Source organism: Pseudomonas protegens CHA0 (assembly GCF_000397205.1).
GTDB classification, from domain to species: domain Bacteria; phylum Pseudomonadota; class Gammaproteobacteria; order Pseudomonadales; family Pseudomonadaceae; genus Aquipseudomonas; species Aquipseudomonas protegens.
In genome coordinates this window covers 2,331,663-2,385,352 of sequence record NC_021237.1, presented here as the reverse complement: position 1 = coordinate 2,385,352, position 53,690 = coordinate 2,331,663, and the positions used below count along the sequence as shown (strand labels likewise).

The 53,690-nt window shown below is 60.4% G+C and carries 62 protein-coding genes and 5 tRNA genes (2 of these 67 cut by a window edge); 18 read left to right on the top strand and 49 right to left on the bottom strand.

Annotated features, from left to right (window positions below; translation table 11 throughout):
• Positions 1 to 631, bottom strand: the 5' portion of a protein-coding gene (locus PFLCHA0_RS10890) for a hypothetical protein (protein WP_228102256.1). The gene continues 290 nt to the left of window position 1, outside the view; only the first 631 of its 921 coding nucleotides appear in the window; the start codon lies at positions 629 to 631; the stop codon falls past the left edge of the window.
• A 254-nt stretch (positions 632 to 885) separates the two neighbouring features.
• Here PFLCHA0_RS10890 and PFLCHA0_RS10885 point away from each other — a divergent pair, with 254 nt between their 5' ends.
• Entirely contained in the window at positions 886 to 1,437 is a 552-nt protein-coding gene (locus PFLCHA0_RS10885; RefSeq protein ID WP_015634926.1) for a GNAT family N-acetyltransferase, read from the top strand.
• 110 nt (positions 1,438 to 1,547) lie between these two features.
• On the opposite strand, the gene PFLCHA0_RS10880 is transcribed toward PFLCHA0_RS10885, so the two are convergent.
• Positions 1,548 to 2,390: a putidacin L1 family lectin-like bacteriocin gene (locus PFLCHA0_RS10880; RefSeq protein WP_011060428.1), complete on the bottom strand. Its 843-nt coding sequence runs from the start codon at positions 2,388 to 2,390 to the stop codon at positions 1,548 to 1,550.
• A 244-nt stretch (positions 2,391 to 2,634) separates the two neighbouring features.
• Complete coding sequence (locus tag PFLCHA0_RS31140) at positions 2,635 to 2,805, bottom strand: Com family DNA-binding transcriptional regulator (protein ID WP_072444854.1); 171 nt, start codon at positions 2,803 to 2,805, stop codon at positions 2,635 to 2,637.
• A 109-nt stretch (positions 2,806 to 2,914) separates the two neighbouring features.
• On the opposite strand from PFLCHA0_RS31140, the gene PFLCHA0_RS10875 reads away from it, so the two are divergent.
• The 4 genes from PFLCHA0_RS10875 to PFLCHA0_RS32070 all read left to right on the top strand — a co-directional run bounded on the left by PFLCHA0_RS10875 (position 2,915) and on the right by PFLCHA0_RS32070 (position 4,698).
• Entirely contained in the window at positions 2,915 to 3,643 is a 729-nt protein-coding gene (locus tag PFLCHA0_RS10875) for an XRE family transcriptional regulator (RefSeq protein WP_011060427.1), read from the top strand.
• A 59-nt stretch (positions 3,644 to 3,702) separates the two neighbouring features.
• The gene (locus PFLCHA0_RS10870; RefSeq protein WP_019094684.1) at positions 3,703 to 3,987 is read left to right on the top strand and encodes a DUF4156 domain-containing protein; all 285 of its coding nucleotides are present in this window, start codon (positions 3,703 to 3,705) and stop codon (positions 3,985 to 3,987) included.
• A 107-nt stretch (positions 3,988 to 4,094) separates the two neighbouring features.
• On the top strand, positions 4,095 to 4,304 hold the full coding sequence (locus tag PFLCHA0_RS10865; protein ID WP_011060426.1) for a hypothetical protein: 210 nt from the start codon (positions 4,095 to 4,097) through the stop codon (positions 4,302 to 4,304).
• Positions 4,305 to 4,563: 259 nt separating this feature from the next.
• Complete coding sequence (locus PFLCHA0_RS32070; RefSeq protein ID WP_259233886.1) at positions 4,564 to 4,698, top strand: hypothetical protein; 135 nt, start codon at positions 4,564 to 4,566, stop codon at positions 4,696 to 4,698.
• A 246-nt stretch (positions 4,699 to 4,944) separates the two neighbouring features.
• Here PFLCHA0_RS32070 and PFLCHA0_RS10860 read toward each other — a convergent pair.
• The 9 genes from PFLCHA0_RS10860 to thrS form a co-directional block, all read right to left on the bottom strand.
• Positions 4,945 to 5,021: transfer RNA gene (locus PFLCHA0_RS10860), tRNA-Pro, on the bottom strand.
• An 88-nt stretch (positions 5,022 to 5,109) separates the two neighbouring features.
• Complete coding sequence (locus PFLCHA0_RS10855; RefSeq protein WP_007920509.1) at positions 5,110 to 5,466, bottom strand: MerR family transcriptional regulator; 357 nt, start codon at positions 5,464 to 5,466, stop codon at positions 5,110 to 5,112.
• Positions 5,447 to 5,749, bottom strand: a complete 303-nt coding sequence (gene ihfA, locus PFLCHA0_RS10850; protein WP_002553164.1) for an integration host factor subunit alpha — start codon at positions 5,747 to 5,749, stop codon at positions 5,447 to 5,449. Before ihfA ends, PFLCHA0_RS10855 begins: the two co-directional genes overlap by 20 nt.
• A 3-nt stretch (positions 5,750 to 5,752) precedes the next feature.
• Positions 5,753 to 8,131, bottom strand: a complete 2,379-nt coding sequence (gene pheT / locus PFLCHA0_RS10845; protein WP_015634924.1) for a phenylalanine--tRNA ligase subunit beta — start codon at positions 8,129 to 8,131, stop codon at positions 5,753 to 5,755.
• 35 nt (positions 8,132 to 8,166) lie between these two features.
• Complete coding sequence (gene pheS, locus PFLCHA0_RS10840) at positions 8,167 to 9,183, bottom strand: phenylalanine--tRNA ligase subunit alpha (RefSeq protein WP_011060419.1); 1,017 nt, start codon at positions 9,181 to 9,183, stop codon at positions 8,167 to 8,169.
• A gap of 110 nt (positions 9,184 to 9,293) precedes the next feature.
• The gene (rplT, locus tag PFLCHA0_RS31135) at positions 9,294 to 9,650 is read right to left on the bottom strand and encodes a 50S ribosomal protein L20 (RefSeq protein ID WP_011060418.1); all 357 of its coding nucleotides are present in this window, start codon (positions 9,648 to 9,650) and stop codon (positions 9,294 to 9,296) included.
• Positions 9,651 to 9,680: 30 nt separating this feature from the next.
• A complete protein-coding gene (rpmI, locus tag PFLCHA0_RS31130) occupies positions 9,681 to 9,875 on the bottom strand; it encodes a 50S ribosomal protein L35 (protein WP_002553160.1) in 195 nt (64 codons plus the stop codon).
• Between the two features lie 60 nt (positions 9,876 to 9,935).
• Positions 9,936 to 10,487 (bottom strand): translation initiation factor IF-3, encoded by a 552-nt coding sequence (gene infC, locus PFLCHA0_RS10830; protein ID WP_169893379.1) that lies wholly within the window; start codon positions 10,485 to 10,487, stop codon positions 9,936 to 9,938.
• Complete coding sequence (thrS, locus tag PFLCHA0_RS10825; protein WP_011060417.1) at positions 10,487 to 12,409, bottom strand: threonine--tRNA ligase; 1,923 nt, start codon at positions 12,407 to 12,409, stop codon at positions 10,487 to 10,489. The genes infC and thrS overlap by 1 nt, the downstream gene beginning before the upstream one ends.
• 384 nt (positions 12,410 to 12,793) lie before the next feature.
• On the opposite strand from thrS, the gene PFLCHA0_RS10820 reads away from it, so the two are divergent.
• Both PFLCHA0_RS10820 and PFLCHA0_RS10815 read left to right on the top strand, forming a co-directional pair.
• Positions 12,794 to 13,093 carry a hypothetical protein gene (locus PFLCHA0_RS10820; protein ID WP_011060416.1) on the top strand — a complete coding sequence of 100 codons (300 nt, stop codon included), beginning with the start codon at positions 12,794 to 12,796 and terminating at the stop codon, positions 13,091 to 13,093.
• Between the two features lie 292 nt (positions 13,094 to 13,385).
• On the top strand, positions 13,386 to 13,598 hold the full coding sequence (locus PFLCHA0_RS10815) for a cold-shock protein (RefSeq protein WP_003179963.1): 213 nt from the start codon (positions 13,386 to 13,388) through the stop codon (positions 13,596 to 13,598).
• Between the two features lie 71 nt (positions 13,599 to 13,669).
• On the opposite strand, the gene PFLCHA0_RS10810 is transcribed toward PFLCHA0_RS10815, so the two are convergent.
• Entirely contained in the window at positions 13,670 to 13,981 is a 312-nt protein-coding gene (locus tag PFLCHA0_RS10810) for an I78 family peptidase inhibitor (protein WP_015634923.1), read from the bottom strand.
• A gap of 161 nt (positions 13,982 to 14,142) precedes the next feature.
• A complete protein-coding gene (locus PFLCHA0_RS10805) occupies positions 14,143 to 14,448 on the bottom strand; it encodes a hypothetical protein (protein WP_011060414.1) in 306 nt (101 codons plus the stop codon).
• Positions 14,449 to 14,613: 165 nt separating this feature from the next.
• Between PFLCHA0_RS10805 and PFLCHA0_RS10800 the strand changes: the two genes are divergently transcribed.
• Positions 14,614 to 14,826, top strand: coding sequence for a hypothetical protein (locus PFLCHA0_RS10800; protein WP_011060413.1), 213 nt, complete (start codon positions 14,614 to 14,616; stop codon positions 14,824 to 14,826).
• Between the two features lie 33 nt (positions 14,827 to 14,859).
• Here PFLCHA0_RS10800 and PFLCHA0_RS10795 read toward each other — a convergent pair whose 3' ends face one another.
• From PFLCHA0_RS10795 to PFLCHA0_RS10760, 8 genes are all read right to left on the bottom strand, one after another.
• Entirely contained in the window at positions 14,860 to 15,888 is a 1,029-nt protein-coding gene (locus PFLCHA0_RS10795) for a nucleoside hydrolase (protein ID WP_011060412.1), read from the bottom strand.
• A gap of 41 nt (positions 15,889 to 15,929) precedes the next feature.
• Positions 15,930 to 16,334 carry a D-ribose pyranase gene (gene rbsD / locus PFLCHA0_RS10790; RefSeq protein ID WP_011060411.1) on the bottom strand — a complete coding sequence of 135 codons (405 nt, stop codon included), beginning with the start codon at positions 16,332 to 16,334 and terminating at the stop codon, positions 15,930 to 15,932.
• On the bottom strand, positions 16,331 to 17,248 hold the full coding sequence (rbsK, locus tag PFLCHA0_RS10785) for a ribokinase (RefSeq protein ID WP_015634921.1): 918 nt from the start codon (positions 17,246 to 17,248) through the stop codon (positions 16,331 to 16,333). Before rbsK ends, rbsD begins: the two co-directional genes overlap by 4 nt.
• Positions 17,249 to 17,272: 24 nt before the next feature.
• On the bottom strand, positions 17,273 to 18,295 hold the full coding sequence (locus tag PFLCHA0_RS10780; RefSeq protein ID WP_011060409.1) for a LacI family DNA-binding transcriptional regulator: 1,023 nt from the start codon (positions 18,293 to 18,295) through the stop codon (positions 17,273 to 17,275).
• Positions 18,296 to 18,298: 3 nt separating this feature from the next.
• Positions 18,299 to 19,273 (bottom strand): ABC transporter permease, encoded by a 975-nt coding sequence (locus PFLCHA0_RS10775; RefSeq protein ID WP_015634920.1) that lies wholly within the window; start codon positions 19,271 to 19,273, stop codon positions 18,299 to 18,301.
• Complete coding sequence (locus PFLCHA0_RS10770) at positions 19,270 to 20,823, bottom strand: sugar ABC transporter ATP-binding protein (protein WP_015634919.1); 1,554 nt, start codon at positions 20,821 to 20,823, stop codon at positions 19,270 to 19,272. Before PFLCHA0_RS10770 ends, PFLCHA0_RS10775 begins: the two co-directional genes overlap by 4 nt.
• A gap of 57 nt (positions 20,824 to 20,880) precedes the next feature.
• A complete protein-coding gene (locus PFLCHA0_RS10765) occupies positions 20,881 to 21,837 on the bottom strand; it encodes a sugar ABC transporter substrate-binding protein (RefSeq protein WP_011060406.1) in 957 nt (318 codons plus the stop codon).
• A gap of 272 nt (positions 21,838 to 22,109) precedes the next feature.
• On the bottom strand, positions 22,110 to 22,559 hold the full coding sequence (locus PFLCHA0_RS10760; protein WP_011060405.1) for a hypothetical protein: 450 nt from the start codon (positions 22,557 to 22,559) through the stop codon (positions 22,110 to 22,112).
• Positions 22,560 to 22,897: 338 nt separating this feature from the next.
• On the opposite strand from PFLCHA0_RS10760, the gene PFLCHA0_RS10755 reads away from it, so the two are divergent.
• The 3 genes from PFLCHA0_RS10755 to PFLCHA0_RS10745 all read left to right on the top strand — a co-directional run bounded on the left by PFLCHA0_RS10755 (position 22,898) and on the right by PFLCHA0_RS10745 (position 25,136).
• Positions 22,898 to 23,986 (top strand): asparaginase, encoded by a 1,089-nt coding sequence (locus PFLCHA0_RS10755; RefSeq protein WP_011060404.1) that lies wholly within the window; start codon positions 22,898 to 22,900, stop codon positions 23,984 to 23,986.
• Between the two features lie 186 nt (positions 23,987 to 24,172).
• A complete protein-coding gene (locus PFLCHA0_RS10750; RefSeq protein ID WP_015634917.1) occupies positions 24,173 to 24,442 on the top strand; it encodes a DUF1654 domain-containing protein in 270 nt (89 codons plus the stop codon).
• Positions 24,443 to 24,446: 4 nt separating this feature from the next.
• Positions 24,447 to 25,136 (top strand): endonuclease, encoded by a 690-nt coding sequence (locus PFLCHA0_RS10745; protein ID WP_011060402.1) that lies wholly within the window; start codon positions 24,447 to 24,449, stop codon positions 25,134 to 25,136.
• Between the two features lie 51 nt (positions 25,137 to 25,187).
• Here the strand turns inward: PFLCHA0_RS10745 and PFLCHA0_RS10740 are convergent, their stop codons facing one another.
• Positions 25,188 to 25,538 (bottom strand): hypothetical protein, encoded by a 351-nt coding sequence (locus tag PFLCHA0_RS10740; RefSeq protein WP_015634916.1) that lies wholly within the window; start codon positions 25,536 to 25,538, stop codon positions 25,188 to 25,190.
• A gap of 265 nt (positions 25,539 to 25,803) precedes the next feature.
• On the opposite strand from PFLCHA0_RS10740, the gene csrA reads away from it, so the two are divergent.
• Positions 25,804 to 25,998, top strand: a complete 195-nt coding sequence (csrA, locus tag PFLCHA0_RS10735) for a carbon storage regulator CsrA (protein WP_007920550.1) — start codon at positions 25,804 to 25,806, stop codon at positions 25,996 to 25,998.
• A gap of 238 nt (positions 25,999 to 26,236) precedes the next feature.
• On the opposite strand, the gene PFLCHA0_RS10730 is transcribed toward csrA, so the two are convergent.
• From PFLCHA0_RS10730 to PFLCHA0_RS10705, 6 genes are all read right to left on the bottom strand, one after another.
• A complete protein-coding gene (locus tag PFLCHA0_RS10730) occupies positions 26,237 to 26,677 on the bottom strand; it encodes a VOC family protein (RefSeq protein WP_011060400.1) in 441 nt (146 codons plus the stop codon).
• 79 nt (positions 26,678 to 26,756) lie between these two features.
• Positions 26,757 to 27,218 (bottom strand): DUF2214 family protein, encoded by a 462-nt coding sequence (locus PFLCHA0_RS10725; protein ID WP_041752738.1) that lies wholly within the window; start codon positions 27,216 to 27,218, stop codon positions 26,757 to 26,759.
• A 163-nt stretch (positions 27,219 to 27,381) separates the two neighbouring features.
• Positions 27,382 to 28,848, bottom strand: coding sequence for a glycosyl hydrolase family 18 protein (locus PFLCHA0_RS10720; protein ID WP_015634913.1), 1,467 nt, complete (start codon positions 28,846 to 28,848; stop codon positions 27,382 to 27,384).
• A gap of 45 nt (positions 28,849 to 28,893) precedes the next feature.
• Positions 28,894 to 29,523 carry a lytic polysaccharide monooxygenase auxiliary activity family 9 protein gene (locus PFLCHA0_RS10715; RefSeq protein WP_011060397.1) on the bottom strand — a complete coding sequence of 210 codons (630 nt, stop codon included), beginning with the start codon at positions 29,521 to 29,523 and terminating at the stop codon, positions 28,894 to 28,896.
• A gap of 343 nt (positions 29,524 to 29,866) precedes the next feature.
• Positions 29,867 to 30,217 carry a hypothetical protein gene (locus tag PFLCHA0_RS10710; protein ID WP_015634912.1) on the bottom strand — a complete coding sequence of 117 codons (351 nt, stop codon included), beginning with the start codon at positions 30,215 to 30,217 and terminating at the stop codon, positions 29,867 to 29,869.
• Positions 30,218 to 30,305: 88 nt separating this feature from the next.
• The gene (locus tag PFLCHA0_RS10705) at positions 30,306 to 30,626 is read right to left on the bottom strand and encodes a helix-turn-helix domain-containing protein (protein WP_011060395.1); all 321 of its coding nucleotides are present in this window, start codon (positions 30,624 to 30,626) and stop codon (positions 30,306 to 30,308) included.
• 274 nt (positions 30,627 to 30,900) lie between these two features.
• Here PFLCHA0_RS10705 and PFLCHA0_RS10700 point away from each other — a divergent pair, with 274 nt between their 5' ends.
• The 3 genes from PFLCHA0_RS10700 (at position 30,901) to catB (ending at position 33,432) form a co-directional block, all read left to right on the top strand.
• The gene (locus PFLCHA0_RS10700) at positions 30,901 to 32,034 is read left to right on the top strand and encodes an RNA ligase RtcB family protein (protein ID WP_015634911.1); all 1,134 of its coding nucleotides are present in this window, start codon (positions 30,901 to 30,903) and stop codon (positions 32,032 to 32,034) included.
• A complete protein-coding gene (gene prfH / locus PFLCHA0_RS10695; protein WP_015634910.1) occupies positions 32,034 to 32,654 on the top strand; it encodes a peptide chain release factor H in 621 nt (206 codons plus the stop codon). Before PFLCHA0_RS10700 ends, prfH begins: the two co-directional genes overlap by 1 nt.
• 142 nt (positions 32,655 to 32,796) lie before the next feature.
• Positions 32,797 to 33,432 (top strand): type B chloramphenicol O-acetyltransferase, encoded by a 636-nt coding sequence (catB, locus tag PFLCHA0_RS10690; RefSeq protein WP_041752092.1) that lies wholly within the window; start codon positions 32,797 to 32,799, stop codon positions 33,430 to 33,432.
• A gap of 144 nt (positions 33,433 to 33,576) precedes the next feature.
• Here catB and PFLCHA0_RS10685 read toward each other — a convergent pair.
• Positions 33,577 to 33,653, bottom strand: a tRNA-Val gene (locus PFLCHA0_RS10685).
• A gap of 187 nt (positions 33,654 to 33,840) precedes the next feature.
• Between PFLCHA0_RS10685 and PFLCHA0_RS10680 the strand changes: the two genes are divergently transcribed.
• Both PFLCHA0_RS10680 and PFLCHA0_RS31670 read left to right on the top strand, forming a co-directional pair.
• Positions 33,841 to 35,124, top strand: coding sequence for an NAD(P)/FAD-dependent oxidoreductase (locus PFLCHA0_RS10680; RefSeq protein WP_011060391.1), 1,284 nt, complete (start codon positions 33,841 to 33,843; stop codon positions 35,122 to 35,124).
• A gap of 51 nt (positions 35,125 to 35,175) precedes the next feature.
• Positions 35,176 to 35,322, top strand: coding sequence for a hypothetical protein (locus PFLCHA0_RS31670; protein ID WP_155246649.1), 147 nt, complete (start codon positions 35,176 to 35,178; stop codon positions 35,320 to 35,322).
• 8 nt (positions 35,323 to 35,330) lie between these two features.
• Here PFLCHA0_RS31670 and PFLCHA0_RS10675 read toward each other — a convergent pair.
• The 12 genes from PFLCHA0_RS10675 to truA all read right to left on the bottom strand — a co-directional run bounded on the left by PFLCHA0_RS10675 (position 35,331) and on the right by truA (position 44,745).
• A tRNA-Asp gene (locus tag PFLCHA0_RS10675) sits at positions 35,331 to 35,407 on the bottom strand.
• Positions 35,408 to 35,509: 102 nt separating this feature from the next.
• Positions 35,510 to 35,586 (bottom strand) — tRNA-Asp (locus PFLCHA0_RS10670).
• A 59-nt stretch (positions 35,587 to 35,645) separates the two neighbouring features.
• Positions 35,646 to 35,721, bottom strand: a tRNA-Val gene (locus PFLCHA0_RS10665).
• 154 nt (positions 35,722 to 35,875) lie between these two features.
• Positions 35,876 to 36,652 (bottom strand): SDR family oxidoreductase, encoded by a 777-nt coding sequence (locus PFLCHA0_RS10660; protein WP_041117029.1) that lies wholly within the window; start codon positions 36,650 to 36,652, stop codon positions 35,876 to 35,878.
• Complete coding sequence (locus PFLCHA0_RS10655; protein WP_015634907.1) at positions 36,649 to 37,860, bottom strand: O-succinylhomoserine sulfhydrylase; 1,212 nt, start codon at positions 37,858 to 37,860, stop codon at positions 36,649 to 36,651. Before PFLCHA0_RS10655 ends, PFLCHA0_RS10660 begins: the two co-directional genes overlap by 4 nt.
• A gap of 36 nt (positions 37,861 to 37,896) precedes the next feature.
• Complete coding sequence (gene purF, locus PFLCHA0_RS10650; RefSeq protein ID WP_011060388.1) at positions 37,897 to 39,402, bottom strand: amidophosphoribosyltransferase; 1,506 nt, start codon at positions 39,400 to 39,402, stop codon at positions 37,897 to 37,899.
• Between the two features lie 41 nt (positions 39,403 to 39,443).
• Positions 39,444 to 40,001: a CvpA family protein gene (locus tag PFLCHA0_RS10645; RefSeq protein ID WP_011060387.1), complete on the bottom strand. Its 558-nt coding sequence runs from the start codon at positions 39,999 to 40,001 to the stop codon at positions 39,444 to 39,446.
• Between the two features lie 98 nt (positions 40,002 to 40,099).
• Positions 40,100 to 40,759: an SPOR domain-containing protein gene (locus PFLCHA0_RS10640; protein ID WP_015634906.1), complete on the bottom strand. Its 660-nt coding sequence runs from the start codon at positions 40,757 to 40,759 to the stop codon at positions 40,100 to 40,102.
• A complete protein-coding gene (folC, locus tag PFLCHA0_RS10635) occupies positions 40,743 to 42,050 on the bottom strand; it encodes a bifunctional tetrahydrofolate synthase/dihydrofolate synthase (RefSeq protein ID WP_015634905.1) in 1,308 nt (435 codons plus the stop codon). Before folC ends, PFLCHA0_RS10640 begins: the two co-directional genes overlap by 17 nt.
• The gene (gene accD / locus PFLCHA0_RS10630) at positions 42,047 to 42,967 is read right to left on the bottom strand and encodes an acetyl-CoA carboxylase, carboxyltransferase subunit beta (RefSeq protein ID WP_015634904.1); all 921 of its coding nucleotides are present in this window, start codon (positions 42,965 to 42,967) and stop codon (positions 42,047 to 42,049) included. Before accD ends, folC begins: the two co-directional genes overlap by 4 nt.
• 259 nt (positions 42,968 to 43,226) lie before the next feature.
• The gene (locus tag PFLCHA0_RS10625) at positions 43,227 to 43,859 is read right to left on the bottom strand and encodes a phosphoribosylanthranilate isomerase (RefSeq protein ID WP_011060383.1); all 633 of its coding nucleotides are present in this window, start codon (positions 43,857 to 43,859) and stop codon (positions 43,227 to 43,229) included.
• 61 nt (positions 43,860 to 43,920) lie between these two features.
• Positions 43,921 to 44,745, bottom strand: coding sequence for a tRNA pseudouridine(38-40) synthase TruA (gene truA / locus PFLCHA0_RS10620; protein WP_011060382.1), 825 nt, complete (start codon positions 44,743 to 44,745; stop codon positions 43,921 to 43,923).
• A gap of 228 nt (positions 44,746 to 44,973) precedes the next feature.
• On the opposite strand from truA, the gene PFLCHA0_RS10615 reads away from it, so the two are divergent.
• The gene (locus PFLCHA0_RS10615; RefSeq protein ID WP_015634902.1) at positions 44,974 to 45,633 is read left to right on the top strand and encodes a M24 family metallopeptidase; all 660 of its coding nucleotides are present in this window, start codon (positions 44,974 to 44,976) and stop codon (positions 45,631 to 45,633) included.
• 77 nt (positions 45,634 to 45,710) lie between these two features.
• Here the strand turns inward: PFLCHA0_RS10615 and PFLCHA0_RS10610 are convergent, their stop codons facing one another.
• The 7 genes from PFLCHA0_RS10610 to leuC all read right to left on the bottom strand — a co-directional run.
• Positions 45,711 to 48,287, bottom strand: coding sequence for a FimV/HubP family polar landmark protein (locus PFLCHA0_RS10610; RefSeq protein WP_015634901.1), 2,577 nt, complete (start codon positions 48,285 to 48,287; stop codon positions 45,711 to 45,713).
• 205 nt (positions 48,288 to 48,492) lie between these two features.
• Entirely contained in the window at positions 48,493 to 49,503 is a 1,011-nt protein-coding gene (locus PFLCHA0_RS10605; protein ID WP_015634900.1) for an aspartate-semialdehyde dehydrogenase, read from the bottom strand.
• 179 nt (positions 49,504 to 49,682) lie between these two features.
• A complete protein-coding gene (asd, locus tag PFLCHA0_RS10600) occupies positions 49,683 to 50,795 on the bottom strand; it encodes an aspartate-semialdehyde dehydrogenase (RefSeq protein WP_015634899.1) in 1,113 nt (370 codons plus the stop codon).
• A gap of 54 nt (positions 50,796 to 50,849) precedes the next feature.
• Entirely contained in the window at positions 50,850 to 51,932 is a 1,083-nt protein-coding gene (gene leuB / locus PFLCHA0_RS10595; RefSeq protein WP_015634898.1) for a 3-isopropylmalate dehydrogenase, read from the bottom strand.
• A gap of 51 nt (positions 51,933 to 51,983) precedes the next feature.
• Entirely contained in the window at positions 51,984 to 52,748 is a 765-nt protein-coding gene (locus PFLCHA0_RS10590; RefSeq protein WP_015634897.1) for a class I SAM-dependent methyltransferase, read from the bottom strand.
• 94 nt (positions 52,749 to 52,842) lie between these two features.
• A complete protein-coding gene (gene leuD, locus PFLCHA0_RS10585; RefSeq protein WP_015634896.1) occupies positions 52,843 to 53,487 on the bottom strand; it encodes a 3-isopropylmalate dehydratase small subunit in 645 nt (214 codons plus the stop codon).
• A 10-nt stretch (positions 53,488 to 53,497) separates the two neighbouring features.
• Positions 53,498 to 53,690, bottom strand: the 3' end of a protein-coding gene (gene leuC / locus PFLCHA0_RS10580) for a 3-isopropylmalate dehydratase large subunit (RefSeq protein ID WP_015634895.1). The gene runs 1,226 nt beyond the window's last position; only the last 193 of its 1,419 coding nucleotides appear in the window; its start codon lies beyond the right edge, outside the window; it ends in the stop codon at positions 53,498 to 53,500.

Here is a 53,690-nt window from a genome sequence, read left to right as displayed (position 1 = left end):
CCTGATTGCCGCTCATGCCACAGCTCAAGAACAGCAATTGGCCATGGGGGCCGTGGCAGGTTGTGGCAATCACCCCCTCCTGCGCGCATTGCGCATTGATCTGCTGACGGGTGTCGGCCCCCAGAACCGCCAGGGCCTGGTTCGCCGGGCTGTCCACCGGCTCGCTGGCGCACAGCCCCTTGCCCCTGGGCCAGGCGCGGCTCGCGCCGAGATACACCGGCGCCAGCGCGGCAATCACTGCATCCAGCTCGCGGCCCAGGCATTGGGTATCCGGGCAACGGCTGATGGCGCGGTTCTGCCTGTCGACCTGCCGTGCCAATTGCCACGGGGTGAACACCTGCGTGATCGAGCCGTACTGCACAAAGCGCGCCTTGAACAGTTTCTCCACCAGCGCTGCGTCGTTGCAGGTTCCCGCAGGCAAGGCCTGGCGCGCGGCGGCGGCATCGTGCAGGGCGCTGTCGTCCGCGCTGAAGCCCAGAGTCGTCACGTCCGTACAGGGCTTCAGCAACAATTGCGACGAGAGATAACCCGCCTCGACCTGCTCGCTACCGGGAATCACCCGCTTGCCCTGCGCCCACGCGGGCGAGGCCAGTAAGAGCGTGCATGCCAACAGGCTAATGGGGTATTTCATCGTCGCGTTGCCATCCATTGATGTGCTCAGAGCGATTGCGCGCTTGTTGAGTATTGCGCGGGGTTGACCAGGTGATGCGCCACAGGCCGATCAGGGATACTCGCGGCCAACAGCAGCCGTGCCGCGCTATTCAGGCCTGCCAGAGCCTTGTTAAGGTTCCGGCTCCCGCGTAGCCGTGATGCAACCGGAGCATATTGCTCATCCAGCAAGCCTCGCGCAACGAAACAGATGCATTCGTCCTTTGGAGATCACTGATGCAATCGCTGCCCCTCTCGCCCCTGCTCGTTGGTGAATCACTTGAACTGCGCCCACTTGAGGCCGTGGACTTCGCGGCGCTGTATGGCGTCGCCTGCGATCCCTTGATCTGGGCTCAGCACCAAAGCTCGACCCGCTATCAGGAGCCGGTATTTCGCCAATGGTACGACGACGCACTGGCGGCCAAGAGCACCCTGATCGTGATCGACCGCGACAGCGGCAAGGTTGCAGGCAGCTCCCGCTACTACGAGTTCAACGAGGACCAGCGTGAAGTTGCCATCGGCTACACCTTTCTGGCGCGCGAAAAATGGGGGGGCAGTGCCAACAAGGAACTCAAGTACCTGATGCTCGGGCACGCCTTTCAGTGGGTCGACACCGTCTGGTTCCATGTTGCGGGTTCGAATATCCGCTCACAGCGAGCCATGGAGAAAATCGGCGGGCAGTTGTCGCACACCGTCCTGAAGCAGGTGAATGGCGGTACTCAGGAGAATCTGTTTTTCAAGGTTGAACGCACGGCCTTTGAAGGCCAGCTGTCGCTTGCCCGTTCGTGACCCCGTTCAATCTGCGCCACCAATGGGCAGAGCCCGGCAGAACAAGCCTGCCGGGCCCTTGAGTGAAGCCTGTAGAAGCCCCGCATCGTCGCGGGGCCTCTTGCAGGCCGTTAGAACACGTTGTCCCAGGTGTAGCTACCGGTTTTCCACTTGTGATCGGGGTAGAACACACGCGGCGGCTTGATGGTCGGGGTATAGCCGAAGCGGGCCCAGATCGGCCGCTCGGTCACTATCGTGAAACTGCCGTTGGCCTGCAGGCGGATGGTTGCGCCGGGGTGACCAGCCGTGCCGCTCTGCCAGACGACCGCATTGTTCGCGGCGTAGATCACCAGGTTGCCGTCTGCCTGCATGACGCAGCGCACACCACCTTTGTTCTGGGTATAGGTCGCCCAGACCACGCTCCAGTTCGGCCCGTACACCACCAGGTTGCCATCGCCCTGGAAGACCAGAGCGTGATCGCCAGCGCTGTAGAGCTGGCCCGGTACCAGCTCGGCCGGACCGCTGATGATCATTGCCGTACCCACCGCCGGGGTGAATACACGACCATTGGGCGCATACCAGTGCGGGATGGTGTCGACAGTGACGATGTTCCCGTCGTCCTGAAGCTGGGTGAACGCACGCAGCGAGGCATCTTCGCGCGAACCCATGGTGGGGTCACTCGGAGTGGTCGACCAGATACGGCCACGCAGCGGGTCATCCAGGACAAAGCCGTAGTTCATGAAGACCATCATCGGATCTTTCTTGTTGCCCTTGCTCACGTTGGTGAACGGCGTGTTCTGGTCAGCCACCCATGCCAACTGGGCGCCGTCATACAGTGCCAGGTTGCCATCGGGCTGGAAGAGCAGCTTGAAGCGCTTGTTGGGGGATTGAAGATACTGGTTCGGCGCCATGTAGTAGCGAGCCGGCAGTACAGAAGAGCCGTTATCGGTAAAGTCGTATCGAATCCAAGCCATGTTGTTACCTATTGAGTCGAATGATGGATGCGGAGGATTCCGCCTGCATGTCGCTCAAAGGCGAGGAAATCGAAGCTCTTGGCTTTCACGAAGGGGGCGATAGCTTCAACGCGCAGTTATGACCACCACGGCGTGAGAGCTCCACCCATTCCAATAATGACTGCGACAGCGCTACGCGCGGCCTGGAACCGTCATGCAACAGCAGTTCGGGCCTCTGGCCCGGACGAGCCGTTGCATCACAGGCTCAATGACCGACGCCGCTGTCACACCTGGCCGCTCCTGGCGATAGCTCGAGACTCGCGGCTTTTACATGATTCAAGGTTCCACAGCGGGAACATTTGATCTGGAGCTCAGTAAACTCGCCCACTCGAGCGAGAAGTCGATTGCAACTTCCACATCTGCATTCTTTTAACATCTGCAAATCCATTTGATTATCTGCCTGACGCCCTTACGGGAACACCCATATAGTACAATATAGGAATACCCATTTGCAAGCTTATGGGAACCCCCGTAATACTGGGCGGATGGAATTTAAAGATCGACTCAAAACAGCTCGTCGCCACGCCCAGCTCAATCAAACAGAGCTCGCTGAACGTGCCGGCCTGACCCAAACCTCAATCTCCGACCTGGAACGTGGCAAATCGAAGGCCACGGCCTTTGTCGCCCAGATTGCCTCGGTATGCGGCGTTTCCTCCATGTGGCTCGCTGAAGGCGTTGGAGAAATGCTCAAGGCCGCGGATACCGCATCGGCACGCACCCAGCCAAGCGTGCATTTGGACGATATCGAGACCTGGGACGATGCGACCCCGCTCGATGACAACGAGGTCTACGTCCCCTTTCTTCACGAGGTGGAGCTGGCTGCAGGCTCGGGCCGGTTTGTCATCGAAGAAAGCGATACCGCCCGGCTGCGCTTCTTCAAGAAAGATCTGCGTCAGAACGGCGTACAGTTCAACAACGCCAAGTGCGTGTCGGTCAGCGGCAACAGCATGGTCCCGGTGCTGCGCGACGGCGCAACCGTTGGCGTGAACGTCGGCAGGAATGCCCTGAAGGATGTAGTCGACGGGGAGATGTATGCACTCAACCACAATGGCCAGTTGCGCGTGAAGCAGGTTTACCGTTTGCCGGTCGGGCTGCGCCTGCGCAGCTTCAATCGGGATGAACATCCAGACGAAGACTATAGCTTCGCCGAAATCCAGGAACAGCAGATCTCGATCCTGGGCCATGTGTTCTGGTGGGCGATGTACTCGCGATGATTGCCCGGGGCTGGCTGGCCGGGATAGGCCGACAACCTCGTCGACAGGAGTGTTCAGTGATGCGTAATCTGCGTGGCCTTGTCTTGCTTGTCGTCGCTGCGGCTTCGGTCTCGGCTTGCACCACACAACTGACGGAAGCAGGAAGGCAGGTCGATCTGGTGACGGCCTCCTCGGCACAGGCCTGCAAGGTTCTGACGGCATTTACCGTGAAGGGCTCCTCCAATGGGGACGCGCTGAATATGGCCTTCAATAAAGCAGCCGAACTTGGCGCCGACAGCATGAGCGTCGTCAACGTCGGTAGCGCCTCCGACATACAAGCCGCGGCCTTGAAATGTCGTCAGTGACAGGCCTTCCATGAATCTCGCCAGACCAAACCGGAAACAGCCCTCCATCGAACACTGGCAAACCCATCATCCAGTTCGCCAGCAAACCAGAATCGAGGCCTCAGCCCATGCCTAGAAAAGAGCCGGAGGATGCCAAGGCAGTCACTGCCGCCGATATCGAGCGCTCCATCCAGGCCTTGAACAAGATGGCCGAGCGCCTCTGGGGTCAGGGTAGGGAAACCGAGGCACAAGCCTTGCTCAATGCCCTGGACGCACTCAACCGAGCGCTGGACCGAATCAGGATTGGCGAAAACCGGCGCATTGCCACCCTCCACTAGTCTGCGTGAGCCAGCCGTAACAAGCGCCAAGTCATGGACGTGGCAGGAGTAGTTGCCACCCGTGCGCCCTCCCCCCATCGAGCCGATAACCTAGCAAGCCAGGCCGAACCCGCTCATCAATCCGGGCACCAAGCCCCAGATTGGAACCCGGTCACAGCTACCACTTGGGAACCCAATCAACCGCGCAGAAAAATTGAATTCCACGAACGCAGATTCAGTCCACAACTATGAACACAGTAAATCTGACGAGGTAACAGCAATGACTATCGAAGCAGAGACACTTGTTGAATTGACTGAAGTCCTGCAGGACAAAGGCATGATCCTGCTTACGGATGTGACCTTCATTCGTGCGCCATACCGGAATAATCATCGTTGGGTGTGCAGCGTGGAATGACGGCCACTACAACAGCCATGACCACACCGAACATCCAATGAATGCCAGCCTGGTATAGGAATGGGAGGAGAAAGGGGGTACCGACCTGTGACAGAGAGCTGTTTGCGTCTCTATCTAAATGCCCAACGGAACGATGAGAAAACCACCGGGGCACGAAATTCAACTACCGCCAGCGCGATCAGTTTGCGCCGCCTCTAAACGAAAAAAGAGATCAAGCCGCTAAGTGCTTGATCTCTTTTAGGAATATGGTCGGGACGGAGTGATTCGAACACTCGACCCCTAGCACCCCATGCTAGTGCGCTACCGGACTGCGCTACGCCCCGACTAGGCGTGAAATCTATTTCACTTCTCAGGAAACGTTGAGGAATATACCGCAAGCTTTTGAAAAGTGGAAGTATTTAAAACAGAGAATTACTTTTTTAGCACCACAAGCACATCTTCCAGCTCAGAGATCATCTGACGGATCAATTGCTTGTACTGGGTCGTATCGTCTTTGGCCTCATCACCGGAAAGACGCAGGCGCGCCCCGCCGATGGTGAACCCCTGGTCATAAAGCAACGCGCGGATCTGCCGGATCATCAGCACATCCTGGCGCTGATAATACCGGCGATTTCCGCGGCGCTTGACGGGGTTGAGTTGAGGAAACTCCTGCTCCCAATAACGCAGCACATGCGGCTTGACCGCACAGAGCTCACTGACTTCACCAATGGTGAAGTAGCGCTTGCCCGGAATGACCGGGAGCTCGTCGTTATGACTTGGTTCCAGCATAAGCCTCAACTCGGGCCTTCAACTTCTGCCCTGGACGAAAGGTGACCACACGGCGCGCCGTGATCGGGATTTCTTCACCCGTTTTCGGGTTGCGGCCAGGACGCTGGCGTTTATCCCGAAGGTCGAAGTTACCGAAACCGGACAATTTGACCTGTTCGTTATCTTCGAGAGCGTGCCTGATTTCTTCAAAGAATAGCTCGACCAATTCCTTGGCCTCGCGTTTATTCAGGCCTAGCTCTTCGTAGAGACGTTCGGCCATTTCAGCTTTCGTCAGAGCCCCCATACGTCACTTCCTTAACGTGGCGTTCAACCTTTGTTCGAGCGAGGTGAGGATATTTTGCGTCGTAGAGTTCACCTCATCGTCGTTAAGAGTGCGCGATGGATGCTGCCAGGTCAAGCCGACGGCAAGGCTTTTTCTATGAGGATCAATGCCTTTACCCTGATAGACGTCAAACAGCCTTAGGTCTGTCAGCCACTCACCTGCATTTTCACGGATTACGTCCAGAACGGCGCTGGCCGCCACGTCACGATCCGCCAGCAATGCCAGGTCTCGACGCACTTCCGGGAAGCGCGACAGCTCATGGAACTTCGGCAAACGCCCTTGAGCCACTTCACTCAGGACCAGTTCAAAGACATAGACAGGGCGGTCCAGGCCGAGATTCTTCGCCAGCTCTGGGTGAATGGCCCCCAGGAAACCGACTTCACGACCGTCACGCTCGATGCGAGCCGTCTGACCAGGATGAAGCGCTGGATGCTTGCCCGGCACAAAGGTGAATGCATCAAGAGCACCGGCAAAACCCAGTACCGCTTCGACATCCGCCTTGACGTCGAAGAAGTCCACGCCATCGCGACCTTGCGCCCAGCCTTCAGGCAAGCGGCTGCCACATACAACACCTGCCAGCATCGGCTGCTGCTTCAAACCTTCCAGCTGACCAACAAAACGCAGGCCGCTTTCAAACATGCGGACACGATCCTGCTGACGGTTCAGGTTGTGCTGAAGCGCCTTGACCAGGCCCGGCCACAGAGAGGAACGCATGGCTGCCATGTCGGCCGAAATCGGATTGGCCAGCAACAGCGGTTCGACGCCTGGGTTGAACAGTTCGAACAGCTTCGGATCGATGAAGCTGTAGGTGATCGCTTCCTGATAACCACGAGCAACCAGCAAACGACGCAAAGCAGGCAGGTCACCCTCGGCCTCGGCCTTGGCTTGAGGCGCCAGACGAGCCTGCGGATAGCGAACCGGAAGACGGTTGTAACCATAAAGACGTGCCAGCTCTTCGATCAGGTCAACCTCAAGACTGATATCGAAGCGATGGCTCGGCACCTCAACACGCCACTGCCCTGCCCCATCGGCAGTTACAGTCAGGCCCAGGGCGGTGAGCAAACGCTCTACCTCGAGGCCGTCGATTTCCATGCCCAGCATCTGAGTGATGCGTTCAGCGCGCAAGGTGACAGGCGCAACGGATGGCAGATGCTGCTCGCTGAGCGTTTCAATGATCGGCCCCGCGTCGCCGCCCGTGATTTCCAGCAGCAAGCCAGTAGCCCGCTCCATGGCTTCGCGAGCAAGCTGCCAGTCCACACCACGCTCATAGCGATGGGAAGCATCGGTATGCAGGCCATAGGAGCGTGCCTTGCCAGCAACCGCGATCTGGTCGAAGAAGGCACTTTCCAGGAATACGTCACGGGTATTGGCGGTGACGCCACTGTGCTCACCCCCCATCACGCCGGCAATCGCCAGGGCTCGGGTATGGTCGGCAATCACCAGGGTATCGCTGCGCAGGGTCACTTCCTGACCGTCGAGCAATACCAGCTTCTCGCCCTCTTCAGCCATTCGTACACGGATGCCGCCATTGATCTCGGCAAGATCGAAGGCATGCAGCGGCTGGCCCAGTTCGAGCATCACGTAGTTGGTGATGTCCACTGCAGCATCGATACTGCGTACATCGGCGCGACGCAGGCGCTCGACCATCCACAGCGGAGTAGGCTTGGACAGGTCGACATTGCGGACGACACGCCCCAGGTAACGTGGGCAGGCAGCCGGAGCCAGCACTTCCACTGGACGCACTTCGTCATGCGCCGCAGGAATCGCCGGTACTTCCGGACGCTGCACCTTGGCCGCGTACAAGGCACCCACTTCACGGGCCATGCCGGCCAGGGACAGGCAGTCCCCGCGGTTAGGGGTCAGGTCGACCTCGATGCTGGCATCGTCCAGGCTCAGGTAGGTGCGAACGTCCTCACCCACCGGCGCATCGACCGGCAACTCCATGAGGCCGTCATTGCCCTCACCGATTTGCAGCTCAGCCTGGGAGCACAGCATGCCGTTGGATTCCACTCCACGCAGCTTGGCCTTCTTGATCTTGAAGTCGCCCGGCAACTGGGCACCGATCATGGCGAACGGGACCTTCAGGCCCGGGCGCACGTTCGGCGCGCCGCAGACAACCTGGAAGGTCTCCGAACCATTGCTGACCTGGCAAACGCGCAGCTTGTCGGCATCCGGGTGCTGCTCGGTGCTCAACACCTCGCCCACTACCACGCCACTGAAATCACCGGCGGCCGGCGTTACGCTGTCGACCTCAAGACCGGCCATCGATAGACGGGCTACCAGCTCGTCACGACTTACCTGCGGGCTAACCCAGCCGCGCAGCCATTGTTCACTGAATTTCATCCTGCTCTCCTAATAGATTCGTTACGGACGCGCGACTAGCGAAATTGCGCAAGGAACCGCAAGTCGTTGTCGAAGAACAGGCGCAAGTCATTGACACCGTAACGCAGCATGGCCAGACGCTCGGCGCCCATGCCGAAGGCAAAGCCTTGGAACTCTTCCGGATCGATCCCGGACATACGCAGCACATTCGGATGAACCATGCCGCATCCCATGACTTCCAGCCAGCCAGTCTGCTTGCAGACCCGGCAGCCTTTACCGCTGCACATCACGCATTCCATATCGACTTCGGCGGAAGGCTCGGTGAACGGGAAGTACGAAGGACGGAAACGCACCGCCAGTTCCTTCTCGAAGAACACCCGCAGGAACTCTTCGATCGTGCCCTTCAGGTCGGCAAAATTGATGTCACGATCGACCAGCAGGCCTTCGACCTGGTGAAACATCGGCGAGTGAGTGATATCGGAGTCGCTACGGTACACACGGCCTGGGCAGACAATGCGAATCGGCGGCTGCTGCGACTCCATGGTGCGGACCTGTACCGGTGAGGTATGGGTGCGCAACAACATGTTCGCGTTGAAATAGAAGGTGTCATGCATCGACCGGGCCGGGTGGTGGCCTGGGATGTTGAGCGCTTCAAAGTTGTGATAGTCGTCTTCAACCTCAGGGCCTTCGGCGATGCCGTAGCCAATATGAGTGAAGAACTGTTCGATACGCTCCAGGGTCCGCGTAATCGGGTGCAGACCGCCCGAGGTCTGGCCACGGCCCGGCAGAGTGACGTCAATGCACTCGGCGGCGAGCTTGGCGCTGAGTTCCGCCTCCTCGAAAGCCGCTTTGCGAGCATTGAGAACCTCTGTTACACGCTCCTTGGCAACGTTGATCAGCGCACCGACTTGCGGACGCTCTTCGGCAGGCAGGTTGCCCAGGGTCTTCATCACCTGAGTCAGCTCGCCCTTCTTGCCAAGGAAGTGAACCCGGATCTGTTCCAGGGCATTGATGTCTTCAGCGTGTTGCACGGCCTCAAGTGCTTGAGAAACCAGCGCATCCAGGTTTTCCATGTACAGACTCCAGATACAAAATAGGGGAAGAGCTTGAAGGCTCTTCCCCTATTTATGACGTTTAACATCTGGGCTCACGAAAGGTGAGCCCGGATGACTGTCGGGGGTACTTAAGCCAAGGTGGCTTTAGCTTTCTCGACAATCGCAGCAAACGCCGCTTTTTCGTTCACTGCCAGATCAGCCAGAACCTTACGGTCGATCTCGATGGACGCCTTTTTCAGGCCAGCGATCAGACGGCTGTACGACAGGCCGTTATTACGAGCACCAGCGTTGATACGAGCAATCCACAGAGCGCGGAACTGACGTTTTTTCTGACGACGGTCACGGTAGGCGTATTGGCCTGCCTTGATTACCGCTTGCTTGGCAACACGGAATACGCGCGAGCGAGCGCCGTAGTAGCCTTTAGCAAGTTTCAGAATTTTTTTGTGACGTTTACGGGCAATGACGCCACGCTTTACACGAGCCATGAGTTACTTCCTCTATTCTTGATCCAAAAATTAACGAAGGCGCAGCATGCGCTCGACTTTTGCCACGTCAGACGGATGCAGCAAGCTGCTACCGCGCAGTTGACGCTTACGCTTGGTCGACATTTTGGTCAGGATGTGGCTCTTGAAAGCGTGCTTGTGCTTGATACCGTTAGCAGTTTTCAGAAACCGCTTAGCAGCACCACTTTTGGTTTTCATCTTTGGCATGTTCGGATACTCCGCATTCAGTTGATAAACATAATCAGAAGGCCTGCCGTGCCCTGTTGATTACTTCTTCTTTTTCGGGGCGATGACCATGATCAGCTGGCGTCCTTCCATCTTAGGATGCTGTTCGACCGAACCGTACTCTTGCAGGTCAGCTTCAACCCGCTTGAGGAGTTCCATCCCCAGCTCCTGGTGGGCCATCTCACGGCCGCGGAATCGCAAGGATACCTTGGCCCTGTCCCCGTCACTCAGGAAACGTACCAGGTTGCGCAGTTTTACCTGGTAATCCCCTTCCTCCGTCCCTGGACGAAACTTGATTTCTTTAACCTGAATCTGCTTCTGGTTCTTCTTCGCAGCAGCAATCTGCTTCTTCTTTTCGAAGATCGACTTGCCGTAATCCATCACCCGGCAAACAGGTGGGACTGCGTCGGCGGAAATTTCCACCAGATCCAGCTTGGCTTCTTCAGCTATACGAAGCGCTTCATCAATCGAGACGATGCCAATCTGCTCGCCGTCAGCGCCAATTAACCGAACCTCGCGTGCCGAGATATTCTCGTTGATCGGGGCTTTCGGTGCAGCTCGTTTATCTTGTCTCATATCACGCTTAATAATAATTACTCCGAATCTTGGCGACCACGCCGGGAAACCGCTTGTGCGAGGAACGCCGAGAATTGGGCGACAGGCATCGAGCCCAGGTCTTCACCTTCACGGGTACGCACAGCGACAGTCTGCATCTCGACCTCCCGATCTCCAATAACCAAGAGATAGGGAACCTTGAGCAAAGTATGCTCGCGGATTTTAAAGCCGATCTTTTCATTTCTCAAGTCGGACTTGGCACGAAATCCGCTTTGATTGAGTGTTTTTTCCACTTCGAGGGCAAAATCTGCCTGTTTATCAGTGATATTCATCACCACGGCCTGAGTCGGAGCCAGCCACGCAGGGAATGCACCCTCGTAATGCTCGATCAGAATCCCGACAAAACGCTCGAAGGAACCGAGGATCGCCCGGTGCAACATCACCGGATGCTTACGGCTGTTATCTTCGGAAACGTACTCGGCACCCAGACGGATCGGCAGGTTGAAGTCCAACTGCAAGGTACCGCACTGCCAGACACGACCCAGGCAGTCCTTCAGCGAGAACTCGATCTTCGGACCGTAGAATGCGCCCTCGCCCGGCTGCAGGTCGTATGGCAGGCCGGCGCTATCCAGAGCCGCTGCCAGTGCGCTTTCCGCACGATCCCACAGATCATCGGAGCCCACGCGCTTTTCAGGGCGAGTGGACAGCTTCATCTCGATGTCCTTGAAGCCGAAGTCGGCATAGACATCCATGGTCAGCTTGATGAACGCCGCAGACTCGGCCTGCATCTGGTCTTCAGTACAGAAGATGTGAGCATCATCCTGAGTGAAGCCACGCACACGCATGATGCCGTGCAGAGCGCCCGAGGGTTCATTACGGTGGCAGGCACCGAACTCGGCCAGGCGCATCGGCAGCTCGCGGTAGCTCTTCAGGCCCTGATTGAACACCTGCACGTGGCAAGGGCAGTTCATCGGCTTGATTGCGTAGTCGCGGCTTTCCGACTCGGTGGTGAACATATTCTCGGCGTAGTTGGCCCAGTGCCCGGATTTTTCCCAGAGACTGCGGTCAACCACCTGCGGGGTCTTGATCTCCAGGTAACCGTTGTCACGCTGCACCTTGCGCATGTACTGCTCGAGCACCTGGTACAGGGTCCAGCCATTAGGGTGCCAAAACACCATGCCCGGCGCTTCTTCCTGGGTATGGAACAGGCCCAGGCGCTTGCCGATCTTGCGATGATCGCGCTTCTCGGCCTCTTCGATACGCTGGATGTAGGCAGCGAGCTGCTTCTTGTCCGCCCAGGCAGTACCGTAGATCCGCTGCAACTGCTCGTTCTTGGCATCACCGCGCCAGTAGGCACCGGACAACTTGGTCAGCTTGAAGGACTTCAGGAAACGCGTGTTCGGCACGTGCGGACCGCGGCACATGTCGACATATTCTTCGTGGTAGTACAGGCCCATCGCTTGCTCGTTCGGCATGTCTTCGACCAAACGCAGCTTGTAGTCCTCGCCACGGGCCTTGAACACCTCGATCACTTCGGCGCGCGGCGTGACCTTCTTGATCACGTCGTAGTCCTTCTCGATCAGCTGCTGCATGCGCTGCTCGATGGCGGCCATATCCTCAGGCGTGAAAGGACGCTCATAGGCGATGTCGTAATAGAAGCCTTCATCGATGACCGGACCGATGACCATTTTCGCGGTCGGATACAACTGCTTGACCGCATGCCCCACCAAGTGAGCGCAAGAGTGGCGAATGATCTCCAGCCCCTCTTCGTCCTTTGGCGTGATGATTTGCAGGGTTGCATCGCCGTCGATCACGTCGCAGGCGTCGACCAGCTTGCCGTTGACCTTGCCAGCCAATGTGGCCTTGGCCAGGCCCGCGCCAATGGAAGCGGCGACCTCGGCTACGGATACTGCGTGATCGAATGAACGTTGACTGCCGTCGGGAAGAGTAATAGTGGGCATGGCGCCTCCTCTCCTAGTGGTGACCCCTACCAAAGGTCACGTGGGTTGGGATGAGCCAGTACGCGATTCAGTCCGGCCGTTCTGCTACGAACGCCTGCCTCACAGTGGCAAGAGCCTTGCGGCCAACCGAAAAACCGAACCAGAGTGACTGGGGTTCACATCAAGATTAATGAGGCATAGACGGCAAGGGCTAGAAAAGGCCCAAAGCTTGAAAACACCGAAGCCGGGCATGCTAGCACAGATACATCGCAATCGCCGTGCAGCAAATTATCGCGAGCCTGGTTTACAGTCTTTTATTGTTGAAAGTGAACTTGAGATGTACGTCGAGCCTCAAATAACCGGAGAATCGTCGTCCTTGCTACCGACTTCAGGAGAACCCGACTCATGCGCCTTATCAAACTGCTCGCCCTTGCCGCACCGCTCACCCTGCTACTGCCTTTGAGTGCACAGGCGGCATGGCCTGCCGGAGCACGCGCCGACTACATGAAGGACTGCACCGCGGCGGCCAGCCAGAACATCGACGCCAAGAGCGCCGAAAAGCACTGTGCCTGCGGCGCCGACAAGCTAAATGAAAAATTCACCACCGAGGAGATCAAGGAGCTGATGAGCAAAACCAAGCAACCCAGCGCAGATCTGCGAACCCGAGCATTGGACGCCATCGCTGCTTGCCGGGTGGTCAAATAAGCTGCTGATGCCCGGAACAGGCTGCGCCAGTGCTCGCCACAGAGCCTGAAACGCGGTCTTTTTCACAATTTACGCAGCTTTTACGGGTTTTTTTATTACCCTCTGTTTTACGCCAAAGCCCCTTAAACCGGGGCCTGCAGCCAACTCAGATGGCAAAATACACAGGTACATCGGGCAAAGAGCGCCTCTGGGGGGCTCCCAAGCCGAACATTTCGACTATGATAGCTCGGTGTGCCCAGTTGGCCTGAGCAGCACAGCACTACTGAAAATATATGTTTCTTGGAGATACACCATGTCTAATCGCCAAACCGGCACCGTAAAATGGTTCAACGATGAAAAAGGCTTCGGCTTCATCACTCCTCAAGGTGGCGGTGACGACCTGTTCGTACACTTCAAAGCTATTGAAAGCGACGGTTTCAAAAGCCTGAAAGAAGGCCAGACCGTTTCCTTCGTGGCTGAGAAAGGCCAAAAGGGTATGCAAGCTGCACAAGTTCGCCCTGAGTAATTTCTCAGCGAGCTAAAAAAACCCCGTCCATGTGACGGGGTTTTTTATGCGTGATCCAAAGGCCTCAGCCCTCAACCACAGTTGACCCGGGTCACCACCAGGCCGGCATCAGTGTTCAGGTTCAGGCGATCCGAGCGGTACTCCAGGGTGATCATGTCGTTGGGCTTGAGGAACCGTGCGTACTGCGCGCCTGCGCGTGTACGGGCCTGCTCGAGCAACTCGGGAGAAGCCTTCTTGCCGACAGCGAATTCGGCGGCCGATGCTTCACAACGAGTGTGCCCGGACTCAGCGGCCACAGGCTCCTTTGTCGCCCCGCCAGTGCTGCACCCACCAAGGACGACAGCGGCCAACAAGGTTCCGAATGAAGCGAGCTTCCAAGGCATGAAGCCTCCTTTTCAAAATTAAGCAGAGATCGTGCGACAGCCGATTTGGCTTTTGGTTTCAAAACAAATGGCCATTTGCCGTATCAGGTGAACAGTCGGCAAGTCTGCCTCAGCCAGTGCCACTCTTTCACGGGACAATCGTCACCGGATATGAACGACGCTCAATAGATGTCGATGTAGTCGAACGCCGGCTTGGGCCAGTTCTGCTTGAGCGCATTGAAGATCTGCATCACCCAGACCTCGTCGGCGGCAGCCACCTTGCCGACATACCCGGAGCCGGCCGCCCAGGTTTCCAGGCGAAACAGCAAACCTTCTATCTCGGCACCGCCCACTACCCCCGAAGAGATATAGGCAATTCCGGTTTTGCTCACGCGCAACTGGGTATGCACGTTGTCGCTGGCAGACGCCAGCAGCTGACGCACCGCCTCCAGGGTCAGGGCATCAGGCTGGTTCAAATCGATTTGCACGGAGGCTTCCTTGAGCACAGGAAAAGCCGCAGTGTCGCACAGCACTCGCCTGATGCCTAAGTCGGAGTGCCAAACGCCCGGCAACATGGTTAACTCTGCGACGCAGCAACTACCCGCCCAGAGCCCTGCCCTGGCGCCCGCCTTATCCGAATTCGTGAGACTTTCATGGCCACCGTGAGTATCGACGCCGACATCAAAGCCAAATGGCCCCAGGGCCAATGCTCCTACAGCCCGGGGAGCCCGGAGGAGCTGGCGATCATTGGCATAGACCTGCTGGTCAAGGAACTGGGCACCCAGTCCGCCCGAGCCTTCATTGAACAAGTCTTCGAGAAATACCCGGCCGACCACCTGGGCGTACAGGACCCGGAACGGGAATAGAACCCCGCAGGCAGGTACCTGCGGGGGCAAGGTTTACTTGAGACGCGCCAGGCGCTCGGTGAGCAAGTCGAAGAAGCCCTGGGCATCGCCGTTCTCAACCCAGAACACGTTCTTTTCCTGCTTCAGGCCGTCGTACCAATCGACGATGGTCTGACCGAAGGTCGGCCCCTCGCGGCTGTCGATGACCATATTGGCTTGACGACCGGTGAACAGCTCGGGCTTGAGCAGGTAGGCAATCACTGTAGCGTCATGCACCGGGCCGCCGGGAATACCGTAGTGCTCCATGTCACCCTTGACGTACTCGTTGAGGATGTCCCCCACCACCTTGCTGGCGTTGTTGTTCAACGCCGCGATCTTCTGCAGCCGCGCATCGCTGGTCAGCACCTTGTGGGTCACGTCCAGCGGCAGATAGGTCAGTTTGACGCCGCTCTTGAGCACCACTTCGGCCGCCTGGGGGTCGGCGAACAGGTTGAACTCGGCCACCGGCGTGATGTTGCCACCGTTGAAGTGCGCACCGCCCATGACCACCACTTCCTTGATGCCCTGAGTGATGTCCGGTGCCTGGATCAGCGCCAGCGCCAGGTTGGTCTGCGGGCCGAGCATGGCGATGGTGATGCTGTGGGGCTTGGCCGCCCGCAGCGTATCGATCAGGTAGTTGATCGCATTGCCCTTGGCCAGAGGCGCCTTGGGCTCGTGCACCGTCACCCCGGAAATGCCTTCCTTGCCATGGATATTCTCGGCATAGATGGGGGTACGCAGCAGCGGCTTGGGCGCTCCGGCGTATACCGGCACCTCCTCGCGCCCCGCCCACTCACGGGCCAGACGCGCATTGCGCGAGGTCTTGTCCAACCGCACGTTGCCCGCCACTGTGGTCAGGGCGCGGATCTGCAGCTCCTCGGGGGAAGCCAGGGCGAACAGCAGGGCTACCACATCGTCGGCCCCCGGATCGGTGTCGATGATCAGATCGATTTTTTCCGCCGCCTGAGCGCCGGTAGCAGTGAGCAGAGACAAAAGCAGCAGACTCCGGAACCAGTGGTGAAACAACTGAGCATAGCGGCGCATGGCGCACTCCTTGTGCAAGATGGAAAAGGCCCGACAGCGGCCTAGAAGGTCACCCCGGCAATCAGGGCGATATTGCAATACGGCTGGCACTCCCCGGTGCGGATCACCGCACGGGCCTGGCGGCTGAGCACCTTGAAATCCTCGTGGTTCATGAGCTGCCGCTGCCCCAGCTCACCACCGGCGGTCATGCCTTCAAGCGCCGCCAGCGGCGTAGGCTGCTTGAGCAGAATTTCTTCGGCCAGCACATGACGCTCCACCTGCATCTCGCTGAGCAACACCTTCAAGGTAGTGAGAAAGTCGGGAACGCCGTGGGTCAGCGCCAGGTCGATCAACTCCACGCCCGGGGGCACCGGCAGGCCGGCATCGCCGATCACCACTATATCGCCGTGGCCCAGGGACGCGATCAAGCGTGACAGGGCAATGTTGAGCAAAGGTGTCTTTTTCATGAAGGGATAAACGCCTGAACGTCGGACAGCGTGGGAATGGAAGGTTGCGCACCGGCGCGCGTCACCGACAGCGCCGCAGCCACCTGGCCAAAGCGGATGGCCTCGGCTTCGCTCTTGCCGGCAGCCAGGGCCGCGGCAAATCCGCCGACAAAGGTGTCCCCGGCCGCCGTGGTATCGATTGCCTTGACCCTGGGCGCCGGGAAATGCTCGAAACGCTGGCCATCGGCAAACAGCGAGCCCTGTGCACCGAGGGTGATGATCACCTTGCCAGCACCCGCAGCGATCAAGCGACTGGCAGCCACTTCAGCGCTCTCCAGGGAGTCCACCGCTACCCCGCTCAAGGCCGAAGCCTCGCTCTCGTTGGGAATCAGGTAGTCGATCGCGCCATACCACTGCGCTGGCAGCGGGCCACTGGCCGGCGCCGGATTGAGGATCACCGTCTTGCCCAGTTCGCGCCCGCGCTTGAGGGTGTAGCCCACAGTCGCCAGCGGCACTTCAAGCTGGCAGATGATGACTTGCCCATCCTGCAGCACCCCATCGAACCCGGCGACCTTCTCGGGAGTGAGCTGGCCATTGCCGCCGGCGACTATGACAATCGCATTCTGGCTACTGTCATCCACCACGATCAGCGCCACCCCACTGGAGCCTTCGACCACACTCACCGCCTGGCAATCGATCTGCTCGGCCAGCAAGGCACCTCGCAGTTGCTCGCCATAGGCATCGTCGCCGACACAGCCGACCATCGACACCTGCGCTCCCAGCCTGGCCGCAGCCACCGCCTGATTGGCGCCCTTGCCACCGGATACCGTGGCGAAGGATTTGCCAATCAGCGTCTCGCCCCCTCGGGGCAGGCGCTCGGCCCGAGTCACCAGGTCCATGTTGAGGCTACCCACTACCACTACTTTTGCTGACATACATCGGTACTCAATCAGTTGGGTTCAGCGGTATTCGGCGAAAGCGCCACCGAGCGGCGCCGTCGACTCCCGCAAGACGATATTCGGCGTAACGATGCGCTGGTCGACCGGCAGCTCCCGGCAGGCGATCCGCCGCAGCAGCAACTCTGCCGCGGTTTCCCCCAGTTGCAGGATCGACTGGCCGACCGTGGTCAACGCCGGGTAGACGTAGCGGCTCATGAGGATGTCGTCGAAGCCGATCACCGAAAGCTCGCTGGGCACGCGGATATTGCGCTCCGCTGCCGCGCGCAGCACCCCGATGCCCATCATGTCGTTGCCAGCGAAAATCGCGCTCGGCGGCTGTCCGCCATCGAGCAACTGCGCGGCTGCGCGATAACCACCAGTGCTACTGAAATCACTTTCCAGGATGCGCTCGGCAGGCGCCTCGACACCGGCCTCACGCAGCGCCTGCTGGAATCCCGCCAGGCGCATCTGCGCCACACTGGTATTGCCCGGGCCGCCGATGCAGGCAATGTCCCGATGCCCCAGCTCCAGCAGATGTCGGGTGGCCAGGTAGGCACCGTGCTGGTGGTCGATACGCACCAGGTCGGCGTTCACCCCTTCCAGCCCACGGTCGACAATCACCATCGGCGTGCGCACGCCGGCCAGCCCCTGGGCCAGGCCGCTGTCGCCACCGGCCGAGGTGACAATCAACCCGTCGATACGTTTTTCCAGTAATACCCGCAGGTAGTTGCGCTGCTTCTGCGGGTTGTCGTCGGAGTTGCAGAGGATCACGCAGTAGCCGTTGCGTTCGCAATAATCCTCGATCCCCCGAGCCAACTCGGCGAAGTACGGGTTGAGGCTGTTGGGTACCAGCAAGCCGATGGTAGCCGTGGTCTTGGCCTTCAGCGAACGCGCCACCGCGCTGGGCACATAGTCCAGGCGCGCGATAGCGGCCTCGACCTTGACCCGAACTTCCTCACTGACTGGCCGCGTCTTGTTCAGCACATGGGACACCGTGGTGTAGGAAATCCCCGCCAGCGCCGCCACATCCTTGATTGTTGCCATGAATCAAACCCGCCGATTGGCGCGCTGGCTGCGATAAGTGTCCAGCACCACGGCAATCACGATGACCGCACCAGTGATGATGCGCTTGGTCGGTTCGGATGCGCCGATTTGCGCCAGGCCCGCAGCCAGCACGGAAATAATCAAGACGCCAAAGAAGGTACTGATCACCGAACCGCGCCCGCCCATCAGGCTGGTGCCGCCGATCACCACCGCAGCGATGACTTGCAACTCCAGACCGGAGCCCGCGTTCGGGTCTGCCGCTTCCAGGCGAGAAATCTGAAACAGTGCAGCGATACCTGCCAGCAACCCCATCAGGCTGAAGACCAGAATCTTGTAGGATTTGGGGTTGATCCCCGCCAGACGCACTGCCTCTTCGTTGGTACCGATGCCGATCAGGTAGCGACCGAACACGGTGCGAGTCAGCACCGCCTGGGCCAGGAAAATAATCAGCAGGGCAATGATAAACGACGGCGAAATGCCGAAGGCAATCGGATTCGACAACCAGGCGAAGGCGTCACCGATGTAGGCGGTGCGTGAGCCCGTCATCTGGTAGGCCACGCCGCGGGCCATTTCCAGTACACCCAGGGACACGATGAACGAAGGAATGCGCCAGGCCACGGTGATGGAACCGGTCACCGTTCCCGCCAGCGCCGCGCAAGCCATGCCCAGCAACGCCGCGGGCACCACGCTCCAGCCCCAGCCGAGAATCGCCACGCTGACGGTCGACGCCGCCAGGGCCAGCACCGAGCCCACGGACAGGTCGATGCCACCGATGATCAGGACGAAGGTCATGCCCACCGCCAGCACCATCAGGTCGGGAATCTGGTTGGCCAGGGTACTGAAGGTGTCATAGGACAGAAAATGACTGCTGAGTAGGGAGAACAGCACGATCATCCCCAGCAGCGCCCCCGCCAACCCCAGGTAAGTGCCGAGGCCGTAGTAGTGGCCGCCTCGCTTGCCGCTTGCTGCAGTTTTCATGATGCATTCCTAGGCGCTGCTTCATCGATCAGCGCATCTCGTTTTTGATAGCCGGCAAATGCCGCGGCAAGCAGTTCATCCTGGGTCCAGCTGTCGCGCTCGAAGGTATCGATCAGCCGCCCGGCCGAGAGCACGCCAATGCGATCGCAGATCAGCATCAGCTCGCGCAGGTCGCTGGACACCACCACAAGGGCCTTGCCCTGCCGGGTCAACTCCCCCAACAGGCCGTAGATATCGAACTTGGCGCCGACATCGATGCCACGGGTCGGCTCATCGAACAGCAGCACCGAACAGTCGCGCTCCAGCCAGCGGCCGATCACCACCTTCTGCTGGTTGCCACCGGACAGCTCGCTGACCAGTTGCGCCGGGCTGGAGCTGCGGATACGCATGGCGTCGATCTGGCGCCGCGCCAGATGCTCCTCGTCCTGGCCATTGACCAGGCCGCTGCTGGAAATCGCCGGCATGTTGCCCAGGGCGATATTGGCGCTGATGGACTGGGTCAACAGCAGCCCCTCACCCTTGCGGTCCTCGGTAATCAGGGCGATGCCGTTGGCCACCGCATCCACTGGCGAGCGGATGCTCACCGGGCGCGCCGGGGTGCCCAGGGCGATGGTGCCGCTGTCGGCGACATCGGCACCGAAGATCAGGCGCAGCAGCTCGGTGCGCCCTGCCCCGATCAACCCGGAAATTCCGAAGATCTCGCCACTGCGGACCTCGAAGGACACATCGCGGACTTTGTCCGAGCGGCTGAGGTTGCTCACCGTCAAGGCCGGCGCGCCGATCCGGCGCTCGCCCAGGTCGATGTGCTCGCCCAGCTCGCGACCCACCATCAGGTTCACCAGTTGCTCGCTGTTGTAGTTGGCCATCGGCTCGACACAGACCAGGCAGCCGTCACGCAATACCGCGATGCGCTGGGCAACCCGGGCCAGCTCTTCCAGGCGATGGGAGATATAGATGATCGACACGCCGCGGGCCTGCAGGCGGGTGATCTGCTCGAAGAGCATTTCTACCTCGCGGGACGTGAGCATGGCGGTGGGCTCATCGAGAATCAGCACATGGCAGTCGCCGATCAGGTTACGGGCGATCTCCACCATCTGCTGGTGGCCGATGCCCAGCTCGCCCACCAGGGTGTCGGGGTCGATGGCATCCAGACCGACCTGGGCCATGGCCTCGATCGCCGCCTTGCGCAATTGCCGGCGGCTGATCCAGCCACCACTGCTGGGCAGGTTGTCGAGAAACAGGTTCTCGGCCACCGACAGGGTCGGCAGCAGGTTGAGCTCCTGCATCACCATGCGAATGCCCAGATCCTCGGCCTGGGCGCGACTGCCCGGACGATAATCCTGGCCATTGAACTGCATGTGCCCTGTGGTGGGGCTGACCAAGCCACCGATGATCTTCGACAGGGTGCTCTTGCCGGCACCGTTCTCGCCGGTGAGCGCCAGCACTTCACCGCGCAACAGCGTCAGGTCGATGCCGGTCAACACCGGTTGCGCATAAGTCTTGCCGATACCGCTGACCGATAGGACAGCGTTGGCAGCAGAAACTGACATAGGAAACTCTCCATGCGCCCGCCCAACCGGGCGAGCGCCGTTGTACCGCCGCAATGACTACTGAGTGACCAGTTCAACCGGAGTTTCGATCACGCCATTGGTGCCGCTGTCGACTTTCTCGCCCTTGAGGATCTTCAGCGCGGTCTCGATACCGAACACCGCCTGCTTGGCAGCGAACTGATCGGCAGTGGCCAGGACCCGGCCATCCTTGAGCATCGGCTTGATGGCGTTGATGTTGTCGTAGCCCACGACCTGCACCTTGCCTGCCTTGCCGGCAGCCCGGACTGCCGAAACCGCGCCTACCGCCATGCTGTCGTTACCGGCCAGCAATGCCTTGAGGTTCGGGTATTCGCTGAGCATGGCCGAGGCCACACGATTGCCGGCGTCGATTTCCCAGTCGCCCGACTGCAGCGACACCACCTTGATCTGCGCGGCTTCCATTGCATCCTTGAAGCCGGCGGTGCGCTGCTGTGCGTTGGTGGTGGTGGAAACCCCTTCGATGATTCCCACTTCGTCACCGGCCTTGAGTTGCTTGGCCAGGTACTCACCCACCAGACGCGCGCCCTTGCGGTTGTCCGGGCCAACGAAAGGCACGCTGATGTTCTTGCTCTTCAGCACGCCGGGGTCGAGCTGGTTGTCGATGTTGATCACCGTGATCCCGGCGTCCACGGCCTTCTTGATCACCGGAACCATGGCCTTGGAGTCAGCCGGGGCGATCACCAGTGCGTTGACCTTGGAGACGATCATCTGCTCGACGATGCGGATCTGGTTGGCGGTATCGGTTTCATCCTTGATGCCGTTGGACACCAGGTCGAAATCGGCGGAATGCTCTTTCTGATAGGCCTTGGCACCATCTTCCATCGTCAGGAAGAACTCGTTGGCCAAGGATTTCATGACCAGGGCGACCTTGGGTTTCTGCGGGGTATCGGCTTGAGCCGAGGAGAAAGGAAGGGCCGCGGATGCAGCGGCGAGAACGGCGACAGCGAGGAGACGTCCAGCAAAGGGCAGCTTCATGGGTTCACTCCGATCTTATGATTATTGTGAGCAGCGTTCGTCAAACGGAACCGCCAGTTAGGCAGCACCACTGGCCGACGGCGAACCTTGCAAAGATAGACGATTATCCTTGTCCGAAGGCCGCGCAAACGTTTGCGTAAAACGAACTATGCGAACCTCGCCAGCGTTTGTCAACGCTGTTCAAAGTGCGATCAGAGAGAGTGAGTAGCCATCCGCAGCCGGCCACGAGGAGAAAAACCTGCCCGAAAAATGCTCCCGGACAGGCTGATGATTCAGGCAGTGGTGTTCACCAGGCCACCGGAAGACGACTCCTTGGCCAACTCCCGGACCAGGTTGCCAGAGACTTCCGCCAGCGCGCCGTTGGTATCGGCGACTTGCCCTTGAATGGCCATCACCGCCGTCTGCTTGGCCTCAGGGGTTGGGTAGTTGGCGGCCTGGGCGGCAGCCAGTTGCTGTTGCAGCTCGCGAAGTTGCTGCTGCAGCTCCTGCATGCGCTTGAGCAGCATCTTTACCACGATGCCGTGCTTGTCTTCGCTTGGGCTTTCGCTTTCAGACTGTTCGGCCTGCTTGCTGGAGCCGACCCGCAAAGTGCCCGACTCGTCGGTCCCCAACGCCGTAGATGCCTGTTCGGCGGCGGCATTACTCAATGCATCGATGGTCGCGGGCGACTTGCCATTGATCAGAATGGCTCCTGCCCCTGGAAATCCTACTGACAGTGACATGGGAACTCCTGGTGAAAAATCCTAGAAGGATCATCGACCGCTGCAGAACAATCTTTAATGGATGAGCGAGAAGTCATCCCGGGACTTGTGACGAGCATTTTCGGATTGCCGAACGCGCCACCTTGAAAACGTTCGGAAACCCGGACGCCACATGATTTCTTACGCATAAAAACAGAAATAAAATTGATATAAATCAGTAACTTAAAATAGTCATCCAGCCAAGGTAGCGCTGGTACAGATCCTGCTCCACCCTCGCTGCCCCGGCGCATACAGATCTGCCGCCGGGGTGTTTCTAGATGAACCTGCATCAGCACCGTCTCACTACTAGAGAGAAAATAATGAAATCTGCCTTCAAATCCTTCGCCCCGGGCGCTTTGGCCCTCCTCCTGCTTCTACCTGCAGCCCTGCAAGCCAAAGAAGCTGAAACCCAACAGAAACTGTCCAACGTCGTGGTTCTCGCCACCGGCGGCACCATCGCCGGCGCCGGCGCCAGCGCGGCCAACAGCGCCACCTACCAGGCGGCCAAGGTCGGCATCGAACAACTGATCGCCGGCATCCCCGAATTGAGCCAACTGGCCAACGTGCGTGGCGAGCAAGTCATGCAGATCGCCTCGGAAAGCATCACCAACGAAAACCTGCTGCAACTGGGCCGCCGCGTTGCCGAACTGGCCGACAGCAAGGACGTCGATGGCATCGTCATCACCCACGGTACCGATACCCTGGAAGAAACCGCCTACTTCCTCAACCTGGTGGAAAAGACCGACAAGCCAATCGTTGTAGTCGGCTCCATGCGCCCGGGTACCGCTATGTCGGCTGACGGCATGCTCAACCTGTACAACGCTGTGGCTGTGGCCGGCAGCAAGAACGCCCGCGGCAAAGGCGTACTGGTGACCATGAACGACGAAATCCAGTCCGGCCGCGATGTCAGCAAGATGATCAACATCAAGACCGAAGCCTTCAAGAGCCCATGGGGCCCGCTGGGCATGGTGGTGGAAGGCAAATCCTACTGGTTCCGCCTGCCAGCCAAGCGCCACACCATGGATTCGGAATTCGACATCAAGAACATCAAGAGCCTGCCTGACGTAGAAATCGCCTACGGCTACGGCAACGTCAGCGACACCGCCTACAAGGCCCTGGCCCAAGGTGGCGCCAAAGCCATCATCCACGCCGGTACCGGCAATGGCTCGGTGTCTTCCCGTGTGGTCCCTGCCCTGCAGGAACTGCGCAAGAATGGCGTACAGATCATTCGTTCTTCCCACGTCAATGCCGGCGGTTTCGTACTGCGCAACGCCGAACAGCCTGACGACAAGTACGACTGGGTCGTGGCTCATGACCTGAACCCGCAGAAAGCCCGCATCCTGGCCATGGTCGCCCTGACCAAGACCCAGGACAGCAAGGAACTGCAACGCATGTTCTGGGAATACTGACAGCCCCTCTGCTCGACCGGCCCCGGTCGAGCATGCTTGCAACCACTCGCCCGCCCGGGCGGGTGGTTCCCCCCTTTCCCCCATGCAAAAAAATCTGCTCTCCTCGTGAGACAAATGCATAAAGCGTTGTCAGAGGAACTTCTTGAATTTTAAGCAGTTGCGAAATGCCCTACAGTTAAATACTGTATGCACGTACAGCTTAATAAGGAATGTTCCGTGGCCACGACCCAAACGCCCCTCAGCTCCTACGAACGCCTGGGTGTGCGCATCCAGAAAATCATCAACTCTCCCACCGCACAAAAGGCCAAGGCAGCGCTGATCTTCCGCCTCGCCGATGAGCCACAGGATGAGTGGGAACGCCTGCTGGAGGAGATCGCCGAAAACGACAACGTCACCCTCGCCTACCGCGACGATGGCGGTGTGCAGATTTTCTGGGTCGTGCCGAAGGAAGATTGAGTCGATGAGTGTCCGTTGTTTTGCCCTGCTGTTGCTGTTTCTCGCCTGTTCCGCCCAAGCCGATGCACCCCGCACCTTCAGCGAAGCCAAGAAAGTCGCCTGGAAGCTCTACGCCCCCCAATCCACCGAGTTCTATTGCGGCTGCAAATACAACGGCAACCGGGTGAACCTGGCGGCCTGCGGCTATGTTCCGCGCAAGAACGCCAAGCGCGCCGAACGCATTGAATGGGAGCATATAGTGCCGGCCTGGCAGATCGGCCATCAGCGCCAGTGCTGGCAACAAGGCGGTCGCAAGAACTGCACACGCACCGATTCGGTCTATCAGCGCGCCGAGGCCGACCTGCACAATCTGGTACCGAGCATTGGCGAAGTGAATGGTGATCGCAGCAATTTCAGCTTCGGCTGGCTGCCGGAACAATCGGGCCAGTACGGTTCGTGCCTGACCCAGGTCGACTTCAAGGCCAAGAAGGTCATGCCTCGCCCTTCGATTCGCGGGATGATTGCCCGCACCTACTTCTACATGAGCAAGCAGTACGGCCTGCGCCTTTCCAAACAGGATCGTCAGCTCTTCGAAGCCTGGAACAAGACCTATCCAGTACAGGCCTGGGAGCGCCAGCGCAATCAGAGCGTGGCTTGCGTGATGGGGCGCGGCAATGAATTCGTCGGCGCAGTCAACCTCAAGGCTTGTGGCTGAACGCAGATCGCCCGCGGGTGGCGGGCGATCATTGAGCCTATGGAAACGGGCTTACTGCGCGGCTTGATGCTCGATGACCGTGACTTCGATGTCACGCTTCTTGGCCTTGACCAGCTTTTCGGTCACTTCATTCTTCTTCGCCTCGGCCTCGGCCTGGGAAGCAAACGGACCGACCACGACCAGACGCTTGCCGTCCACGGTCACCACATTGGAAATCACCCCGTGCTCGATCAGCCAGCCGGTCAGGTCACTCACCGCCAGGGGGAGCGAGCTGCCCACCAGCACATCCCATTGCGGCTCGGTCGAGGCCGGCTGGGTCTGTACTGCCACCGCCGTGCTCTTGTTCGCTTCGACCCGCTTGCCTTCCCCACAACCGGCCAACGCCAATACCGCCATCATCATCGCTACTGTGCGCACAACCTAACCCCTAGAAAGTCTGAGGTGGCGATTTTAGCACTCATGACCCGAGAGACCTCGTCACAAAATCGGACCGAAACAGGAAGAATGATATTTATTGCCTATGTATAGTTGCGCCTTGGGAATTAATAGATCTTCTGCGCGTCAGAAAGAGGCACCCACTCAGTGGAACTTCGCACTAATCTATACCTAAGACCGACCTCTGCACTGTTTGAATCTGGTGCCCTACAAAGCTATCAAGGAGAAGATCATGCTGATACTCACCCGCAAAGTCGGTGAAAGCATAAACATCGGTGACGACATTACGATCACCATTCTCGGCGTCAGCGGCCAGCAAGTGCGCATTGGTATCAACGCGCCAAAAGACGTCGCGGTACACCGGGAAGAAATCTATCAACGCATTCAGGCAGGCCTGACCGCTCCGGACAAACGCGAAACCCCCTGAACAGCATGAGCACCAGCCTTTTGCCCGCGCACAACGGCTGGCGCAGCGCCTGTCTTGTTTGCCTTGAGCTTTTCCCCGCAGACGGCCCGCACACCCTCGCCCGGTTGCAGCCACAGCAGATTCCCGCCCATCAGACTGTCGTCAACCACTGATTATCGCCCTTTCGCGATAGCGAGCCCGACCGTTGATTCCCGACACACGCCGCCGCTGCATTGCAGGCGGCGCACCGGTGCGGCGGTCAGGCGTCCGCTGCAGGCTCCACAGGCTTGAAGCCCAGGTCCTGGGTAAAGCGCAGCAGGTAACCATCCGGGTCGAGTACCAGCAGGTTCAACTCGCCGTGCAGCAATTCGTCGTGACGGTACCAGCACTCCTGAATCTCTCGACGCAAGGCAATGCCCGCCCGAGCCAGGGCGGCTGCCAACTGGCGAATATCCGGGCACTCGATGGACAGGTTCATGCCGCGGCCAAATGGAGCCTGCAAGGGCCCCACGCGCCACTCCGACTCCTGCTGGTCATCCTGCTCCAGCATCAGTTGGGCACCATTGAGGGAGAGGAAGGCAAAGAAGTGTTCCGGCCGCTGATACTCCACCTTGAAGCCCAGAAGATCGCAGTAGAAGGCCAGACTGCGCTGCAGGTCGGTGACCAGCATCTCCGGCACCAGGTCATTCATTTGAAACATCGAAGGCTTCCATTGCTCATTGATAGAGCCGCGAGCCTACTCTCAAGCAGCCATGCAGTGCAGCTCCGCTTACCAATGATTACAACTGAGCCCAGGTCACCCCACGCGCCATGCCGCTGGCGGCGATGACCATCAACACCATGAGCAGGGCCTGCACATCGCTGATACGGGCGAACAGCAGCGCCCGCCCGATCTGTGGCGCCACCCCTCGCCCCAGGGCCATGCGCCAGCGGATCAAGGTCAGCATCGGCAGGACCTCCAGCAACAGGATGATCACGAACAGCGTCATCTTCAGATGGAACAGCGGCTGGTGCAGGTAATACTCCGTACCCTTGCCATAACCGCCAAAAGCCCGCAACAACCCGGTGATCAACAACACCGCGGCCATCAGCCCCCAGACATTGTCGGCCCGCAACACCTGCCCGGGCGCCGCAGCGCCGCCGCTCAGGCGACGCAATGCCGAAGCACGCGCCAGTACCCCGGCAAAGGCACTGGCAAACGCCAGCAAATGCACAGCCGCCAGCAACCATTGCTGCAACATCGAGCTCATCTCCGCTTGATTGATCGACACATCCGGGCAGCTCAGTAATAGCTCATAACCCGGGCTGTTGCCGGCCAGCGGAAACGAAAAAGGCGGCTCGCACGGATCGACAACTTCCGCAAGAACCGCCTGGCCACTCAACTTCATCAATGGCCGTCACAACTCAGCCATGACGCTCCTGCAGCACCTTGCTCCACAGGGTGAACGCTACGGATGGCGTCCAGCCCGGGTTGGAGGTGTGCTCCTGAAGGCACAGGTAACGATTGCCTTCGTAAGTCACTCCATCCTCCCTGAGGTAGTGCTGGCTGGTGCGCCACTCGGGAAAGCTCGGATCGACCGCACCGCCTGCGGTCCTGGCACTCACACTGCGGCTGGGGAGCGACTCCTGGCCCTGAGTGTCGGTAGCGGTCACAAAATAGCTGTATTGGGTGTCCGCACTCAGCCCCTGATCCTCGAAGCCCGGAGAGGGGGTGCGAGCGACCGCATTGCCGTCGCGGTACAAGGTGTAGAACTCCACCGGCCGCACACTACCGGAAACACCCCAGCTCAGGTTGACGCTGCTGCGACTGGTGCCCAGTACCATCAGGTTTCCAGGAGCACCTGGGCGCTCCGGCTCACCGCCATCGCCATGGATCAGCGGCGCATAGCGATGACGAAACTCCCAGTTGTAGGGCACACCCTGCCGACTGATGCCGGCATCCCAGTTCACCGACCAGGTCATCAACCCCTTGATGGCGTGACCGGCGCCCTGCAAGCGCTTGAACGCATTGCTCACCGCCGACGGGTCGATCACATAGCCGGTGGCCGCGGCATCGACGTTGCTTGGCAGGCCTATCACCAGCTTGTCCGCGGCAATGCGAGTGAAACCACGGGTACCGGAGGCCAGGCTTTCGCTCAGGTAGTAGAGGAAATCCTCTTTCATCGCGTCATTGTTCTGGGCGATCCAGGCGCCCTGCCCGCCATTGGCCTCCTGCACCCAGAGCCCGTCGCCTCCCTGGTTATAGAACTGCGGCGCGACAAAGTCGTAATAGCCTTCCAGGGCCTGCAGGTAGGCCACGTACTTGCCATTGCTGGTCAGGTAGGGAAACTCAGGCGCCATGCTGATGATGAAGTGCTTGCCCTGGCCGGCGTAATGATCCTTCACCAGCTTCAAGGCGGCAGGCAGCACACTCTTGTTGTCGGCAAAGTCGATGGCGCTCTGCTCCAGGTCGATATCCAGGCCATCGAAGCCGTAGGTTTCCACCAGACGGATGATTTCGTTGGCCAGGGGCTGTTCGTTGCCCTTGTGCAATTCGATATGGGCATCGGCGCCGCCCAGGGAGATCAATACCGCCCGGCCCTGGCTGTTGAGCACGCCCACCTGGCGCCGGAACTCGGCGTCCGAAAGGTTGTAGGGCTTGAAGGTGGGAATACCGTTGCCCTTCATGAAGGCCACTGCAACCACGTTGTATTCCTTGGGCACGTCCACCAGATCCAGGTTGGCGAATTGCCCCTGCTGGTAGCCGTCGCTGTGACCGGCAGCCCAGTTGTGCCAGAAGCCCATGAGCACCTTCTTGCCGGCAATGCTCGGCATCAGGGAAGCAGCATCTGCGGCCTGACTCTTGATTAATGCAAAATCGATCTTATCCACGTTCTAATCCTTCAGAACTGTCAGAAAATGTTAACTACCTGAAACTTATTTAAAGTCCAGATCGAAAGCCTGATAAAAGCCATTGCCGGTATTGGCAACAATCCACACCAGTACTACAACATGGTGGCCCTTTTTATTTTTGGGCAGCACAACTTCATGATGAGTCTTGGCTTTCAATACCGAACCGAACTTGTCGAATGGCACTTCGGTGTAGAAGTCCTGATAAAAAGCCTGGGGTTCCAGCTGGGCGCGACTGATGCGCTGTTTCGGGTCCCAGCCGTCCTTGGTGATGAACCAGTTATAGCCCCGGGTAACGTGAGGTGCGGTGTATTCCCACTGCACCTGGAACACCTGGCCCGGGTTCACGTTCACCAGCGGCCAAGTGAAGGGCCGGTTGATCTTTTTCGACATTTCCTCGTTGGTGAAGTTGATGCAATCGCGATCATCAACCTTGCCGCCACTGAGAATATGACCATCGGCGGGTGGCGCGACACTGGCCACATCGCTGTCGTAAGGCTTTGGGAAAGGACCGGCGGCGAGGGCCGGAAAGTTTTTCCCGCCTTCCATCTCATTGACCTGCCAGGTTCCCAGCAGCCCCAGTTCTACCGCTACCGCACCGCGGCTGGACGGAGAAACAACGCGACCATGTTTTAGTTGAGCCTGTGGCTTATTCATATCTTTCACTCCATTGATTAATTAACTACTGCTCCTTATTGAGCACCCTCAACTTAGCGCACTTTTCCCTGCTTTTTTCATCACCACAAAAACTAACCATTCAGGACAATTTACAAAAGTCCGCCCCAGCCCCCTTAATCCCTGGACTTCCTTATTTCAACTGACAGTTTGAAGAGGCAATGTATTACACGCTTTGCTACAGGCTTATTGGGTGTTTCCACAGATCGCCAATAACAGCTGGCCTGACCAGCTGGAAACCATTCCCCAGAAATGACAAAACCCGGCCGATGCCGGGTTTGTACCTGATAGCGTCAAATGCCAACGCCAGTGACTATCCTCTGCGTTACAGACAGGTCGCTAGCGCCGCCAGGCGGCGCTTCGAGACATAGCTGTCTGCAACCGCATAAAAGTGGACGGTGGTCGTCGCGGCCTCGGCCTTGATATCGACAAAAGTCTCGGCGGAACGGGTATACACGGTGTACCCCCCTGCCCTGCCCGGTTGCAGATAGGCAGCGGCATCGACACCAAAGACCGACTCGTCCTGCCAGGCGAACTGCACACATTGCGCTACCAGTTGATCGGCCTTGGCCGAGGCCAGGGTTTTGTTGGGCGTTCGGGCCCGAGCTTCATCCATGGTAGAGCTCGCACAGCCAGCCAATAGCGCCGCCACCATTACCGCCATCAAAACCCGCATGCTGCCTCCTCCTCCTGAAAACGCGAGAGTATCGCTCAGGCCGCGTTAAAAAGGCGCGCGAACAGCAGAAAAACTCCCCCGCGCCCACTCAGCACTCCGCCAAGGAGGACGCCAGCTGGGCGATCGCCTCCTGGTCCTCATCTCCGAGGTGGCGGTAGTTCTGAATAATGGTGCTTTCATCCAGGCTCAGGCTGCCCTCGGACAAGCGCGAGCGCTCGCCGGTCAACACATAAAGCAGGTCAACGCCGTGGCGCCCGATGGCCATCAGGTAATCCGATTTGGGCACCCGCTCACCGCTCTCGTAACGGCCCTGGGCGTTGGCTTCAACACCGCCAATGGCACCGAATTCCTGCTGGGAGAGCCCCAACGCCTTGCGCTGTTCTTTCAAGCGCTCACCAAAGGTCTGCATAACCATCCTCATTCAACAAGGTGATGGTTTTACGACCGTAGCGGCCGCAGAAGGTGCACTTTGTTTGCCCACACCATTGCCAGCCCCCGGGCAAAAGATTAACCTGCGCGCCCTTTCCACACTTTTGCCAAGGAGATCCACCATGCAACAGCTGATCACCCCTTGCAGGACGTGCCTGGTTTAAACGCTGCAACCGCTACCCGCTAGCGCCTTCGCTTAACCCCCGCTTCGTCCTGCCACTACCTGAATATTTTTTTCCAATCAGGAATTGGACATGGACACTTGCATCCGTCATTTGTCGAACGGCGTCTCTCTGATCGCCTCCGACACCACCTGGATCGAAGACAAAGCGCTCCAGCAACTGCACACCACCGCACAACTGCCCGGCATGCGCCAGGTCGTCGGCATGCCCGACCTGCATCCAGGCCGGGGCTATCCGGTGGGCGCGGCATTTTTTTCCACCGAAGTGGCCTACCCGGCGCTGGTGGGCAACGACATCGGCTGCGGCATGGCGCTGTGGCAAACCGACCTCTCCAGCACTCGCCTCAACCTCGACAAGCTGGAAAAGAAAATCGGCAATATCGACCTGCCCCTGGATGAACAGTGGGATGAACAACGCGCGCAACTGGCATTGCCCGTCAGCGGTCATGAGCACTCCCTGGGTACCATCGGCGGCGGCAACCACTTCGCCGAACTGCAACAACTCGATCAGGTCCATGACGCCGACGCCCTGCAAGCGCTGGCACTGGACCCGAAAGCCTTGCTGCTGCTGGTGCACAGCGGCTCCCGAGGCCTGGGAGAAGCTATTTTGCGCAGCCACGTCGACCAACACGGCCACAACGGCCTGTTGATGACCAGCACCGCCGGCGCCCAGTACCTGGAGCAGCACGACCAGGCCTTGCGCTTTGCCGAGGCCAATCGACGGTTGATCGCCGAGCGCCTGCTGCACAATCTGCGGGCCAAGGGCCAGCCGCTGCTGGATATCAATCACAACCTGGTGTCTGCGGCGCAGGTCGACGGCGTATCGGGCTGGCTGCATCGCAAGGGCGCCACGCCATCGGACCAGGGTCCGGTGGTGATTCCCGGCTCCCGTGGCGACTACAGCTACCTGGTGCAACCGCTCCCCCAATCGTTCAGCCTCTACTCCCTGGCGCACGGCGCCGGGCGCAAGTGGCTGCGCAGCGACTGCAAGGGCCGGCTGGCAACGCGCTTCAGCTTCGATCAACTCAAGCGCACCCAGCTGGGCAGCCGAGTGATCTGCGAGGACCGCGGCCTGATGTACGAAGAGGCTCCCGAAGCCTACAAGAGCATCGACAGCGTGGTGGGCAGCCTGCGCGACGCCGGCCTGGTGAAGATCATCGCCCGACTCAAACCGGTACTGACCTACAAACGCCGGGGGTGCTGCTGATGATGATGTTGCTACAGCTGTCCTCCGCCCAAGGGCCTGCCGAATGCGAATTGGCAGTAACCCACGCATTACGCCGCCTGCATCACGAAGCCGAAGCTCAGAACGTGCGCCTCGGCATCATCGAGCAGGTTGCCAGCCAGGCTCGCGACGCCCATCGCTCGGTGCTGGTCAGCCTGGATGGCGAGCACGCCGCAAACCTGGCTCGACGCTGGACAGGCACCCTGCTGTGGATCTGCAAAAGCCCTCTGCGGCCCGCACATCGACGCAAGAACTGGTATTTCGCCGGCCAGCCATTCAGCGCCCCTGAAGAAGCCGAGGGCGGCGAGATCCGCTTCGAGGCCATGCGCGCTTCGGGCCCCGGCGGGCAGCATGTGAACAAGACCGACTCCGCGGTACGTGCCACCCATGTAGCGACCGGCATCAGCGTCAAGGTGCAGTCCGAACGCAGCCAGCACGATAACAAGCGCCTGGCTCGTCTATTGATCCAGCAACGGCTTGCCGATCGGCAAGAGCAATCCGTACAGGAACTGCGCTTGCAGCGTCGTGACGCCCATCACCGGGTTGAACGGGGCAATGCCGTGCGCACCTTCAGCGGCAGCGCCTTCACCCCTCTGGACTGACCCGCCCTGGTACGGGAAGCCGATCGTCACGACGGCTCCCCGAACCAGGTTGGTGGCTACAGAGGGCAATACGTAAAAGATCTTGAACCGGTGACCGATGCGGCAAATGCAGAGGACACTGAAGACATGGAGCAGAGTCCCGATGAACAACTACTTCGAAAGCCCCTTCAAGGGCATCACGCTTGATCGGCAAGTCACCCACCCGAATATTCGAGTAGGTCGTTTCAGCTACTACTCAGGCTACTACCACGGTCATAGTTTCGATGAGTGCGCGCGCTACCTGCCCCACGAGGAAGGTGCGGACAAGCTGATAATCGGCTCTTTCTGCTCAATCGGCTCGGGAGCCGCATTCATCATGGCCGGCAACCAGGGGCATAGAAGCGAGTGGATCAGCACCTTTCCGCTCTACTGGATGCCCGAGGAACCGGCCTTCGCGGGCGCGCAGAATGGATATCAAGCCGCAGGCGACACGGTGATCGGCAATGACGTCTGGATCGGTTCCGAAGCCATTGTCATGCCGGGCATCAGGATCGGCGATGGCGCCGTGATAGGCACTCGAGCCCTGGTGACACGGGACGTGGAACCCTACGCAATCATCGGCGGTAACCCCGCCAAGACGATTCGCAAGCGCTTCGATGATCGGCGTATCGAGATGCTTGTGAAAATGCAGTGGTGGAACTGGAGCAGCGAGCAGTTGAAAGCAGTGATGCCACTGATGACCAGTGCCAATGTCGAGGCGCTGTTTGAACATTGGCAGGAGCACATCCGCCCCGACTGATCACTGGCCAAGATCGCAGCGAGCGCTGCAATGCCAGTGGGCTTCTTGGCGGATTGTGCAAAGCCATCAAAATGGCCAGAAACAAAAAAGGGGCTCACCTTTCGGTGAACCCCTTCTAGACCGCCCAGCAGAGCGGATTTTGTTTGGTAGGCGCGATTGGACTCGAACCAACGACCCCCACCATGTCAAGGTGGTGCTCTAACCAACTGAGCTACGTGCCTGCTGTGAGGCGGCATTCTACGGAATTCCAAAGGGGTGTCAACACCTTTTTTGCAGCTAAGCCTATGAATATGCGAATTTTTTAATTTTCGTGGGATGAAGAAGTTTTTTCTTCAGTCTGGCAGCTCATTTGCAACTCAGGTAGCATCGGCGCACTCGTAAAATATATTAAACACATGAGGTCGCAGGATGGCGAACATTCCCTACCCACAGTCCTATTACGCGGCATCGGCCAATGCGGCTCCGGAACGTCCGATGCTCCAAGGCGAGATTGAAACCGATGTCTGCGTGATCGGTGCGGGTTATACCGGCCTGTCCAGCGCCCTGTTCCTCCTGGAAAACGGCTTTCGTGTGACCGTACTGGAGGCCGCCAAGGTCGGCTTTGGCGCTTCAGGGCGCAATGGCGGGCAGATCGTCAACAGCTACAGCCGCGATATCGACGTGATCGAACGCAGCGTCGGCCCCAAGCAGGCACAACTGCTGGGGCAGATGGCCTTTGAGGGTGGCCGGATCATTCGTGAACGGGTGGCCAAATACCAGATCCAGTGCGATCTGAAGGACGGCGGTGTATTCGCAGCGCTGACCAGCAAGCAGATGGGTCATCTGGAGTCGCAGAAGCGCCTGTGGGAGCGCTACGGCCACACCCAGCTGGAATTGCTGGATGAGCGGCGTATCCGCGAAATCGTGGCCTGCGATCAATACAAGGGCGGCATGCTCGACATGAGCGGCGGCCACATCCATCCACTGAACCTGGCACTGGGTGAAGCGGCTGCCGTGGAGTCGCTGGGCGGCACCCTCTATGAGCAGTCCCCGGCAATCCGCATCGAGCGCGGCGCCAATCCGGTGGTCCACACGCCCCAAGGAAAGGTCCGCGCCAAATTCATCATCGTTGCTGGCAATGCCTACCTGGGCAATCTGGTTCCGGAGCTGGCAGCCAAGTCCATGCCTTGCGGAACCCAGGTCATCACCACCGAGCCCCTGAGCGATGAGCTGGCAGCCAGCCTGTTGCCCCAGGATTACTGCGTCGAAGACTGCAACTACCTGCTGGACTACTACCGCCTCTCCGGCGACAAGCGCCTGATTTTCGGTGGCGGCGTGGTGTATGGCGCCCGCGACCCGGCGAACATCGAGGCCATCATCCGACCGAAGATGCTCAAGGCCTTCCCGCAACTGCAGAACGTGAAGATCGATTACGCCTGGACCGGCAACTTCCTGCTGACGCTGTCGCGCCTGCCCCAGGTTGGGCGCCTGGGGGACAATATCTACTACTCCCAGGGCTGCAGCGGCCACGGCGTGACCTACACCCACCTGGCCGGGAAAGTCCTGGCGGAGGCCCTGCGCGGCCAGGCTGAGCGCTTTGACGCCTTTGCCGACCTGCCTCACTACCCCTTCCCCGGCGGCCAGTTGCTGCGCACGCCATTCACCGCCCTGGGCGCTTGGTACTACAGCCTTCGGGACAAGCTCGGCTTCTGAAAGCCGAACCTCCTTGCAAGCACAAAAAAACCGCCGAGCAGGCGGTTTTTTGTGTTCGATCAGCAGCAAGCAAAAGACGCTGCCAAAGAGCGAATCCCGAAAACAAAAAACCCCGGTCTTGCGACCAGGGTCTTTGCTATCGATGCGAAACAAGCTGTTGGCTTGTTTCGTTGCTTCAAGGCGTTCAGTGATCCTTGAGGCTGATATGGCGCAGCGGACGGGACTCGAACCCGCGACCCCCGGCGTGACAGGCCGGTATTCTAACCGACTGAACTACCGCTGCGTATCGCTTGGACTTGCGTCCATGTGAACCGTTTAAATCATCTGATTGAAGAGCTTCGAGGCTTCCTCAATCTCAAGCCAGGCGAACCCGACTTGGAAAATATGGCGCAGCGGACGGGACTCGAACCCGCGACCCCCGGCGTGACAGGCCGGTATTCTAACCGACTGAACTACCGCTGCGCGTCGGTTGGAGGCTTCCTTGGAAGCTTCCCTCTTTCTTGCGAAAGAGACTCAGGGAATGGTGGGTGATGACGGGATCGAACCGCCGACATTCTGCTTGTAAGGCAGACGCTCTCCCGGCTGAGCTAATCACCCTTTGCTTCGCTGAGGCCGCGAAATTTACGCAGGTAACGAAGCTAAGTCAATAGCAGGCTTGAAGTTTTTTTCAAAAACAGCAGCAAGCAGAAACTTCGCACCAAGAGCCAGAGGCGCCCCTCTTGGGCTTGCAGCCACAAACTCGCTCCCACCCTTATTCCTGATAAATCATTTTCTTGGTCATGCCACCGTCCACCACGAATTCCTGGCCGGTGACAAAGCCCGAATTGCGGGACAGCAGCCAGGCCACCATGGAGGCCACATCTTCCACCGTCCCTACCCTGCCTGCCGGATGCTGGGCATGATCGGCATCGGATAACGGCTCTGCGCGACGCACCGCAGGATCCCGGGCATCGATCCAGCCGGGGCTTACCGCATTGACCCGAATCTCCGGCCCCAGGCTGATCGCCAGGGCATGAGTCAAGGCCAGCAACCCCCCCTTGCTCGCCGCGTAGGCTTCGCTGTCAGGCTCCGATTGCCTGGCGCGGGTAGAAGCCAGATTGACGATGGCGCCGCCATGGGCGCGCAAATACGGCGCACAGTGCTTGGCCAGCAGCATCGGCCCGCCCAGGTTCACCGCCATGACCCGATTCCAGTAGGCCAGATCCAGGCTTTCCAGGGTGATGTTGTGCGGGTCGGCTACAGCGGCATTGCAGACCAGGGCGTCGAGGCGCCCGAACTGCCCCAGCACCTCAGCCACCCCCTGGGCCACTTGCACTTCATCGGCCACGTCCATGGTGATGAACCAGGCACTTTCACCCAGCACCTTGGCCACCTTGGAGCCGCGCTCACGATCGAGGTCGGTCAACACCACCTGCCAGCCTTCGCTGATCAGCCAGGCAGCGATACCCAGGCCGATACCCCGGGCCGCGCCGGTCACCAGCGCGACACGCCCATTGCCGCCGCCCTGGGGCGTGGACAACTCGATCACAAGGCTGCCAGGCCGCGAGCCAGGTCGGCTTGCAGGTCGACCACGTCCTCCAGCCCCACCGCGATGCGGATCAGGCTGTCGCGAATGCCTGCCGCTTCACGCTCCTGGGGCGCCAGGCGCCCGTGGGACGTGGTGCTCGGATGGGTGATGGTGGTTTTGCTGTCGCCGAGGTTGGCGGTAATGGAGATCAGTCGCGTGGCATCGATAAAGCGCCAGGCGCCCTCTTTGCCGCCCTTGACCTCAAAACTCACCACCGCGCCAAAACCACGCTGCTGACGCTTGGCCAGCTCGTGCTGCGGATGGCTGGCAAGGCCTGCGTAGTGCACCTTCTCGACGCCCTCCTGCTGCTCCAGCCACTCAGCCAGGGCCAGGGCATTGGCACAATGAGCACGCATCCGCAGGTTGAGGGTTTCCAGGCCCTTGAGGAAGATCCAGGCGTTGAACGGGCTCAGGGTCGGCCCGGCGGTACGCAGGAAACCCACCACTTCTTTCATCTGCTCGCTGCGCCCGGCCACCACGCCGCCCATGCAACGACCCTGGCCGTCGATGAACTTGGTCGCCGAATGCACCACCACGTCCGCCCCCAGCTTCAACGGCTGCTGCAAGGCCGGAGTGCAGAAACAGTTATCCACCACCAGCATTGCGCCCTTGGCATGGGCCACCTCCGCCAACGCGGCGATATCCACCAGCTCGGCCAGCGGATTGGAGGGCGACTCGACGAACAGCAGCCTGGTATTGCTCTTGATCGCCGCATCCCAGCCGGACAGGTCCGCCAGGGGCACGTAATCGACTTCAACACCAAAGCGCTTGAAGTACTTCTCGAACAGGCTGATGGTGGAGCCGAACACGCTGCGCGACACCAGCACATGATCGCCGGCGCTGCACAGGCTCATGACCACCGAGAGAATGGCCGCCATGCCAGTGGCGGTCGCCACAGCCTGCTCTGCCCCTTCCAGCGCCGCGATGCGCTCTTCGAAGGAACGCACGGTGGGGTTGGTGTAGCGCGAATAGACGTTGCCCGGCACTTCGCCAGCAAACCGCGCCGCCGCATCGGCGGCCGTGCGGAACACATAGCTGGAGGTGAAGAACATCGGGTCACCGTGCTCGCCTTCCGGCGAGCGGTGTTGGCCGGCGCGCACCGCCAGGGTATCGAACGCTACGCCTTCAAGGTCGCTGTCCAGCCGACCGGCATCCCAATCCTGACTCATGCCGCCTACTCCTAATGTCTTCTTAAAATGCTCGGATCAGTTGTTGTACAGATCGATGATGGCGCTGACCGCCTGGGTCTTGGCCTTGGACGCATCGTTACGAGCGTTCTCGATCTTGTTCAGGTAGGCCTCGTCGACGTCGCCGGTAACGTACTTGCCGTCGAACACCGCGCAGTCGAAGTTCTCGATCTTGATCTTGCCACCACCGACCGCCTCGATCAGGTCCGGCAAGTCCTGGTAGATCAGCCAGTCGGCACCGATCAGGTCTGCCACGTCCTGGGTCGAACGATTGTGGGCGATCAACTCGTGGGCGCTCGGCATGTCGATGCCATACACGTTCGGGTAACGCACGGCCGGTGCAGCCGAGCAGAAGTAGACGTTCTTCGCGCCCGCTTCACGGGCCATCTGGATAATCTGCTTGCAAGTGGTGCCACGGACGATGGAGTCGTCCACCAGCATCACGTTCTTGCCGCGAAATTCCAGTTCGATCGCATTGAGCTTCTGGCGTACGGATTTCTTCCGCGCCGCCTGGCCCGGCATGATGAAGGTACGGCCGATGTAACGGTTCTTGACGAAACCTTCGCGGAACTTGACCCCCAGATGGTTCGCCAGCTCCAGCGCCGCAGTGCGGCTGGTATCCGGAATCGGGATCACCACGTCGATATCGTGCTCAGGACGCTCGCGCAGGATCTTCTCTGCCAGTTTCTCACCCATGCGCAGGCGCGCCTTGTACACCGAGACGCCATCAATGATCGAATCCGGACGGGCCAGATATACGTGTTCGAAGATGCACGGCGTGAGTTGCGGGTTGGTGGCGCACTGGCGGGTGTAGAGCTTGCCCTCTTCAGTGATGTAGACCGCTTCGCCCGGAGCCAGGTCGCGAATCAGGGTGAAACCCAGCACATCCAGGGAAACGCTTTCCGAGGCGATCATGTATTCCACGCCTTCGTCGGTATGACGCTGGCCGAAGACGATCGGACGGATACCGTGGGGGTCACGGAAACCGACAATGCCGTAGCCGGTGATCATGGCCACCACCGCGTAGCCACCCACGCAACGGTTGTGCACGTCGGTGACGGCGGCAAACACGTCTTCCTCGGTAGGCTGCAACTTGCCGCGCTGGGCCAGCTCGTGGGCGAACACGTTGAGCAGCACTTCAGAGTCGGAGTTGGTGTTGACGTGGCGCAGGTCGGACTCGTAGATCTCCTTGGCCAACTGCTCCACATTGGTCAGGTTGCCGTTGTGCGCCAGGGTGATGCCGTAAGGCGAGTTGACGTAGAACGGCTGAGCCTCGGCCGAGGTCGAGCTGCCCGCGGTTGGATAGCGGACATGGCCGATGCCCATATGGCCTACCAGGCGCTGCATGTGCCGCTGCTGGAACACATCACGCACCAGGCCGTTGTCCTTGCGCAGGAATAACCGGCCATCATGGCTGGTCACGATACCGGCAGCGTCCTGGCCGCGGTGCTGGAGGACGGTTAGCGCGTCATACAGCGCCTGATTGACGTTCGACTTACCGACGATACCGACGATGCCACACATGCGACGCAACCCCTACTTAATGAAACTGAACTGAACCCATCTTACTGAGGCGTTTTGGCCGGTAAGAGGTGCTCCTTGAACGGTATATCAGCGGGTACGCTGATACCGCTGGCCAGCCACTGACTGCTCCACCCCAATATGAGGTTCTTGGACCAGTCTGCAACCAATAGAAATTGTGGCACCAGTCGCGACTGTTGCCACCAGGAATCCTGCTGTACCGGCCCCAGGCTCAGGAGCCCGATCGCCACGACCACCAGCAGCGCGCCACGCGCAGCGCCGAAGGCCATGCCGAGGAATCGATCGGTCCCGGAGAGGCCGGTGACGCGAATCAACTCGCCGATGAGATAGTTGACCATTGCCCCCACCAGCAAGGTGGCGACAAACATGATTGCGCAGCCCGCGATCACGCGAGCCGAGGGAGTTTCGATATAACCGCCGAGGTACTCGGACAGTGAGCCACCAAACATCCAGGCAACGACTCCTGCGATGATCCAGGTAAGCAACGACAAGGCTTCTTTGACGAAACCGCGGCTCAAGCTGATCAAAGCGGAGATGGCGATTATTGCAACGATCGCCCAGTCAACCCAGGTAAATGGCACAGTGCAGCCTACAGACGGATAAGGCGGCGCATTTTAACAGAGCGCTTGGCTGTCGGTAAGCTGCGATTCACTGTGCTTTTAAAATCAAGCGGATAGCCTTAGCCACGCTCTGGCTGGAAGCGCACCACGAAACCCTTGAGATTATGCTGACGCCCCAGCAGGTCACGCAGGCGATCAGCTTCGGCGCGCTCGATCAGCGGCCCGACAAATACCCGGTTCTTGCCTTCGGCGGAACGGATATAGGCGTTATAACCCTGGCTGCGCAGGGTTTTCTGCAGGTTTTCCGCGCTTTCACGGCTCGACAGACTGGCCAGTTGCACCGACCAACTGACGGACAGGCCATTGGCATCGACCCGGCTCTGGCTGGTATCGGGCTTGGCACTGGCCACGGGCTGCGGCGGAACCGGAGCCGGTGTCGGCGCAGGCTTGGCCACAGGCGCAGGCTTGCTGGCCACGGTCGGAGCAGGAGCCACCACCGGGGCCGGTGCGATCGGGGTCGATGGCGCTTGCTGCACCACAGGCTCGTGCTCGTCGGCTGGCACAGAGCCCTCGGGCAGTACCTGAGGCTCTGGCACAACTACCGGCTCGACCTGGACCTGCGGCATGGCCGCGGCTTGCGGCGCCGACGGCACATCCACCGTCACATGACGCTGCTCATCCTCGCGCGAGAACAGCATTGGCAGAAAGATCACCGCCAAGGCCACCAACACCAGTGCTCCGACCATTCGCTGCTTGTAGACGTTATCCAGCATTGCCATGTGCAGCTTCCTCCGTGGAGCGCCGGGCGAGCCACTCAAGCGCCTCGGCAACACAATAAAAAGAACCGAACAGCAGAATTTCGTCATCTGCAGTGGCTTGCGCGCATTGCGCTTCCAGCGCGGCAGCCACACTGGAATAGGACGCTACCGGAGCACCAAGGTTCTCCAGAGCCTGCTGCAAATCCTCCACCGGGCGCGCCCGCGGCGTATCCAGAGGCGCTACCGCCCAGTGCCGGACCGCCCCTTTCAGGCAGCCAATCACGCCCTCCAGATCCTTGTCCGCCAGCAGCCCGAACACCGCCAGACGCTTGCCCGGCACAGGCCGGCGCGCCAGGCGCTCAGCCAGGTACTGGGCGGCATGGGGGTTGTGACCGACGTCCAGCAGCAGGTTCAGGCGCTTGCCCTGCCAGTCGACCTGCCGGCGATCCAGACGCCCGGCAACCCGGGTCTGGCGCAAGGCCGCGCTGATCCGCTCCGGCTGCCATGGCAAACCGGTGAGCAGATAGGCCTGCAACGCCAGAGCGGCATTTTCCATAGGCAGATCCAGCAATGGCAGGTCTTGCAGCTCGACCGGCTTGCCCTGGGCATCCAGGCCACGCCACTGCCAATGCTGGTCAGTGACCCCAAGATCAAAGTCCCGCCCCCGCAGGAAAAACGGGCAGCCCAGCTCCCGCGCCTTGTCCAGCAAGGGTTGCGGCGGATCCAGGTCGCCACATAGCGCCGGAGCGCCAGGACGAAAGATCCCGGCCTTCTCGAAGGCCACGGATTCGCGGGAATCGCCCAGGTATTCGATGTGATCGACACCAATACTGGTCACCAGCGCCAGGTCGGCATCCACCAGATTGACCGTATCCAGGCGGCCACCCAACCCCACCTCCAGGACCACGGCATCCAGCGCCGCCTGCTGAAACAGCCAGAACGCTGCCAGAGTGCCCATCTCGAAGTAAGTCAGGGTGACTTCGCCGCGCCCCGCCTCTACCGCAGCAAAGGCTTCGCACAACTGCTCGTCTGTGGCCTCGACGCCATTGATCTGCACCCGCTCGTTATAGCGCAGCAGGTGCGGCGAACTGTAGACCCCCACCTGCAGGCCCTGGGCCCGCAGCAGGGAAGCGACAAAAGCGCAGGTAGAGCCCTTGCCATTGGTACCGGTTACAGTGACCACCCGGGGCGCCGGCTTGCCCAGCCCCATCTGGGACGCTACCTGCTGCGAGCGCGCCAGCCCCATGTCGATGGCCGAGGGGTGCAACTGCTCGAGGTAGGCGAGCCATTCGCCCAGGGTACGTTGGGTCATAGGTTTGCTGGAGCCGGCGGCACCACGATCGGCTCGACCGGCGCCGCGACGAATTCCGGCGTCGGCAGGCCCATCAGCTGGGCCAGCAGGTTGCCCAAGCGCGGACGCAGTTCCTGACGGGAGATGATCATGTCGATCGCACCATGCTCCAGCAGGAACTCACTGCGCTGGAAACCTTCAGGCAGTTTTTCCCGCACGGTCTGCTCGATCACTCGAGGACCGGCGAAGCCCACCAGGGCTTTTGGCTCGGCGACAATCACGTCGCCCAGCATCGCCAGGCTGGCGGAAACGCCGCCGTAGACCGGGTCGGTCAACACGGAGATGAACGGGATGCCTTCTTCACGCAGGCGCGCCAGTACCGCGGAGGTCTTGGCCATCTGCATCAGAGAGATCAGGGCTTCCTGCATCCGCGCACCACCGGAGGCGGAGAAGCAGATCATCGGGCAGCGATTTTCCAGGGCGTAGTTGGCGGCGCGCACGAAACGCTCGCCGACGATGGCGCCCATGGAGCCCCCCATGAAGGAAAATTCGAAAGCCGAGACCACCACCGGCATGCCCAGCAGGGTGCCACTCATGGAGATCAGCGCATCTTTCTCGCCGGTCTGCTTCTGCGCAGCGGTCAGGCGGTCCTTGTACTTCTTGCCGTCGCGGAACTTCAGACGGTCCACTGGCTCCAGGTCAGCGCCCAGTTCGGCACGGCCTTCGACGTCGAGGAAGATATCGATACGGGCACGCGCACCGATGCGCATGTGGTGGTTGCACTTGGGGCAAACATCCAGGGTCTTTTCCAGCTCCGGACGATAGAGCACCGCCTCGCAGGATGGGCACTTGTGCCAAAGACCTTCAGGCACCGAGCTTTTCTTCACCTCGGAACGCATGATCGAAGGGATCAGTTTGTCTACTAACCAGTTGCTCATGCTTTCTTTCTCCAGTACCGGCGGCCCGAACGCTCTGGTTCGCAGCCCCGCGTATGCCCTTGAGCTAAATTCATGTGTGCGGCGATGATCAGTTCGCTGCCGCGGTCAGCACCGGGCTCGACCTGCCTGCAACGAACCTTTCCTCAGCCATCCCGACAACCCGCTCCAGAGCGGTTGCCACTCGATTCCGACCCCGCCTGAAGGCGACGCCTGCCTGTTTTGTACAGTGGTGTTATGGACGGCGGCAGACTGCCAGCCGTCACATCGACTCGTTGCTGCGACGCACTGCCTGCATAAATGCCTGAATCTTTGCCGGGTCCTTGATGCCCTTGCCCTGCTCCACCCCGCCGCTGACATCCACCGCATACGGGCGCACCCGGGCGATGGCTGCCGCCACGTTATCTGGCGTGAGGCCACCGGCAAGAATGATCGGCTTGCTCAGCCCCTGAGGAACCAGGGACCAGTCGAACGCCTCGCCGGTTCCACCCGGCACGCCTTCGACATAGGTATCCAGCAGAATCCCGCTGGCCCGCGGATAGGCCAGGCAGGCCGCCGCGATGTCATCCCCGGCCTTGACCCGCAACGCCTTGATATAGGGCCGGTGATAGCCCTCGCAATCAGCCGCCGACTCATCGCCATGAAACTGCAGCAAGTCCAGCGGTACGGCGTCGAGAATCTCCCCCAGCTCGCAACGACTGGCATTGACGAAGAGGCCGACGCTGGTCACGAACGGCGGCAAGGCGGCGATGATTGCCCGCGCCTGCTGCACATTCACCGCCCGCGGGCTCTTGGCATAGAACACCAGGCCGATGGCATCGGCCCCCGCCGCCACTGCTGCCAACGCATCTTCTATGCGGGTAATCCCGCAGATCTTGCTGCGAACAGCTGGCATGTCATGAACCTCGGGGGCAAATCCGGAAAGTCCCGGATGGTAGCAAATGCTTTTCCGGGCGTCAGCCGTCAAGTTCCGAGAATCCGCTGAGGAAATGTGGCCCGATGTATCGCTCGGGCAACTGGAACTCGTCCTTGTATTCGACCTGCACCAGGTACAGACCAAAAGGATGGGCGGTGACGCCGCCGGTACGCCGGATCCGGCTTTCCAGCACTTCTCGCGCCCACTCCACCGGCCGCTCGCCGGCACCGATGGTCATCAGCACCCCGGCGATGTTGCGCACCATGTGATGCAGGAAGGCGCTGGCACGAATATCCAGGACGATCATCTTGCCGTGCCGGGTGACCCGAAGGTGATGGATCTCCTTGATCGGCGACTTGGCCTGGCACTGCCCGGCCCGGAACGCGCTGAAATCATGGGTGCCCACCAGGAACGCGGCAGCCTGGGCCATGCGCTCGATATCCAGCGGCCGGTGGTTCCAGGTGATTTCTTCGTTGAGATGGGCTGGACGGATCTGATCGTTGTAGATCACATAACGGTAACGCCGGGCGATCGCCTTGAACCGTGCGTGAAAATGCGCGGGCATCTCCTTGGCCCAGCTGACGCTGATGTCGTGGGGCAAATTGATATTGGCCCCCATCACCCAGGCCTTCATCGAACGCACGGCCTGAGTATCGAAATGCACCACCTGTCCGCAGGCATGCACCCCGGCATCGGTGCGTCCGGCACAGGACACCACCACCGGAGAATCCGCGACCCGGGACAGGGCCTTCTCCAGGGTTTCCTGGACACTGGGCACACCGGAGGCCTGACGCTGCCAGCCGCGGTAGCGCGAGCCCTTGTATTCCACACCCAGGGCGATTCGGGAAAAGCCTTCGGCTGCCATTTCGGCGGCCGGGTTATCTATATTTGCCAAGAACTTACAGCCTGCTGATATGCGCAAAGGCGCTCATTATAGGGCCGCAGACAATAGACGCCACGGGCTGTCGGGCTTTGTTTGCAGATTGATCAGCCATACAGCCGCCCACAGGGCGATTGCATCCGCCCACAGGCAAACGCTATATAGTTTTTTATATATCGAAAACAACAAAGCCCCCTGATCGAGAGCCGATGAATGAACGCAACCAGCAAAGAAGCCGTAGGCCTGGCCTACAGCCTGGAGGGCATGCTCCATGCCAAGCGCATGACCTGGGAGGCCATCGGGCAGATCGCCCGGCAGGTCAAGCCGGGCATGCAGGAATCCGCCGCCAGGGAAATGGGCCTGCAAGTCCTGCGGGAGATGGGTATGGAGCGAATCTGGCATCCGCTGCTGATCCGCTTTGGCGCCAATACCCTGAAAACCTTCAAGCAACGCTCCGATGGCGATCCGCTACTCCAGGAAAACGATCTGTTCTTCATCGACCTGGGCGTGGTCTGGGATCGCCATGAAGGTGATTGCGGGGCGACGTTCGTAGTCGGCGACGACGCTGAAATGCATGCCTGTGCCGCCGCGGCGAAAAGCCTGTTCGACCAGGTCCACGACCACTGGCAGAGCCACCAGGTAGCTGGCCCTGAACTCTATCGCTACGCACAGGAACAGGCCCGCGCCATGGGCTGGGTACTCAATCTGGATATCAAGGGCCATCGGGTCAGCGACTTTCCCCACGCCATCTACCGCGCTGGGGACCTGGGAGATTTCGCCGCCTGCCCGCAAGTGGGTCTGTGGATCCTGGAAATCCAGATCGCCCACCCAACCCGGCCCTTTGGTGCCTTTTACGAAGACCTGCTGGCCTGAGCCTCACCGCCACCGCAGCGCCACCAACAAAAACGGCAGCCTCATCGGCTGCCGTTCTGTTCAAGCATCAGGTTGCTTCAGGCCAGTCGCCCCAACATCTCCTGGGCTTCGCTCTTCTGACCTTCGTTACCTTCGCTCAGCACCTCACCGAGGATGTCCCGCGCACCGTCGTTATCCCCCATATCGATATAGGCCTGGGCCAGATCGAGCTTGGTGGCCACCTCATCGCTGCCGGAGAGGAAGTCGAAGTCCGCCTCATCAGGCGCTGCAGCGGCATCCTCGGCAGTGAAGCTGGGGATCGCCGGCTCCGGCTGATCAAGGCTCTGGCTCAGACGATCCAGTTCGGCGTTTACATCATCCAGCTCGGAAGTGAAGGCGTCCTTGGAGTCCGCGCCAGCATCCAGCTCATCGGCCAGGGACAGATCGAAGTCCGCCGACAGGTCCAGGTCATCCAGGGCCGGGTCGGTGACGGTAGGCACGTCGCCTGCCGGCAGGTCCTTGAGGTCGTCATCCAGGCTCAGCAGGAAATCTTCATCGCTCGGCTTCGCCGCCGGTAGATCAGCCCCCAGGTCCAGATCGAAATCACCCAGGTCGTCCAGGTTTTCCTCGGGAGCAAGCTGCTGCTCGAGCACCGAGCCAAAGCTCAGGTCGTCATCCAGCGGGAAGTCTTCCAGCTCGGTTTCAGGTTCAGGGGTGAGCACTGCCGGTGAAGCCGCCTCCAGGTCATCCAGGCTCAGGTCAAAATCCGCATCCAGGCCTTCTACCGGAGCAGCCGGCTCAGGCGCTGGCGGTTCGTCCTGCAGCAGCTCCTTGACGTACTCGGCATCCAGTTCGGCTGCCACGGCCGCAGTGGCCAGGCCAGCTGCCGCCGCTACCGCGACCATTGCCGGGAAGCGACTTTTCAGTTGCTCGACCTGAGCGTGGTTATCGCCATTGGCCACCAACTGCCGTTCCTGGGCGACAAAGGCGCTGCGGTCACCCTGATGCGCGTAGACCTCCATCAGCTTCAGACGCAGATCACTGCGTTGCGGCTCCAACTTGACCGCTTCTTCGAGAATCGCCGCGGCCTGGTTCAGGCGGCCGGCATCGATGTGATTCTGAGCCTGGCCCAGCACATCGGTGGCGCGCTCGACCGGGGCTACCGGAGCGGGCGCCACCACCGGAGCTGGAGCTGGAGCTGGAGCTGGAGCGAGATTAACGCTTGGGGCTGGAACCTCAAGGCCTTCGAAGCTGCTTTCCGGCAGGTCCATTTCCTCGGTGAAATCGCTCTCCTCCGACAGTGCCCGCGCCATGCGCAAGTGCTTCTCCGCTTCCTGCTGAGCCTTGCGGCGACGAGCCAGCAACAGCAACAGCAGCAACAAGGCCAATACCGCACCACCACCCACCAGCCCCAGCAGGATCGGGTTGGTCAGCAGATCGGAGTATTTATCCTCGTCGCTCTTGGCGGGAACGGCATCCTCAGCAGGCTTGGCAGCCGGCTCGCTGGCCGGGGCCGCTGGCGCCACCACTGGGGCTGGCGCTTCGGGCTTGGCCACCAACTCAGCTGGCATTGCCGGAGCTGGCTGGGCACTAGGTACCGCAGTACCTGCGCCCTCGGCCTGCATCTTGGCCAACTGGTTGTTCTTCAATTCGATCAGGCGCTGCAGCTTGTCCAGCTGGCTTTGCAGGTCCGCCATGCGTTCCTTGAGTTCGGCGTTGTCACGACGGGTTGCGTCGAGGCTTTCCTGAGTCACCGCCAGCTTGTTGTTCAGTGCCTTGGCATCGCCGGCTGCGCCCTTGCCCCGGGTCTTGCCGTTTTCAGCGGACACCAGGCTCAGGTTGTCCTTGGTGTTGACCTGCTTGGGCGCCTTGTCGGCACCGGCGCGACGAGTCGCGTCCACCTGCTGCTGGCCACGGGCACCGGCACGGCGGCCCTGGCGCCAGGCAGCATTCTGCGCCGCCACTTCAGCAATTGCCTTGGGCTGCGGCAGCGCGGTGCTCTGTACCACATCGGGCAGGCGCAGCACCTTGCCGGTCTTCAGCCGATTGATGTTGCCATCGATAAAGGCATCCGGGTTCAGCGCCTGGATCGCCAGCATGGTCTGCTGGATAGAGGCACCGTTGCGGTTCTTGGCGGCGATTTCCCACAAGGTGTCACGGGCCGAGGTGGTGTACTGCTCCGGCTTGCCGGACTTGTTGGCGCGGGTGACCGGGGCACTCACCGCCGGGGCGCCCACTGGCGCGCTCTGCGCAGCGGCGGCGGCCTGCGGGGAGAATTTCGAAGGGTCCAGCAGCACACTGTAGTCGCGCAGCAGGCGGCCGTTGGGCCACATCACCTGCACCAGGAACTTGACCATCGGCTCCGACAGCGGCTGGCTCGAGGTCACCCGCAGCACACTCTTGCCGCCGGGATTGAGAATCGGAGTGAAACGCAGGTCGTTGAGAAAGGCCTGGCGATCAACGCCGGCCTTGGCGAACTCTTCTGCCGGCGCAAGGCTGGGCACTACCTCGGCGGCAGTGAGGTCCTTGACATCGAGCAATTCGATTTCTGCTACCAGAGGCTGGTTCAGACTCGACTTCAGGGTCAGCTCCCCAAGCCCAAGCGCCTGCGCCATACCGGAGGACAGCGCCGAGGCGGCCGCTATTGCTAACACCAGTTTGCGAACTTGAACCATAGCCTCATCCTTTGTTTGAACATTCCTCGGCCAGCGAGAAGGTTTTGTAGCGGCTGCCAACAGGCATTGCGCGGGACCATCAACGACCACGACGCGCGATTATTTCTTGCATGCCCCGGGAGCACCTGACGGCCACTCACCTCCAGCAACTTGCCAAGCATAGCGCCCGGCTAGATTCATTCTGCAAATTGTTGCCAAGTATCTTTTACAGCAGGTCTTTTATCAACAATTCAGCCAGCTGCACAGCGTTCAAGGCCGCACCTTTGCGTACGTTATCCGAGGTCAGCCACAGATTCAGTTCCGTCGGGTCGTCGACCCCGGAACGAACCCGCCCCACATAGACAACATCCTGGCCCACGGCGTCACCCACGGCAGTCGGATAGTCGCCCGCCTCCACCAGCTCCAGGCCGGGGGCCGCTTCCAGCGCCGCATTGACTGCCGCCAGGTCAACGGCGCTGCCTGACTGCAGAGTCACGCTATAGCTATCGCCAAAAAATACCGGCGCTTGAATGCAAGTGACAGAAATCTTTAATAAAGGCTGCCCCAGCACCTCGCGCAACTCCCGGACCAGGCGCTTTTCCAGCAGGGTATGGCCCTGGGCGTCTGGAGTGCCGACCTGGGCCAGCAGGTTGAAGGCCACTTGCCGATCGAAAAAGCGTGGCTCCATGGGGCGCACATTCAACAGTTCGGCCGTCTGCCGGGCCAGTTCGCTGACGGCCTCACGACCCTGGCTGGAGATCGCCAGGCTGGCGGCCAGGCTGACCCGCTGGATGTCCAGCAAGCCTTGCAACGGCGCCAGCGCCACGGCCAGGGCGGTAGCCGAAGCGCTCGGGCTGCTCAGTTGCAATGGTTTTTTCAAGCCGGCCAGCACCTGGGCATTGGCTTCGGGAACGACATTGGGCGCCTGGGCCGAAGGCAAGGCACCGGAAAGATCGATCACCGCGCAGTTGGCCGCCGTGGCACGCGGGGCAAAACTCAGGGTCACCGCCGGGCCGGCCGCGAAGAACGCCAGCTGGACCTTGCTGAAATCGAACTCGTCGACTTCACGCACCCGCACGTTCTTGCCGCGGAACGGCACCGAATGACCGGCCGACTCGCTACTGGCCAGCAGGTGCAGGTTGGCAACGGGGAAGTCACGTTCTTCCAGAATCTGCACCAGGGTTTCGCCGACAGTACCGGTGGCACCGATCACGGCAATATCAAGGGAAGGAGTCATGGGGCTACCTCAGGCGAAACGGGGGGAGCGGCACTTTACCCGGCACGGGGTGGCGAGGCAATTCGCGGGGAGAGCTGTGGCTGGAACGAAGCACTCTTGGCGGGCAAGCCCACTCTGCGGTGGGCATGAAAAAGCCCGCGCCTTGTGCAAGGGGCGGGCTGTTTCAAGCGCTCAGAGAATCAACGCTCCAGCAGGATCCGCAGCATGCGGCGCAGCGGCTCGGCCGCCCCCCACAGCAACTGGTCGCCGACAGTGAAGGCGCCCAGGAACTGCGAGCCCATGTTCAGCTTGCGCAGGCGGCCCACCGGAATGTTCAGGGTGCCGGTGACCTTGGTCGGGCTCAGCTCCTGCATGCTGATATCACGCTGGTTCGGCACCAGCTTGACCCAAGGGTTGTGCTGGCTGATCAGCCCTTCGATATCGGCGATCGGCACATCCTTGTTGAGCTTGATGGTCAGCGCCTGGCTGTGGCAGCGCATGGCGCCGATGCGCACGCAGATGCCGTCCACCGGGATCGGGCTCTTGAAGCGACCGAGGATCTTGTTGGTCTCGGCCTGGGCCTTCCACTCTTCACGGCTCTGGCCGTTGGGCAGTTCCTTGTCGATCCATGGAATCAGGCTACCGGCCAGCGGCACGCCGAAGTTCTCGGTCGGGTAGGCATCGCTGCGCATGGCCTCGGCCACCTTGCGATCGATGTCGAGGATGGCACTGGCCGGGTTGGCCAGTTCATCAGCGACGGCAGCGTGGGTGGCGCCCATCTGCTTGATCAGCTCGCGCATGTTCTGCGCGCCGGCGCCGGAGGCGGCCTGATAGGTCATGGCGCTCATCCACTCCACCAGGCCGGCTTCGAACAGGCCGCCCAGGCCCATCAGCATCAGGCTGACGGTGCAGTTGCCGCCGATGTAGTTCTTGGTGCCCGCATCCAGCTGCTGGTCAATGACCTTGCGGTTCACCGGATCGAGGATGATCACCGCGTCATCTTCCATGCGCAGGCTGGATGCGGCATCGATCCAGTAGCCCTGCCAGCCCGCTTCGCGCAGCTTGGGGAAGACTTCGCTGGTGTAGTCGCCACCCTGGCAGGTCAGAATCACGTCGAGGGTTTTCAACTCTTCAATGCTGTAGGCGTCCTTCAGCGGAGCAATATCCTTGCCCACCGACGGCCCCTGGCCACCGACATTGGAAGTGGTGAAAAACACCGGTTCAATAAGATCGAAGTCCTGCTCTTCCAGCATCCGCTGCATGAGCACGGAACCGACCATACCGCGCCAACCGATCAGACCTACACGTTTCATCGCAACTACACCTATACAAAAGTGGGCCACTGTCTGTGCAGTGGGCCCGAAAGATTACAGATTCCGCAGCGCGGCGACTACTGCATCGCCCATTTCCTGCGTACCGACTTTGGTACAACCGGTCGACCAGATGTCGCCGGTGCGCAAACCCTGGTCCAGGACCCGGCTCACGGCCTGCTCGATGGCGTCCGCGGCCTCGGTCAGGTTGAAGCTGTAGCGCAACATCATCGACACCGAGAGGATGGTCGCCAGCGGGTTGGCAATGCCCTGCCCGGCGATGTCCGGCGCCGAACCGTGGCATGGCTCGTACATGCCCTTGTTGTTGGCGTCCAGGGACGCCGACGGCAGCATGCCGATGGAACCGGTGAGCATCGAGGCTTCGTCGGAAAGAATATCGCCGAACATGTTGTCGGTGACGATCACATCGAACTGCTTCGGCGCACGCACCAGTTGCATGGCGGCGTTGTCCACGTACATGTGGCTCAACTCGACATCCGGGTAGTCCTTGGCCACTTGCTCGACCACTTCACGCCACAGTTGGCTGGACGCCAGGACGTTGGCCTTGTCCACCGAGCACAGCTTCTTGCCGCGCACGCGGGCCATGTCGAAGCCGACCCGGGCAATACGGCGGATTTCACTCTCGCTGTACGGCAGGGTGTCGTAGGACTGGCGTTCGCCGTTTTCCAGTTCGCGGGTGCCCCGTGGCGCGCCGAAGTAGATGCCGCCGGTCAGCTCGCGAACGATGAGGATGTCCAGGCCGGAGACGATTTCCGGTTTCAGGCTCGAAGCATCGGCCAATTGCGGGTAGAGGATCGCCGGACGCAGGTTGCCGAACAGGCCCAGTTGCGCACGAATCTTCAGCAGGCCGCGCTCAGGGCGGATGTCACGCTCGATCTTGTCCCACTTCGGGCCGCCCACGGCGCCCAGCAGCACCGCATCGGCGGCACGGGCACGATCCAGGGTCTCATCGGCCAGGGGCACACCGTGCTTGTCGATGGCCGCACCGCCGATCACGTCGTGGCTCAGCTCGAAGCCCAGGCTGTACTTGTCGTTGGCCAATTCCAGGACCTTGACCGCCTCGGCCATGATTTCCGGGCCAATACCGTCACCGGGGAGAATCAGAATCTGCTTGCTCATGCGTTCCTCGTTTGCTCTGTCGGCACGCCCGCAGGCGTGCCCGGAAAAAGTCTATCGCTCGGCCCACAGCACCAGTACATCTGTACTGAACGAACCGTCGGCCGCAATCTCAAAATATTCACGCACTTCGTTACCCATTGCCTGCTGCAACTGGCGGATCGCCACCCGCAACGGCTCGGGAGTGCGCATGCGCTCGACCCAGGAGCTGTACTCCAGGCGCAGGCGCTGGCGGCTGGTACTGCGGGTGTGCAGGCCGGCCTCGCTGACCTGGCGCAGCCATTCACCCGCCGAATAATCGCGCACATGGCTGGTATCGCGCAGCACTTCGACGCTTTGCAGGTAAGTGTCCAGCAGCGGACTGCCCGGCGACAAGACATCGATGAACGCCGCCACGCCGCCCGGCTTCAGGACCCGGCGCACTTCCCGCAGGGCCAGGCCCAGGTCGCTCCAATGGTGGGCCGAGTAACGGCTGAAGACGAAGTCGAACTCGCCATCGGCGAACGGCAGGCGCTCGGCGGCGCCCAGTACGGTGCGGATGTTACCCAGCCCGCGCTCCTGCGCCGCCCCTGCCACCACATCCAGCATCTGCTGGGAGAGGTCGTAGGCCACCACTTCCCTGACCTGCGGCGCGACATGAAAACTGACGTGGCCGGCACCGCAGCCCAGGTCCAGGAGCCGGGCTGTGCCCTTGCCTGCCACCTCGGCCTGCAGCAAGGCGAATTCGGCACCCTGAGCGTGCACGGTGCTGCTCAGGTAAGCCGAAGCCTGCTCGCCAAATTGCTTCTGTACTACCTGGCTGTGGGCGTTGCTGGTCATGGGGCGATCCTTTTGGGCAAGGGAAACGGCGTTCGCTGGCAAGCCAGCTCCTACAACGCCATCCGTAGGGGCCGGCTTGCCGTCGATCAGGCAATCAGGCGTCGCGGAACAGCCAGGGCTGGCTGGCGCGATGCTTGGCCTCGAAGGCGGCGATGGCGTCGCCGTCCTGCAGGGTCAGGCCGATGTCGTCCAGACCGTTGAGCAGGCAATGCTTGCGGAAGGCATCGATCTCGAACTTCAGCACCTTGCCGTCGGGGCGGGTCACGGTCTGCGCTTGGAGGTCGATGCGCAACTGGTAGCCCGGAGTAGCCTCGACCTGCTGGAACAGCTCGTCGATTTCAGCGTCGCTCAGGATGATCGGCAGCAAGCCGTTCTTGAAGCTGTTGTTGAAGAAGATGTCGGCGTAGCTGGGCGCGATGATGCTGCGAAAACCGTACTCCTCCAGGGCCCACGGCGCGTGCTCGCGGCTGGAGCCGCAACCGAAGTTTTCCCGGGCCAGCAACACGCTGGCACCCTGGTAACGCTCGGCGTTGAGCACGAAATCCTTGTTCAACGGGCGCTTGGAGTTGTCCTGGTAGGGCTGGCCCACGTCCAGGTAGCGCCATTCGTCGAACAGGTTGGGGCCAAAGCCGGTGCGCTTGATCGACTTGAGAAACTGCTTGGGGATGATCTGGTCGGTGTCGACGTTGGCACGATCCAGAGGCGCGACCAAACCATTGTGCTGAGTGAAAGCTTTCATGCTGCGCTCCTTAGATCAATTCACGGACGTCGACGAAACGACCGCTGACAGCGGCGGCGGCGGCCATGGCCGGGCTGACCAGGTGGGTACGCCCACCGGCACCCTGGCGCCCTTCGAAGTTGCGGTTCGAGGTCGAGGCGCAATGCTCGCCGGACTCCAAGCGGTCCGGGTTCATCGCCAGGCACATCGAGCAGCCCGGCTCA

Bases quoted from the DNA above. Each gene is read 5' to 3' on its own strand.
- PFLCHA0_RS10885 (WP_015634926.1), top strand. From the start codon at position 886: ATGCAATCGCTGCCCCTCTCGCCCCTGCTCGTTGGTGAATCACTTGAA.
- PFLCHA0_RS10880 (WP_011060428.1), bottom strand. From the start codon at position 2,390: ATGGCTTGGATTCGATACGACTTTACCGATAACGGCTCTTCTGTACTG.
- PFLCHA0_RS31140 (WP_072444854.1), bottom strand. From the start codon at position 2,805: ATGTTAAAAGAATGCAGATGTGGAAGTTGCAATCGACTTCTCGCTCGA.
- PFLCHA0_RS10875 (WP_011060427.1), top strand. From the start codon at position 2,915: ATGGAATTTAAAGATCGACTCAAAACAGCTCGTCGCCACGCCCAGCTC.
- PFLCHA0_RS10870 (WP_019094684.1), top strand. From the start codon at position 3,703: ATGCGTAATCTGCGTGGCCTTGTCTTGCTTGTCGTCGCTGCGGCTTCG.
- PFLCHA0_RS10865 (WP_011060426.1), top strand. From the start codon at position 4,095: ATGCCTAGAAAAGAGCCGGAGGATGCCAAGGCAGTCACTGCCGCCGAT.
- PFLCHA0_RS32070 (WP_259233886.1), top strand. From the start codon at position 4,564: ATGACTATCGAAGCAGAGACACTTGTTGAATTGACTGAAGTCCTGCAG.
- PFLCHA0_RS10855 (WP_007920509.1), bottom strand. From the start codon at position 5,466: ATGCTGGAACCAAGTCATAACGACGAGCTCCCGGTCATTCCGGGCAAG.
- ihfA (WP_002553164.1), bottom strand. From the start codon at position 5,749: ATGGGGGCTCTGACGAAAGCTGAAATGGCCGAACGTCTCTACGAAGAG.
- pheT (WP_015634924.1), bottom strand. From the start codon at position 8,131: ATGAAATTCAGTGAACAATGGCTGCGCGGCTGGGTTAGCCCGCAGGTA.
- pheS (WP_011060419.1), bottom strand. From the start codon at position 9,183: ATGGAAAACCTGGATGCGCTGGTTTCTCAAGCACTTGAGGCCGTGCAA.
- rplT (WP_011060418.1), bottom strand. From the start codon at position 9,650: ATGGCTCGTGTAAAGCGTGGCGTCATTGCCCGTAAACGTCACAAAAAA.
- rpmI (WP_002553160.1), bottom strand. From the start codon at position 9,875: ATGCCAAAGATGAAAACCAAAAGTGGTGCTGCTAAGCGGTTTCTGAAA.
- thrS (WP_011060417.1), bottom strand. From the start codon at position 12,409: ATGCCCACTATTACTCTTCCCGACGGCAGTCAACGTTCATTCGATCAC.
- PFLCHA0_RS10820 (WP_011060416.1), top strand. From the start codon at position 12,794: ATGCGCCTTATCAAACTGCTCGCCCTTGCCGCACCGCTCACCCTGCTA.
- PFLCHA0_RS10815 (WP_003179963.1), top strand. From the start codon at position 13,386: ATGTCTAATCGCCAAACCGGCACCGTAAAATGGTTCAACGATGAAAAA.
- PFLCHA0_RS10810 (WP_015634923.1), bottom strand. From the start codon at position 13,981: ATGCCTTGGAAGCTCGCTTCATTCGGAACCTTGTTGGCCGCTGTCGTC.
- PFLCHA0_RS10800 (WP_011060413.1), top strand. From the start codon at position 14,614: ATGGCCACCGTGAGTATCGACGCCGACATCAAAGCCAAATGGCCCCAG.
- PFLCHA0_RS10795 (WP_011060412.1), bottom strand. From the start codon at position 15,888: ATGCGCCGCTATGCTCAGTTGTTTCACCACTGGTTCCGGAGTCTGCTG.
- rbsD (WP_011060411.1), bottom strand. From the start codon at position 16,334: ATGAAAAAGACACCTTTGCTCAACATTGCCCTGTCACGCTTGATCGCG.
- rbsK (WP_015634921.1), bottom strand. From the start codon at position 17,248: ATGTCAGCAAAAGTAGTGGTAGTGGGTAGCCTCAACATGGACCTGGTG.
- PFLCHA0_RS10780 (WP_011060409.1), bottom strand. From the start codon at position 18,295: ATGGCAACAATCAAGGATGTGGCGGCGCTGGCGGGGATTTCCTACACC.
- PFLCHA0_RS10775 (WP_015634920.1), bottom strand. From the start codon at position 19,273: ATGAAAACTGCAGCAAGCGGCAAGCGAGGCGGCCACTACTACGGCCTC.
- PFLCHA0_RS10770 (WP_015634919.1), bottom strand. From the start codon at position 20,823: ATGTCAGTTTCTGCTGCCAACGCTGTCCTATCGGTCAGCGGTATCGGC.
- PFLCHA0_RS10765 (WP_011060406.1), bottom strand. From the start codon at position 21,837: ATGAAGCTGCCCTTTGCTGGACGTCTCCTCGCTGTCGCCGTTCTCGCC.
- PFLCHA0_RS10760 (WP_011060405.1), bottom strand. From the start codon at position 22,559: ATGTCACTGTCAGTAGGATTTCCAGGGGCAGGAGCCATTCTGATCAAT.
- PFLCHA0_RS10755 (WP_011060404.1), top strand. From the start codon at position 22,898: ATGAAATCTGCCTTCAAATCCTTCGCCCCGGGCGCTTTGGCCCTCCTC.
- PFLCHA0_RS10750 (WP_015634917.1), top strand. From the start codon at position 24,173: ATGCACGTACAGCTTAATAAGGAATGTTCCGTGGCCACGACCCAAACG.
- PFLCHA0_RS10745 (WP_011060402.1), top strand. From the start codon at position 24,447: ATGAGTGTCCGTTGTTTTGCCCTGCTGTTGCTGTTTCTCGCCTGTTCC.
- PFLCHA0_RS10740 (WP_015634916.1), bottom strand. From the start codon at position 25,538: ATGATGATGGCGGTATTGGCGTTGGCCGGTTGTGGGGAAGGCAAGCGG.
- csrA (WP_007920550.1), top strand. From the start codon at position 25,804: ATGCTGATACTCACCCGCAAAGTCGGTGAAAGCATAAACATCGGTGAC.
- PFLCHA0_RS10730 (WP_011060400.1), bottom strand. From the start codon at position 26,677: ATGTTTCAAATGAATGACCTGGTGCCGGAGATGCTGGTCACCGACCTG.
- PFLCHA0_RS10725 (WP_041752738.1), bottom strand. From the start codon at position 27,218: ATGTTGCAGCAATGGTTGCTGGCGGCTGTGCATTTGCTGGCGTTTGCC.
- PFLCHA0_RS10715 (WP_011060397.1), bottom strand. From the start codon at position 29,523: ATGAATAAGCCACAGGCTCAACTAAAACATGGTCGCGTTGTTTCTCCG.
- PFLCHA0_RS10710 (WP_015634912.1), bottom strand. From the start codon at position 30,217: ATGCGGGTTTTGATGGCGGTAATGGTGGCGGCGCTATTGGCTGGCTGT.
- PFLCHA0_RS10705 (WP_011060395.1), bottom strand. From the start codon at position 30,626: ATGCAGACCTTTGGTGAGCGCTTGAAAGAACAGCGCAAGGCGTTGGGG.
- PFLCHA0_RS10700 (WP_015634911.1), top strand. From the start codon at position 30,901: ATGGACACTTGCATCCGTCATTTGTCGAACGGCGTCTCTCTGATCGCC.
- prfH (WP_015634910.1), top strand. From the start codon at position 32,034: ATGATGATGTTGCTACAGCTGTCCTCCGCCCAAGGGCCTGCCGAATGC.
- catB (WP_041752092.1), top strand. From the start codon at position 32,797: ATGAACAACTACTTCGAAAGCCCCTTCAAGGGCATCACGCTTGATCGG.
- PFLCHA0_RS10680 (WP_011060391.1), top strand. From the start codon at position 33,841: ATGGCGAACATTCCCTACCCACAGTCCTATTACGCGGCATCGGCCAAT.
- PFLCHA0_RS10655 (WP_015634907.1), bottom strand. From the start codon at position 37,860: ATGAGTCAGGATTGGGATGCCGGTCGGCTGGACAGCGACCTTGAAGGC.
- purF (WP_011060388.1), bottom strand. From the start codon at position 39,402: ATGTGTGGCATCGTCGGTATCGTCGGTAAGTCGAACGTCAATCAGGCG.
- PFLCHA0_RS10640 (WP_015634906.1), bottom strand. From the start codon at position 40,759: ATGGCAATGCTGGATAACGTCTACAAGCAGCGAATGGTCGGAGCACTG.
- folC (WP_015634905.1), bottom strand. From the start codon at position 42,050: ATGACCCAACGTACCCTGGGCGAATGGCTCGCCTACCTCGAGCAGTTG.
- accD (WP_015634904.1), bottom strand. From the start codon at position 42,967: ATGAGCAACTGGTTAGTAGACAAACTGATCCCTTCGATCATGCGTTCC.
- PFLCHA0_RS10625 (WP_011060383.1), bottom strand. From the start codon at position 43,859: ATGCCAGCTGTTCGCAGCAAGATCTGCGGGATTACCCGCATAGAAGAT.
- truA (WP_011060382.1), bottom strand. From the start codon at position 44,745: ATGGCAGCCGAAGGCTTTTCCCGAATCGCCCTGGGTGTGGAATACAAG.
- PFLCHA0_RS10615 (WP_015634902.1), top strand. From the start codon at position 44,974: ATGAACGCAACCAGCAAAGAAGCCGTAGGCCTGGCCTACAGCCTGGAG.
- PFLCHA0_RS10610 (WP_015634901.1), bottom strand. From the start codon at position 48,287: ATGGTTCAAGTTCGCAAACTGGTGTTAGCAATAGCGGCCGCCTCGGCG.
- PFLCHA0_RS10605 (WP_015634900.1), bottom strand. From the start codon at position 49,503: ATGACTCCTTCCCTTGATATTGCCGTGATCGGTGCCACCGGTACTGTC.
- asd (WP_015634899.1), bottom strand. From the start codon at position 50,795: ATGAAACGTGTAGGTCTGATCGGTTGGCGCGGTATGGTCGGTTCCGTG.
- leuB (WP_015634898.1), bottom strand. From the start codon at position 51,932: ATGAGCAAGCAGATTCTGATTCTCCCCGGTGACGGTATTGGCCCGGAA.
- PFLCHA0_RS10590 (WP_015634897.1), bottom strand. From the start codon at position 52,748: ATGACCAGCAACGCCCACAGCCAGGTAGTACAGAAGCAATTTGGCGAG.
- leuD (WP_015634896.1), bottom strand. From the start codon at position 53,487: ATGAAAGCTTTCACTCAGCACAATGGTTTGGTCGCGCCTCTGGATCGT.